A 57,671-nucleotide genomic window follows, 5' to 3' on the forward strand; every position below is an offset into this window, starting at 1 on the left:
GCGGGCGGCGGGCAGCTCCGCCGACGTGCTCGCGGTGACCTCGGCCCGCGACCTGGCGATGGTCCGCGCGGCGGTCGCCCTCGGGGTGACGCACTACCTGCTCAAGCCGTTCACCTTCGCCGCCTTCCGCGACAAGCTGGAGCGCTACGCGGCGTACCGGGCGCAGGCCTCGGCGGCCGGTGCGGTGGCGGCACAGCACGAGGTGGACCGGATGTTCGCCACCCTGCGCGGCACCCGGGCGGACACCCTGCCCAAGGGGCTCGGCGCGGAGACCCTGGACGCGGTGCTGGCGGCGCTGCGCAGCCGTCCCGGACAGTCCGCGTCGGAGGTCGCCGAGCGGACCGGGACGTCCCGGGTCACCGCCCGGCGCTACCTGGAGCACCTGGCCGACACCGGACGGGTCACCCGCAGCCCCCGCTACGGCACCCCCGGCCGGCCGGAGGTCGAGTACCGCCCCACCTGAGCGGTCCGCCGCGTTGGCCGGTGCCGCCGGCCGTGGGCGCAACTCAGCCTGGAGGCGCGGCGACGCTGGCCCGCGTGACCAGGGTCGGGGCGATGGTGTGCCGCTCCACCGCCCCCGGCCCGGCCTCGATCTGCCGCAGCAGCATCGCCAGGCCGGCGCGGGCCACCGCGTCGAAGTCCGGCCGGACGGTGGTCAACGGCGGGATGAAGTACGCCGCCTCCGGCACGTCGTCGAAGCCGACCACGCTGATCTCCTCCGGCACCCGGCGACCCCGTTCGCTCAGCGCCCGCAGCACCCCCAACGCGAGATGGTCGTTCGCGGCGAAGACCGCCGTCACCTCCGGCATCCGGGCCAGCATCTGCCCACAGCGGTAACCGGACGCCGCGCTCCAGTCGGCCGCCAACACCGGCGGCACCTCCGCCCCGGCCGACCGCAACGCCGCCCGCCAGCCCTCCAACCGGCCGGCGCTGTCGAACCAGTCCGCCGGGCCGGACACGTGCCAGACGGTACGGTGCCCGGCGTCCAACAGGTGGCGGGTGGCCAGCCCGGCCCCCGCCGCCTGGTCGACGGTCACCAACGCCGCCTCCCGGGCCGGATCGCCGTCGACGGTGACCAGCGGCACACCGTGCGGGAGGTGGTCGAGCGCCTCGTCGGCCGAGGCCACCGGGGCGATCACCACGATGCCGGCGACCCGATGGTCGAGGTGCCGCTCCACGGCGGCGGAGATCGACCGCCGGTCGAGCGTGCTGACGCTGCCCACGCTGACCGCGAAACCGGCCGCCGCGGCGGCCTGTTCCAGGGCCGCCAGCAGCGACGCCGGCCCGTACAGGGTGCTGTTCTGGGCGACCACGCCGATCAGATGGGACCGGCCGGTGACCAACGCCCGCGCCGCCCGGTTCGGTCGGTAGCCCAGCTCGGCGATTGCCGCACGGACCCGTACCCGGGTCTGTTCCCGCACATTCGGGTGGTCGTTGAGCACCCGGGAAACCGTCTGGTGGGAGACTCCCGCCAGGCGGGCGACGTCCGTCATCGCAGGACCACGCATGGAGCCATTATCCACCGGGGCGCACGTGCCGGTCGCGGCCCGGTCACCCGTGTCCGCGCCGGTCGGCGGCCGGAAGTTCCGGTGCGGCCGGTCGGGTTGCCAACCCGACCCGGGGTTAACGATACTCATGGATGTTCCTGAGCCGGACATGATCGAGCGCCGGGCAGCCTCGATCGGAGCAGCCGCATTTCCGCGATCCTCCGGAGGAACCTGTCCCATGAGATCCAGGATCAAACTGTTCGGCACCGCCCTGGTCGCCGCCGCGCTCACCGCGCTGGCGGCGATCGCCGCCCCCACACCGGCCTCGGCGGCGTCGCTGACCCAGGTGACGAACTTCGGCAACAACCCGAGCAACCTCCAGATGTACCTGTACGTGCCGAACAACGTCGCGGCCCGGCCCGGCCTGCTGGTGGCGGTCCACTACTGCACCGGCAGCGGCCCGGCGTTCTACTCCGGCACCCAGTACGCGGCCCTGGCCGACCGGTACGGCTACATCGTCATCTACCCCTCGGTGACCCGCAGCAGCAAGTGCTTCGACGTCTCCTCACCGCAGGCGCTGCGCCGCGACGGCGGCAGCGACCCGGTGGGCATCAAGTCGATGGTCGACTACGTCCGGGCCCGGTACCCCGTGGACGGCAACCGGATCTTCGCCACCGGCACCTCGTCCGGGGCGATGATGACCAACGTGCTGCTCGGCGACTACCCCGACGTGTTCGCGGCGGGCTCGGCCTTCGCCGGGGTGCCGTTCGGTTGTTTCGCCACCACCGACGGGTCGGAGTGGAACAGCCAGTGCGCCAACGGGCAGGTCACCAAGACCGCCCAGCAGTGGGGCGACCTGGTACGCAACGCGTACCCCGGGTACACCGGCAAGCGCCCCCGGATGCAGTTGTGGCACGGCACCAACGACGAGACCCTGCGCTACCCGAACTTCGGTGAAGAAATCAAGCAGTGGACCAACGTCAACGGGCTGAGCCAGACGCCGACCTTCACCGACACCCCGCAGTCCGGCTACACCCGTACCCGGTACGGCAGCAGCGGCGGCATGGCGCAGGTCGAGGCGATCAGCATGCAGGGCGTCACGCACAACCTGCCGGTCGACGCCGCCCAGGCGATCCGCTTCTTCGGCCTCGACGCCCCGGCGACCACCACCCCGCCGACCACCCCACCCCCGACCACCGCCCCGCCGACCACCGCCCCGCCCACCACGCCACCGCCGACCACGCCACCGCCGACCACGCCACCGCCGCCGACCACGCCGGGTCCGGGGGCCCTCTGCCGGGTCGAGTACACCGTCAACGCGTGGAACACCGGCCTGACCACCGCCATCACGATCACCAGCCTCAACGATACGGGGGTCAACGGCTGGAGCCTGGCGTTCACCCTGCCGGCCGGGCAGACCATCACCAGCGGCTGGAACGCGACCTACTCGCCGACCAGCGGAGCGGTCACCGCCCGCAACGTCTCGTACAACGCGAACATCGCGCCGGGGGCCTCGGTCAGCATCGGCTTCCAGGCCAACCACACCGGCGACACCGGGAAGCCGCCCTCCTTCACCCTCAACGGCTCCCCCTGCTCCGTCGCCTGATCCATCGTGCGGGCACCGGCCTCCCGCCGGTGCCCGTACCCCGGTCGGCGGTGGTAGGCAACGTCCGAGGCGTCGCCACCACCGCCGGCACGGAAACAGCGATGCCCGCCGATGGCAACAAGGTTGTACGGGAGAACCGGACATCTCCGGCGTCCCGGCGATCAGCAGCGGATCACCCCCGCGATGCGCGGGGAACATTCCGACGTTGGCAATGCGCGTCACGATCCCCTCGGGATCACCCCCGCGTGCGCGGGGAACAGGCCGTGGCCGCCGACCTACGGCAGCCGCGCCTGGGATCACCCCCGCGTGCGCGGGGAACAGTAGCCGCCCACAGCGCGGACGCGACTACACCGGAGGATCACCCCCGCGTGCGCGGGGAACAGACGGACAGAACACTCACCCCGTCCACGCTGGCGGGATCACCCCCGCGTGCGCGGGGAACAGCCTTCCTGAGCTGGGACGCTATAGATCAACTTCTCGGATTTCCTTCACTTTGCTTCACACGGGCCACCTCTTGGCAGCGCATCCGTTGGACGGCGTGAGGCCCGGCCACAACGTACGTGAGCTTACTGACGTGCCCTCGCGAACTCGACAAAGACCCGCCAAGCCGCCGGACCGAAGGTGAGCGTCCCACCAGCACGATCCTTTGTGTCACGGACGAGAACCACGTCGGGAAGGTTGTCCGCGACCTCGACGCACGACCCGCCGTTGTTGCCGCTCTTCGCACTCTTGCGCCACCGGGCGTCAGTCAGGTCCATGTTTCCGCCGCCTCCTTGATCAGGTCCAGCGATCGAGGACGGGAGAGGGTCTCGCTCCTGATGTACTCCCATCTGCGGTTCAGCGTAGCAACGTCCGCAGGTTCATTGACGATCTCCGCTCGCGTCCGACTGTCGAAGTTATGCAGTCTCGGTCGAGGCGGTGGGAGCGCCCAGTGCGCGCAGTTCGTCCAGGTAGGCTGCGACCTCCCGCTCTGCCGGGTACCGGTCCGCGAGGAGTTGACGCAACTCGCCGGACACCATCAGCAGCGAGGGCAGTGACTTCCGCGCGCCGGAGATCGCTCGACGCCCCCAGTCGACGGCCCGGTCGACATCCCCTTCCCTGGCCGCAAGGACGCCGCGTGTCAACTGCGCCTCGGCAATGCGCATCGGCAGACGCGGCGTTCCGTCGAGATGGGTGCTGGAGCGCACCACCTCATCCGCGTACACCGCCGCCCGCTCGTTGTCGCCGACCAGCCGATAGCAGTCCATGGCGTAGAAATCGAACTTGGCGGGATCGACCACGAAATGATGGTCCACATCCTCGGGATAGGGGAGCTTTTCGAGGATGGTCCGGCCGTGTTCGAGTGCCAACTCCATCTCTCGCCGGTCACCTATTCGAGCCCACGCCTTCGCCCGCTGCGCCGCGAGCTGAACGGTGACGCTGCGGTCGCTGGCGACGGACTCCCCCGCACTGGACGCGGCGATCACCCCCCGATAGTCGCCCTGTGTGATGGCGAACCATGCCGCCAGTTCGTGAGCCCAGCCCATCACGTCGGCGTCTCCGGCCTCCTCACCGAGCGAGAGCGCCACCCGCCGGGTAGCTCTCGCGTCGCGCCGTCGACCCATGTCGTACTCCACGCAGCCGACGAGCAGAGACACCGTTCCGGCGAGCGACAACACCTCCCGGTGCTGAGTGAGGGTCAGCCGCCGATCGAGGAGGTCGCAGATGCGGCGGAGCCAGGCATGGCCTTCGACCGAGAGTTGCTCCGGACTCGCGTACGGATACTCCGCGCAGAGCCGGTCGGCGGTGATGCGCAACGCTTCGAGCGTCCCGGCGGAAACGTCGGAAAGCCGGAGGCGGGACACCAGTTCGAGGGTGTTCATGCCTACGCCTTCCAGCAGCTCAACCTTGGTGCTGCGCCGGCCTGGACGAGGGAAGAAGGCGGAACTCACCGTACCGAAGGTCTTTGCGATGAGCGGCTTGTAGAAGTCGTCGGGCTCGACCTCCCCCGACTCCCACCGTTTCCAGTTTCTCGACAAGCTCGAGAGGGCCGGAATCGCCTGGTCGGAGTTGCTTTCGAGCACGCGAACCGCGTCCACCTGTGACCAACCGCGCGCCTGCCGCTCGGCCCTCATCCGTCGCGCCCACCGGGGCCGGTCGTCGTGGGCACTGTCGCTTCCCATACCGCCAGTATCCCGCCTCAACCTCGGCAGATCGCCGGCCGCAACCGGGGACCAGCACGATGAGACACCGCCCGATCAGGCCGGGCGACCTGCTACACCTCACCCGCGCCACCTCACCCCAGTTCACCAAACCGATCACCGTGAGAGCCATCCGCGAACTGGTCGACCAACACACCTACGACGGATGGCTATGGATCACCGCGTACCAGCTGAACGCCGCCGGAGACGCGGTCCGACACCGCGAACTGTTCCTCCGACGCGACGGCCTGCGCTGGCTGACCACGATGCCGACGACCCGCCGCGACGCCCCCCGCCCCGGACCCGACACCGCCCGGCACCGGCGGTGACCTCATGACCGGCCCCCTGCCGGGCCGACACACTCCATAGCGGCCGACCGGTTCCTGAGCTGGCACCACCCACCCGACTGACCGGACCAGCGCGACAGGTGGGACGGGCCGGTTTCACCGATCGGTTACCGCCGCTTCGGTGGGTGCGTCCGCTGAGGCAGGTCGATACCCTGGCCCGAGACGGGGGTTCACCGGGGCCGCGCGCCCGGCGTCGCCGGCTGCCCGGGACAGGTCGGGCGGTACGGCTGTCGGATCGATCGCGAGTTGCCCCGACCGCCACCGCTGCCATCATCGATCGTCCCGAGGAGCCGCCATGCCGCTGACCCCACCGACGAGATCACCGAAACGCCACCTGCTCGCCCTCACCCTCGCCCTGGGCGCGGTCGCGTTCGTCGGGGCCCCGGCGAACGCCGCCCCGGCGAACGCCGCCCCGGGGAACGCCGCCCGGCCGTCGGCCGCGCGGGCCGCCGACTGGACGCCCCTACCGGGCACGGCGCAGGCCCGGTCCGCGCCGGCCACCGTCACCTACGGCGGTGCCCTGCACGTCTTCGTCCAGGGCACCGGCGGTCAGGTACGGGTGAACCGCTACACGTCGAACACCGACGCCTGGTCCGGCTGGGCCACCGTGCCCGGTGACGCGGCGGCGACGTCGGCACCGACGGCGACCGTCTACGGCGGCTACCTGCAGCTGTTCGTCCAGGCCGGCCAGAAGGTGCGCGCCAACCAGTACTCCCTGGAGACCGGCACCTGGTCCGGCTGGACCACGGTCCCCGGCACCACGGGTGCCTCGTCGGCCCCGGCCACCACCGTCTACGGCGGTGACCTGCACCTGTTCGTCCGGGGCGCGAACGGCAAGGTGCGCACCAACCGGTACTCGCTGGACACCGCCACCTGGTCCGGCTGGGAGACCCTCGCCGGCCCGACCGGTGCCAACTCGGCCCCGGCCACCACTATCTACGGCGGTGACCTGCACGTGTTCGTCCGGGGCACCAACGGCAACCTGCGCACCGACCGGTACTCGTTGTCCACCGGCGCGTGGTCGGGCTGGAGCGACGTGCCCGGCAGCGCGGGCGCGACGTCGGCGCCGGGGGTCATGGTCTACGGCGGCGGGCTGCACGTCTTCGTCCGCAACACCGGCAACGACCTGCGGACCAACTGGTACCTCCAGGACACCGACGCCTGGGCGGGCTGGAGCACGATCGACGGCCCCGGCGAGGCGATCTCCGCTCCGGCGGGGAGCGTCTACGGCGGTCTGGTGCGGCTCTTCGTCCGGGGTGCCGGCGACGAGATCTACCAGGGACAGCCCTAGCAGCAGCCGGCCCGGCGGCCCCGCCGACGCTGCCCCGTCCACCGTCGAACCGGTGGGCGGGGCAGCGTCGCGTCCCCCGGCCGCGCGCCGGTGCCCTGCCGGCGACCCACCGCCAGATTCTCGACCGGTGCCCTGTGTCACCGACTTCGACACACCGCCCGAGGCCGGCGGCCGGCGAGGTCCTAGAGTGTCGGCATGGCTGTGCAGGCGCAGGGGCGGCGGGCGATCGTGGTGGGCAACAGCGACGGCGTCGGGCTGGCGCTCACCCGGCAACTGGTGGCGGCCGGCTGGACCGTCGCCGGGCTGTCCCGCAGCGCCAGCGACCTGACCGCCCCCGGGTACGACCACCACGTCGCCGACGTCACCGGCGACGACTACCGGGCGGTGCTGTCCGAGGTGGTCGGCCGGCTCGGCGGGGTCGACGTGTGTGTCTACGCGGCGGGTGTCGGCGAGATCTTCGACGTCGGTGACCTGGCGGCGCAGACCAGGGCGCTGGAGGTCAACCTGATCGGTGCGGCGCGCACCGTGGAGGTCGTCGTACCGGCGATGGTGGCCGGGGGCGGCGGTCACCTGGTGGGCCTGTCCAGCCTCGCCGACGCCGGACCGTCGGCCCAGGCCCCCGGCTACGCCGCGTCCAAGGCCGGGCTGACGTCGTACCTGGTCGGGCTGCGGGGCGCGCTGCGTCCCCACGGGGTACGGGTGACCGTCGTCCGGTTCGGGTTCGTCGACACCAAGATGGCCAAGTCGCCGGTGAAGCCCATGCTGCTCAGTGTGGAGCAGGCCGCCGACGTGGTGCGCGACTGCCTGCGCACCGGGCCGGCGGTCGTCTCCCGGCCCCGCCGGATGGCCGTGCTGGCGCGGGCGGCCGGGGTCGCGGCGACGGTGGCCGCCCGGCGTTGAGCCGTACCGGCCGCGGCGACCGGGGCCGACCGGCGGCACGGCACGGCGGCACGACGCCACCCGTGCCCACCGCCTTGAACTCGACGGGACCGCCGTGGGATTCTGATGCGTCGATGACTTGCCGCGCGCGGGGCTGACAGTCGTCCAAGGGCAACCGGGAGCCGGTGGGTTTTCCGGGGGACGGCGACAAGTGCGACGGAACGATGCCAACAGTCCGTCCATCAGTCCCGCCCGCCGTATCGGCACCTTCGTGGTGTGACGCGACCCCGATCAGCCGGGCGGTGCACTGTGGTGACCCACGAAGGAACCCGAATGAACAGAGATCTCGCCCCACCGTCGCGCCCGACGCAGCGCGGCCGGGGGCGCTGGACGGCGCTCACCGTGAGCCTGCTGCTCGCCACCGGCGGGCTCGCCGCGACCGGTCCGTCCAGCGCCGGCGCGGCGTCGGACACGGTCGCCGTGACCGTCAACGCCAACGCCGGGCTGGCCACCGTGCCGGACACCGCGCTGGGTGTCAACCACGCCATCTGGGACTCCCAGCTCGGCACCGCCGAAACGTCGGACCTGCTCAAGGCCGCCGGGGTCCGGATGATGCGCTACCCGGGCGGCTCGTACGCCGACATCTACCACTGGCGCGACCACACCGCGCCCGGCGGGTACGTCGCCCCGAACACCGACTTCGACACCTTCATGGCCGCCGCCCGGCGGGTCGGCGCCCAGCCGATGATCATCGCGAACTACGGCACCGGCACCCCGGCCGAGGCGGCCGACTGGGTGCGCTACGCCAACGTCACCAAGGGGTACGGCGCGAAGTACTGGACCATCGGCAACGAGAACTACGGCAACGGCCTGTACGGCTCGGCCTGGGAGGCCGACGACCACCCCGACAAGAGCGCCACCCAGTACGCCCGGCTGGTCGTCGAGTACGCCGACGCGATGAAGGCGGTCGACCCCACCGTCAAGGTCGGCGCGGTGCTGACCATGCCGGGGAACTGGCCGGACGGGATCACCGCCGGCAGCGACCCGGGGCCGTGGAACCGGACCGTGCTCTCCATCGCCGGCCCGAAGATCGACTTCGTGGACGTGCACTGGTACCCGGGTGGCAGCGCCGCCGAGTCGCTGGCCCGGACCGCCCACATCGACGAGGCGGCCCACCTGCTGCGCGACCACCTCGCCCGGTACGCCGGCCCGAACGCCGCCCGGATCGGCATCAGCTTCACCGAGCTGAACGTCGGGACCGGCCAGAACACCCAGCCCGGCGCGCTGTTCCTCGCCGACGCCTACAGCGACCTGCTGGAGAACGGCGTCTTCACGGTCCAGTGGTGGAACGTGCACAACGGCATCGGCACCGTGTCGGAGGTGGCCGGGCAGACCGACTACGGCGACTTCGGGCTGCTCTCCAGCGGCGGCTGCACCGCCGACAACTCGGTCTGCGAGCCGCCGCTGAACACCCCGTTCGCCCCCTACCACGGGCTGTCCATGATGAACCTGTTCGCCCGGCCGGGGGACCAGTTCGTCCGCGCCGCCACCGACCAGTCACTGGTCACCGCGCACGCCGTCCGGCGGGCCGACGGGGACCTCGCGGTGCTGCTGGTCAACAAGGACCCGGACACCGCGCACCCGGTCACCATCGACTACGCCGGCTTCACCCCGTCGGGTGCCGCGCCGACGACGCACACCCTCACCAACGGGGCGTCCGCCGTCGTCACCGGCCAGTCCGGCAGCGCGACCAGCCGTACGCTGCCGCCGTACTCGCTGACCACGCTGGTGCTGCGGCCCTCCGCGCCGGTCACCGCCCACCCCGCGCCGCCGGGGCAGCCCACCGCGAGCGGGGTCACCGACCGGGCGGCGGCCATCTCCTGGCCGCCGGCCCCGCCGAAGGGCGCCCCGATCGCCAAGTACGAGGTGTACCGGCAGAACGGGACGGTCAGCGAGCAGCTCGGCGAGACGGCCGACACCTCGTTCACCGTCGGCAACCTCGTCCCGGGCACCCGGTACACCGTCAACGTGCTGACCCGGGACACCACCGGGAAGGTCTCCTGGTCGTCGCCGCCGGTCACCTTCACCACCGGCGGCCCGACCGACAGCACCTGCACCGTGCGGCCCACCGTCGCCAGCGACTGGGGCAACGGCTGGGTCGGCAACGTCGAGATCGTCAACAACGGGGCGAACCCCGTCGACGGCTGGACGTTGACGTGGAGCTGGCCCACCGGCTGGCAGCAGGTGAGCAGCGGCTGGAGCGCCACCTGGACCCAGACCGGCCGTACCGTGACGGTCACCAGCACCGACGACAACCGGCGGATCGCCGCCGGTGGCAGCACCACCGCCGGTTTCGTCGGCTCCTACGGCGGCCCGAACGTCCCGCCCACCAGCTTCGTCCTCAACGGCACCCCCTGCACCATCGGGTAACCGAAGCCGGGTGGCCGTCGGCGCAGAGGTGCTGCGTCGGCGGCCACCCGAGGACCGGTCAGAGACCGGCGGCGTGCGCGGCGGTGGTGCCGCCGACCACCGGAAGAACGATCTTGCTGCTCTTCAGGGCGACCTTGATGTTCGCGGCGGTGGTGTCCGCCTGGCTGGAGTACTGCGGGTAGCTGGCCACGATGATCACACCGATCCGGTGGCCCGCCTTGAAGACGTAGTCCTCCGGCAGCAGCGGGAAGGTGAAGTTGTACGACTCCCCCACCACCAGCGGCACGGCCGTCCGGATCGACTGCCGGTTCTGGGCGTCCATGATGCCCTTGGTGACCAGTTCGTTGTCGGCCGTGGCGACCCGCTTCGCGGTCTGCTTGTAGCAGCCGTCGTCGGTCGGGCTGCTCTCCCCCCAGCAGTCCTCGGTGGTCAGGGTGATGATGCCCTCACCGGAGGCCTTGTGCGCCACCCGCTCGTCGGTGCCGTAGTCGACCAGGATCGCCCCGAAGTTGGTGTCGGTCTGGTCGGCCGAGGCCCGTAGCTGCACGGTCGGCGTACCGGAGATGTGCAGCGGAGCGGACAGCGGCGCGGACAGGAACGCCAGCCGGTTGGGCTGCACCGCGTCCGGGTTGAGGATCATCGTGTTCTGGGTCTGCGTACGGCTGTCCTGGAACGCTCCGGTCGCCGGCTTGGCGGTCGGCACCAGGCCGAGGCCGCCCGCGCCGGTGGTGCCGGGCTGGAGGAACACCTCGGTGTCGGCCTTGCCGGGGATCGGCCAGTCGGCGTGGGTCTCCCACACGTCGGCGGCCCGCTCCAGGTCGACCCGGGGCTCGTCCATGATCCCGTTGGCGACGCCGTGCAGCCAGAAGTCGAACCACCGGTGCAGGGTGGACACCCACACCGCGCGCCGCGAGTCGAACGGGTCGACGTGCCCCTCCTGGGACAGCCACAGCTTGCGCGGGACGTTGTTCTCCGCCAGGGCGTACCAGAACTTGCTGAAGTGGTCCGCGCGGACGTTGTCGTCGTTGAGACCGTGGTAGAGCAGCACGCTGGCGGTCATGTTGGGGACCTTCTTGACGTAGCTGCGCTCGTTCCAGAAGGCGGTGTAGTCGCCGGTCTCGTCGCCGTCGGCGGCACCCATCGCGTCCCGTACCGGCTTGCAGTACTCCCGCCGCTCCGGGTTGGTGACCGTGTTGGCCAGCGACGACACGTAGCTGTTGCCCCGGGTGACCACGCCGTTGCTGCGCACGTAGTCGTAGTACTCGGTGGGTCCACTGATCGGCACCACAGTGGTCAGGCCCTTGACGCCGGTCACCGCCGTCGCCATGGCCAGCGAGCCGTCGTACGACTTGCCGATCATGCCGGACTTGCCGTTGTGCCAGTCCGCCGTGACCACCTGGCCGGCGGCGTTGCGGGCGGTGGCCCGGCCGTTGAGCCAGTTGATCGCCTGCTTGGCGCTGAGGTTGTCCTGGTTGGCGTTGGTGGTGGGGCAGCCGGTGGAGTTGTTGGTGCCCACCATGTCCAGCAGGATCACCGCGTAACCGCGCGGCACGAAGTAGTTGTCGTAGAACAGCGGCCACTTGTCGAGCAGGCCGTCCCCGTCCAGGTCGGCCTTACACTCGGACTCGTTGCCCCGGCAGACCGTCGAGTAGTACGGACTGGCGTCCATGATGACCGGGACCTTCAGCCCGTTCGCGGTGGCCGCCGGCCGCATCAGGTCGAACGCGATGATGTCGCGCAGCCCGTCGTTGTCGCTGTCGAAGGTGGAGTCGATGAACAGGCGTTCCCGGATGGCGTCGGCATAGCCGAACACCGGCTGGGTGACCCCGTCCTGGACCACGATCGTCGGTACGTCCGACGCCGCCACCGCCTGCGGTGCCGCGCCCAGGGCGGCGAGCACCACCGCGGACAGTACGGCCACCCCGGCGCGAAGCGGCGTTACCATTCCAGCCATGCAGTCTCCTTGAGGTTTCCCGAGACTGCGAACGCTATGGACTGGCCGGCCCCCGCCACCACCTGCACCTGTAGGAACTTTGCCCGCGCCGCTCCGACTGCACCGGCACGACCGCACCGGTCAGTCCCGGTAACCCCACTGCCGCAGCGGCTTGTCCAGCACCCGTTCGACGGCGGCGAGCTGCTCGACGCCCAACTCGTCGTGGTACGCCGCCCGTCGCCCGGCGTGGAACCGGTACCGCCCGAACCCCTTCTCGAACTCGGGTGACCAGTCCAGCTCGAGGAAGTCGAGCATCCGGGCCACCTCGGCGCGCGGGTCGGTGAGCAGGTCCTCGTAGCGCACGTCGAGCCACTGCCCCTCGGGGTGCGCGGCCCGTGCCTCGGCGAACCGGTCCATCAGCATCTTCCAGCCCAGGGCGGCGAGCACCGGGAACGACCGGTCGTGTTCCTCCCACTCCTGGCGAAGGTCGGTCGGCAACGGCCCGAGGAACCAGTTCTCCGGCCCGCGCCAGCCGTCCCACCAGCCCATCTGGAGCCAGGAGTTGGTGACCGCCCGGCCGTCCCGGACCACGTTGACCACCCGCAGCCCCGGATAGCCGGCCCGCAGGAATCCGGTACGCGGCCAGCCGGTCACGTGGTGCAGCAGCAGCCGGCACCCCTGGCGTTCGATCCGGGCGTCGAAGAAGGCACGCAGCCGCCGCCGCAGGTACGGGGTGAGATCCTCGGCGGTCAGATCCCGGCACGGGCGGGAGAAGCCGGCCACCACGTGCCGGTCCAGCAGGTGGTACGCCTCCGACGGGGCGACCCGCAGCCGGCCCTTCTCCAGCAGCCGGCGGCTGTGCCGCAGCGACGTCATGCCCGCCGGGCGGGGCGCCGACCGCCGGTACAGCGGCCCGTTGAGCCGGCCGCCCAGGTTGAGCCGGGACAGCTTGTCGTCGACGCCGGAGACGAACCCCACACCGGGGTGCCGGGACAACAGCTCCTGCACCAGGGTCGAACCGCACCGCCCGGTGCCCACCACCACCGCCAACATCCCTCAGCCCTCCTCTTGCCCGGTCAGCCCCGAACGCCCCGCCACCGCCGACTGCCCGGCCTCTGCCGACTGCCCGGTCTCTGCCGGTTGCCCGGTCTCTGCCGACTGCTCCGTCACCGCTGGCCCGCCGCGACGCCACGGGTAGCCGAACCGGCGCAGTCCCGGCGCGGTCAGCCCGGTGACCAGCGCGTACGACCAGCGGGACAGGTCGTGCCGCCACTGCACGTCGGCGGTTACCGGCACCACGCCGGTCCGGTGCCGGGACGGGTTGCCGGCCACCGAGTGCGTCGGCGTCAACCGCACCGTCGCCGGCCCGGTGAACGGGGTGTTCCCGGCATCGTCGACACCGGCGAACGCGACGATCCGGCGCAGCGTCGCCTCCGGGTCGGCGGTCAGGTCCTCGTAACGCACCCGCAGGTAGCCCGCCGGCGTGCCACCCCACAGCCGGACGGTCACGGTGTTCCAGACCAGCCAGAGCAGGGCGGCCTTCCACACCGGCGGTCGGCTCATCAGCTCCGGGTCGGTGTCGCCGTCGAGGCCCCGGCGGCGACGCCAGGAGAAGGCGGTGGCCCGGGGGTCGCGTACCAGGTGCAGCACCCGCAGCTCGATCCCGGGCAGCGCGCCGACCAGCGCGCCGTACGGGGGCAGCTTCGACGAGTCGACCACCACCCGTGCCCCGGTGTGCCGGGCCACGGCGGCGTACAGGTCGGCCAGCGCCGCGTCGTCCGGATGCGCGGGCACCGGCCGTTGACCGCGCCGGTGCCGGCGCAGCAACCCGGGGAGCCCGCGCATCCGCAGCCGGCCGCGCAGCCCGGCGGCGATCACGGCGGCCCGGTCCACCGGCAGGTCCCGGCGCACCTCCCGCCACAGCGGGCAGTCCCGCAACGGCCGGCCGCAGCCACAGGGCCGGTTCTCCACCTCGCCGCGCTGCCACAGGTAGCGCAGCTCCCCGGCGGCGAAGACCCCGTCGTACTGGCCGAGCACCGTGGTGACCAGGGTGCTGCCGCTGCGTCCGCTGCCGGCCAGGTAGAGCACCCGCACCGGCGGGTTCACACCGGCTCCCGCAGGGTCCGCGCGGCGGTCGCGTAGACCTCCCGCAGCCGGGCCAGGTGCGCCTGCGGGGAGAAGTCCCGCTCCACCCGCGCCCGCCCGGCCCGCCCCATCCGGTACGCCCGTGCCGGGTCGGCCAGGACCCGGCCCAGCCCGGCAGCCAGCGCGGCGGGGTCGTCGGCGGGCACCACCTCGCCGTCCACCCCGGGGGTGACCAGCTCGGGCAGCCCGCCCAGGTCGGAGGCGACCACCGGCACCCCGCAGCCGTACGCCTCCAGCACCGCCATCGGCTGGTTCTCGTTCCACCGCGACGGCACCGCCACCACCGCCGCGGACCGGACCAGCTCGTGCAGCCGGGTCTTGTCCAGCCGCCCGTGGAACCGGACCCGGCCGGGAGCCCGCCGGTCGGCCAGCTCGGTCAGCCCGGCGCGGGCCGGACCGTCACCGGCCACCTCCAGCACGACGTCGGCCGGCAGCCGGGTGAGCGCCTCGATCAGCACGTCGACGCCCTTCTCCGGGGCCAGTCGGCCGGCGAAGACCACCGCACCGCCGGGGGCCGGCTTCACCGCCGTCGCGGCGACGTCGACGAAGTGGGACACCACGTGCATCCGATCGGGGAAGACGCCGGCCCGGCGCATCACGTCGGCCAGGAAGCGGCTGGGGCTGACGAACGCCTGCACCGGCCCGTACGCCCGGGTGGAACGGTGCAGCCAGGACTCCACGGCGAGCAGCGAGCTGGCCCCGAGCGAACCGTCCTTGCAGCGGCGTCGGACCGCGCGCAGCGGACCGCCGGTCACGCAGGCGTCGCAGACCGCACCCCGGTCGAGCATCTGGTAGCTGGGACAGGCCAGCTTGTAGTCGTGCAGGGTCATCACCGCCGGCACCCGGGCCGCCCGCACCGCGGCCAGCACCGACGGGGAGAGCTGGTGGTAGATGTTGTGCAGGTGGACCACGTCGGGCCGGAAGTCGTCGAGCACCCGGGCCAGACCCCGCCGGCTGGCCGGCGACCAGATCATCCGGGCCGCCGCCGCCGCACGCGGGCCCGCGCCGCGCGGCGGCGGGTCCAGCTCCACCCGGGACGGGAAGTGCCGGGCGTACGGGGTCGGGGCGTCGTTGTCGGGGTGGGTCATGCCGAAGAAGGCCACCTCGTCGCCGTCGCCCCGTTGCAGCTCGGCGACGTCGAGCAGGTAGCCCTCCGCGCCGCCGCGCCGGTAGAGGAACTTGTTGACATGGAGGACACGCATCGGCCTGCTCCGGGGGGTGGCTGCTGCGGCCCGCTGGGGTTGGGGGGTGGGGTGTGACCCCGGACAGCAGCGGTGACCAGGGGCCCCACCGTATGCAACGCGGGCGTCGCGAGTCCAGTCATGATCCCCAAGTAGCCACACGGCCCATCCTCCGCTGACCACACGGCCACGTGGTCAGCCGCCATGATCTGCCGGTACGGTGTGCCCGACCCCACTTGACGTGCCCGAGGAGGACCCGGTGCCCGATCCCGACGAACCCTCGGCGCTGGCGTACACCGCCCGACGGGTCCGTCGACACCTGCGGTGGATCCGCACCGAGGGCATCCGTCGGCTGATCGAGGAGGACCGGCTCGACCCGGTCGAGCGGGCCGGCACCGCACTGGCCAAGTGGCGCTGGCGGCGGGCCCATCCGGGGCCGCCCGGCCGGGCCGTCCCGGTCTACCTGGTGGGCCTGCAACGCTCCGGCACCAACATGCTGACCCGGGGGCTGGACGCGGACCCGTCGGTCGAGGTGCGCAACGAGAACGACCGGGCGGTGTTCCACCGCTTCCGGTTGCGCCCCGACCCGGTGCTCAGCGCCGTCATCCGACGCAGCCGGCACCGGTACGTGCTGGTCAAGCCGCTGTGCGACACGCACCGGGTGGACGAGCTGCTCGACCTGGCCGGGGTCGCGCCGGGGCAGGCGTTGTGGGCGTACCGGGACGTCGACGACCGGGCCCGCTCCGAGGTGGCGAAGTTCGGCGACGCCAACCTGCGGGCGCTGCGGGCGATCGCCGACGGCACCATCGGCGACCGGTGGCAGGGCCAGCGCCTGTCCGAGTCGGCCCGGGAGCTGATCGCCGGTTTCGACCACGACCGGATGACCCCGCACACCGCCGCCGCCCTGTTCTGGTACGTGCGCAACTCGCTGTACTTCTCCCTCGGCCTGGCCGACCGCCCGGACACCCTGCTCTGCTCGTACGACGCGCTTGTCGCCGATCCGCCCGGGTACACCCGGCGGCTGTGCGCGTTCCTCGACCTGCCGTACGACCCGGTCCTGCACGCCCACGTCGGCGCACGCACCCCGCCGCGGCCCCGGCTGGAGATCGACGCCCAGGTGCGGGCACTGTGCACCGAACTGACCGGCCGGCTGGACGCGGTGGCCGGCCGACACGAGGCGGTGGACCATGGCTGACCCGCACGCCCCGACCCCGGACGCCCCGGTGGGCCTGGACACGGCGGCCGGTCCGGACGACCGGCCGGACGCGCCCCGGGGGCCGATCTTCCTGGTCGGGTGCCAGCGGTCGGGCACGACGATGCTGCGCCTGGTGCTCGACTCGCACTCCCGGGTCAGCTGCGGCCCGGAGACCCGGTTCCTGACCGACATGCAGCGCATCGTCGGGCGGGACTGGGAGCGGCTGGCCCGCTTCGGGTTCCCCCGCGAGTACTGGCTGGGCCGCATCGCCGACTTCTTCGGTGGCATCCAGGCCGACTACGCCCGGTCGCGGGGCAAGACCCGCTGGGCCGACAAGACGCCGCTGTACGCGCTGTCCATCGACTTCCTCGCCGAGGTCTTCCCGGACGCACAGTTCGTGCACGTGGTACGGGACGGCCGGGACGTGGTGGTCTCGCACCGCAAGCGGTTCGGCTACTGGTCGGCGGTCAAGTGCGTGGTGAAGTGGCCGCGCTACATCCGGATCGCCCGCGCCTCCGGTGCCCGACTGCCCGCCGACCGCTACTACGAACTGCGCTACGAGGAGACGGTCACCGACCCGGAGAAGGCCATGCGTGGCCTGTTCGAGTTCCTCGGCGAACCCTGGGAGGCAGGCGTGCTCGACTACGACGGCAAGCAGCACGACGTGGCGGGCAAGTACACCGCCGAGGCGGACCGGCGGCGGGCCGCCGCCGGCACCGACGCCCCGATCTACGGCTCCCGGGTCGGCACGTACCGCCGGGAGTTGGACCCCTTCCTGCGGGTGCTGGTCCGGGTCTTCTCCGGTGCCACGCTGCGCGAACTGGGTTACCGGTGACCCGCCGGGTCGGGCGACGGCGGGCGCTGCTGGCCGGCACGCTGCTGGTCGCCCTGTTCGCCGGGGCGGCCTGTTCGGACGATCCCGCCCCCGGGCCGACCCCGTCGGCGACCGCCCCGACACCGTCGGCCGGGGCCAGCAGCGCCGCGCCGCCGGCCGACGGCACGGTCCGCAACCCGTTCGGCGCACACTGGGACTGGTCCCGGCACGACCAGTTCGTGCCGTACCTGGAGAAGCTCTCCGGCTCGACGACGTACCACGAGCTGAGCTGGTGTGACATCGAGAAGACCCAGGGCAGCCCGGACTTCTCGGCGGTGGACCAGATCGCCGAGCGCAGTCGGAAGCTCGGCATCACCCTGCACCTGAAGATCCGTACCGGGGTGTGCTGGGCGACCGGCGGCACCGCCCAGTTCACCCGGGGGCAGGCCAACAAGACCGAGTCGGCGATGCCGACGGACCTCGCCACGTACCAGAACTTCGTCCGCGACCTGGTGAAGCGGTACGCGCCCTACGGGGTCCACGAGTACGCCATCGAGAACGAGGTCAACGCGCAGCAGTACTGGGCCGGCAGCCCGGAGGACTACCGACGGCTGGTCACCGCCGCCGCCGAGGCGATCCGGTCGGCCGACCCGAAGGCCAAGGTGGTCGACTCGGGAATGAGCAGCGTGGCGTACGGGATGGGGGTCGCCGACCGGCTGCTGCGGGCCGGTCAGGAAGACCAGGCCGTCGCCGCCTACCAGGCGTACTTCCAGCGGCGGATCGGCACCCGGGGTCGGCTGATCCCGGCAGTCGGTGACCCGGCGGCGCTGCGCGCCGCGCTGGGCAACACGCAGAACGCCCGCAACCTGGCCTACCTCACGGTCACCGAGAAACTGCTCGACGACGGGGTGGTCGACGTCCGGCAACTGCACTTCTACGAGCACTTCTCCGGGGTGCCGGCGCTGCTGGACTACCTGCGGGCGGAAACCCCGGCCGGCGTTCCCACCCAGGCGTGGGAGGTCGGCCAGTTCTGGAAGGACGGCGCCGACGACGCCGCCGCCCGGGGCGACGAGATGGTCAAGGTGGTCAGTCAACTGGTGGCCGGCGGCATCCACGAGGTGCTCTGGCTGCCGTTGGCGTACAACCCGAACAACCGGGCCGGCGCGGAGGTCCGCTACGGCCTGCTCGACCCGGACGGCACGCAGCGTCAGGCCGGCGCGATGATGGCCGCCCTGGCGGCGGCGGCCCGGGACGCGACCGTCGAGCCGGTGAACGGCAAGGGGCTGACCGGGGTGGCGTTCCGGCGCGGCGCGGAGAGCACGCTGGTGGTCTGGTCGGCCTCCGCTGGCACCGTGTCGCTACCGGTCACGGCCGGCCTGACCGGCGGCCCGGTCGGCGGCGACCCGACCGCCCGCACCGGCGCGTTGTCGATCGGGCCCAGCCCGGTGCTGCTGCGGGCGAAGGGCGACCCGGCCGCCGTCCTCGCCCCGATCCGCTGACCGGCCCGCCCGACGGGCCGGTCCGGCGGCGGGACGGCGGGGGCCGGTGCCGTCGGGCCGCGGGTGGTGACGGTGGGGGCAGCATGATCAGATTGCAATTCTGCGCACTATCCTCGGCGTGTCGTCTCCAAAATTGCAATCCGATCATGGTTCCGGGCAGTGGCGGGGCGGCCGGTCACCAGGTGCGGGGCCAGCCGAGCGGGTCACCCGGTTCGGGCAGCGTAGACGGCGGTGGCGTCGTCGCTGCACTTGTTGCGCGCCCAACGCAGGCACGACGGATCCGCCGCCTCGATGGCGCGCACACTTCGGATCAGTGCCGCCGGGCCCTCCTTGTCGAGGATGTCGAGGACGTCGGCCCAGGTCGACAGGCCGAACAACGCCACTGACCGGGCAGCACCGTCGGTCAGCACGGCCACCCGCCGTACGCCGTCGAGCGGCACTTCGCCGGTGATCGCCTGGCTGGCGGCGGCCGGGTCGGCGGCGGCCACCCAGTAGCCCCCCGGTCGATTCCGGGCAGCCAGTTCGGCATGCTTCATCCGCAACAACGCGGCCTGCTTCGCCGCCGAGCCGAACGGGTGACGGTCAGCATGCTCCCGTTCGGCACGCGCCGTCCTGTCCACCCGGTCGTCCGTGACGACCCGGATGCCGTCGGCGGTGTCGATGACGACTGTCACGTCACCGAGCACCAGGAACTCCAGCGAGCCGTCGCGGGGCCGCAGCACCGCGGTCGCGGCGGACGGGGTGCCCGGGTGGTCGAGGTCGCACGGGTGCCGGTGCTGGTCGGCGACGCTGCGGATGCCCTGGGCCAGGGCATCGGCCAGGTGGGTGTCCCGATCCACCGCGAGGCCAGCGAGCGCCGAGCCGAGCTTCGCGGCGTACCAGGCGACGCCGTGGTCGCAGCCGGTGCCGGTGCGGGCTGTCGCCCCGTCGAGCACGACGGTCAGATTCTCTCCGGCGAGAGCCCAGTCCTCGTTGGGCACCGTCGGGTCACCTGCCTCCGAGGCCGTGGAGACGCGCATCACGGCACCCCTTCAACACGGTGGATCGGCGTCAGGGCGTCGACCTTCTCGATCGTCCGCTTTCGCGGGTCGTAGGTGCAGGCCACCAGGAGGGAGAAGCGCCGAGTCTTCACCTCACGGTACAACTCGTCGAGGTGGTCGTGTAGGTAGTGGGCGACACCGAGAGTGCCCATCGCGTGGATGCCGGCGAGATACAGGAACGTGCCGCGCCCGTCAGGCCGGGGAAGTCGACCGAGGTAGCCGTAATCGATTGGTTCACCGGAGTCAGACGACGAGCGGAACGCCTCACCGGTCCGGTGATTCACCAGGTAATGACCGTCGTCGTCCGTGCAGAATCCGAACATGGTGTCGGCGGCGACCACCTGACCGACGAACGGCAGTATTCGAGGGCTGCCGATCACGATGAGATTGGCGCGGTTGAGGTCGACCATGCCAGGTGGACGGACCACCTCGTACTCGGATGCCAGACCAAGACCCCGGGCAAGAGCGGACAGCTTCTCGTATGTGGCGAGCATCTCGGCTGACACCACAGCGTACGGATCCTTCTTGCCAGCCTCGAGCTGGTCGCCCACGGCGATGGTCAGCTCCCCGGTACCGAGCATCGTCCGCTCCGGGCGCGGTCCCGAGGACAGGAGTTGGCCTACCCGAGCACGGGTCATACCGACGACTCCAGCGATCTGGGTATGGGCCATGCCCTGCGACACCATCTCGTCCAGTGCCGCGCGGCGCAACCTGGACAACTCGTTGACCGCCGCTTGGTGCTCGTCGATAAGCTCGCTGGCTTTGCGTGCCCTCGCCACAGGGTCACGGATCTGCGCTACTCCGGAGTGGCTGATCCTCACAGGCATCTCCCGTTCGCCGCTTCGTTCGGGCGACACGACACGAAGACTGTTGACGGGGATGGCCCGCTCGCTCACCAGGTGTGCGGCCAGTCGAGCAGGTCGGCCAGCCGGGCGTTGTGCGGGGCGAACTCGGCGGCCAGTTTGGTCCGCAGTGCGGGGGTGAGCTCGGACGGGCCGGTGTCCGTCCGGCGGGTGTGCCGGGCGAACTCCACCGGGGTGAACGGGGCCAGGTTGAGGAAGCGCAGCACGCCCGCATAGGTGGTGGCCGGGTCGGCGTACAGGTCCTCGCTGCGGATCACGTGCAGCCGTTCGGGGGGCAGGTGGGCGTACCAGCGGTCGAGCTGTTCGGCGTAGCGGCCCCGGGCGGCGTAGGAGAAGTTGCGCAGCGCGTGGTGGGCCGCCGGGGTGTCCGGCCCGTCGGCCAGCGCCCCGGCCAGCCGCCCCGGTTCGGCGGCGAGCGCCTCGGCGAAGCCCAGCGGCTCCACACCGTACGAGCGGGTGTGCAGGTAGTGCGAGTAGGCCCGCTCGACCGGGTCGCGCAGCAGCGCCACGAACCGGGCCTCGGGCAGCGTCGACGCCACCCGGGCCGGGACGCCGGGGTGGAACAGGTAGTAGGGGCTGGCCTCGAAGCTGTGCCGGCCGGCGGCGGCCGGCGGGAAGTGCGCCCGGTACCAGCGCTGGCCCCGCCCGAAGTGCAGGCTGAAGAACTGGAGCTCCTTGCCGGTGGCGGCCCGCACGTCGGGGTGCGCGGCGAGGTAGTGGTGCAGCGAGGTGGTGCCGCACCGCTGCCCGCCGATGATCAGGAAGTCGGGTAGCGCGCCGACCCGGCCGGGCCACGCCGCCCGCCCCCAGGCGCGGGTGCCGCGTACCGCCCGACGCAGCCGGTCCACGGTGGCCCGGCGCGGCCCGGCGCTCACCGCGACACCGCCCGGCCGGAAGCAGCCCTGCCGCCCCCGGCCCCGTCGGACCCGGTCGGGCCCCCGTCGCCGGACGAACCGTCGCCGGACCGGCCGGTGTCGCCGGATCCGGGTGGGTCGCCGTCGGCCCGGTCGCGCGGGTCGACACCCGGGGGGACGACCCGCGCGGTGCCGGGCGGGACGCCGCGGCGGCGACGGGCCAGGGTGCGCAGCACCATCAGATCCTCCCGGCTGAGTCCCAGCGCCAACACGGTCGCCAGGTAGACCGCCACGATCGTGGTCAGGCCGGCAGCCGGCCCCCACGGCCAGCCCGGCACCAGCCAGCGCACCAGCAGCCCGGCGACCAGCGCGGCCACCCCGGCGGCGAGCCCCTTGGCCATCCCGAGGGTGAACGGCAACGCGCCGACCAGGTGGCGGACCTGCACCACCCGCGCGATGTTGACCACGATCAGCGAGGCGCTCCACGCCGCCGCCGCGCCGACGATCCCGTACGCGGGGATGAGCCACAGGTTGAGCAGCACGTTGAGCACCAGGGCGACGAGATTGTCTGCCATGTTGACGGCCACCCGGCCGGACATGTTCAGCACCGTGCCGCACGGGCCGGTCGCCGCGTTGACGAGCTGGCCCAGGGCGAGGATCACGGTCACCGCCGCGCCGGTGGCGACCTCGCCGCCGAAGACCCGCAGCAGGTCGCCCGGGAGGACCAGCAGCGCCACGAACGCCGGCAGCGACAGCCGGACCACCCAGCCGGTGGCCACCGCGTACACCCGACGGACGTCGTCGAGGTCCCCCCGGTGGTAGAGGTGCGCCAGGTACGGGCCGAACGCGGCGTTGACCGGCGCGAGGACGAAGATGGCGACGGTGACCAGCCGGGTGGCGACGTTGTAGACACCGATCTCCGGGTTGGCGAAGAAACCCAGCAGCAGGGTGTCGACCCAGATCAGCCCGGTCGACGACAGCGACGACACCCAGCTGACCGTGGAGAAGCGGAACAGTTCCCGGGGCCGGTGCACCGGGCGGGCCGGCGGCACCCGGCGGACCAGCCGGCCCAGGGCCACCAGGGCGAGCAGGGCAGCCGACCAGCCGGCCGCCACCAGCGCCCAGAACGCCTCGGTCAGCCCCGCGCCGGTGGCCAGGGCGAGCACGGTGAGCAGCAGCCGGGTGCCGGGCTCGTAGAGCTGGCCGATGAAGGTGAACGGCCGCTGGGTACGCCAGCCCCGGGTCGCCGCGAGGGCCGCCTCGCAGATCGTCGAGGCGGGCAGGGTCAGCGCGACCAGCCGCAGGCCGGTGACGAGCCCGGGGTCGTGCAGCCGGTCGGCGAGCCACGGTGCGCCCCAGGCCAGCGCCCCGGCGAGGACGACCGACGAGCCGGCCGAGACGGCCAGCCCCAACCGGATGGTGCCCCTCAGCGCCGGGGCGTCGGAGTCGGCCAGGTACACCGCCACGAACCGGGTCAACCCGGCCCGGAACCCGGACAGCGAGAGCAGGCCGGCCAGCGACAGCACGGCGTAGCACTGGGCGTACCGGCCGACCTCCCGAATGCCGAGCACCCGGGCCAGCAGCAGCATGATCAGGAAGACCGCCGCCTGGCTGAGCAGGGCGCCGAGCAGGTTGAGCCCGCCGCCCCGGGCCATTCCCCGGACGTGCTGGTCGCCCCGCACGGACGCTTCGGGCACGCCCGCCTACCGGTGCCGGGAGTTCTGCTCGGGCACGGTCGCCGCCACGACCGGCAGCACCACCGTGTCGTCGCTGCCCCGCCGCCCGCCGGCCGGGGTGGCCGTCGCCCGTCCGACGGCGGCCCGCCTGCCGGTGCCCGCCCGGTTGCGGGACAACCACTCCATCACCACCACCAGCAGTACGGCCAGCAGCAGGCCGACGCCGAACACCGGGAGCGCCAGGCTGACCAGCGCCTGGACCCGGGACACCGGCTGCACCTCGCCGACGCTGGTCACCTTCTCGGGGTCGGCCGCCTGGGACTGGGCGCGGGCCTGTTGCAGGCCCTCGCGGGCGGTGGCCAGCGCGCTGGTGGCGCTGTCCCGTTGCGCGATCAGCGCCTGGTAGTCGGGCAGCTTCGGGCCGAGTCCGTCGAGCCGCTTCTGGCCGGCGCTGATCGACTCGGCGGCGGCGGTGGCGCCCCGGCTGTTGCCGACCGCCTGCATCTGCAGCTGCTGCTGCCGCAGGCTGGCGATCTCCTGGAGGGTCGACTGGTAGAGCTTGTCGGGCTGGCTTACCTTGTTCGTCTTCTCCCAGTCGTTGATCGCGCGGGTGGCGGTGGCCAGCTCGTCGTTGGCCGCCGTCACCTCGTCGGTGGCGATGTTGACCTGGCTGGTGAACAGGAACGACAGGGCCCGCTTGCCGGTCGCGGCGAGCACCGGGGCCACGGAGGACCGGTCGTCCGTGGTGTACGTCACGGTCAGCTGGCTGCTCGCGCCGACCTGCTTGACGGCCAGCCCGTCGCGCAGCTCGTCGGCGGGAACCCCGGTGTCGGCCGCCACCTGGTCGACCACCTGCGGGGAGGTCACCGCCGCGGCGAAGGCCGCCGCGAACTGGTTGGCCGCCTGGGTGCCGGTGAACTGCTGGGCGGCGCTGCCGCCGACCAGCGCGGGCGCCGCGACGTACGAGGTGGCCGAGTACTGCTGCGGGCCGAGCAGGACGACCAGCGCGGCTGCCGCCCCGGCCACCAGCGGAATGCCCACCAGCAGCCAGAGTCGCCGCCGCGCGACCCGCAGATAGTCGACGATCTCCACCCCGGTGCTCCCCACTGCTTGATCGTTCATCGGTTGTTCCACCCGGTCGTCACCGGTCGGGGCGTCGCCACCCGGGGTGTGCCGGCCGGTAGCCCTCGGGCGACCGCGCCGGCCGCCGCGGCGAACGCCGCGAAGTACCACAGGGTGACCACGTTCGAGATCACGTTGGACGCCGCGCTGACCGCGACGAAGGCGACCGCGCAGCCGAGGAAGCCGACCGCGATGCCCCGGCCGAGGGTGCCCGGCGGGGCCCGCCGCAGCGCGGTCAGCCCGGTGTGCAGGCACAGCGCCATCATCGCCAGGTACGCCAGCAGCCCGGCCAGGCCGGTCTCGACGTACGCGCGCAGGAAGTCGTTGTGCGGCTTCTTCGCCTCGTCGGCCTCGAACTTGGTCATGTTGGGGCCGATCCCGGTGACCGGGTTGCGGTTGGCCAGCGACACGATCTCCGACCAGTAGCCGACCCGCCAGGCGAGGGTGTTGCCGGTCGGGCCACCCCCCACGGCGGTGCTGTCGGTGAGCTGCCCGAAGCGTTGCGCCACGCTCGGCAGCAGCGCCACCCCGGCCACCGTGACCAGGCAGAGCGCCACCAGCATCCGTCGGCTGCGGTGCAGCACCGCGACCACCAGCAGGCCCAGCCCCGCCCCGAGGATGGCGCTGCGGGTGTTGGTGAGCAGCAGGAACAGCAGCGACGCGGCGAGCAGCACGCCGAGGCCGAGCCGCAGCCGACGACTCAGGTAGCGGTGGATGCCGAACCCGAAGATCACCATGAACATCAGGTAACGGCCGAACGTGGTGGACTGGCTGAACGGTCCACTGATCCGGGTGAAGTCCCCCTTGACCTCGGCCGGTGGGTGGCCGAGCAGGGTGAGCACGGCGGTGTAGCCGACCGCCAGCACCAGCGAGGCGTACGCGGCGATCAGCACCCGGCGGACCGCCGGCAGGTCCGGCATCAGCTGCTCCAGGACCACGAACATCACCACCACGGTGCCGATCCGCAGCGCCTCCAGGGCGCTGGGCACCGGCTGGGCGGCACCCGCCGCGCTGACCAGCGAGGTGGCCCCGACCAGCAGCATCGCCACGCCGAGCGGGGAACCGCGCAGCCGGCCCCGTTGTCGCAGCTGGGCGGCGAGCCAGAGGCCGGCGGCGAGCAGGAACAGCACGGCCAGGATCGTCGACGGGTCCATCGTCCGGGTGGCCGCCGCGCCGTCGGCCCGACCGGCCGTCGGGCCGCTGAGCTTGAACAGGTCGACGCAGGAGCGGACCGCCAGCATCAGCAGCACGTACGCCGAGAAACGGGTCAGCGCGAGCAACCCGACGGCCAACCCGGCCAGGAGCACCAGGGGCAGCACCGCGCCGACCCGGCCGCCGCCGGCCGCGGCCAGCCCGGCGCCGACGGCCACCACGGCGCAGAGCAGCGCCGCACCGCCGGTCAGCAGGCGTCGGGTCGGATCACCGGTGGACCGCCGCCGTCGCCCGTCATCGGGCAGGACGAGGTCACCCTCCGTACCGTTTCGCTGACCGTCCACCGCTCGCCGACCGCTCGTTTCCAGGAAGTAGTTGCCGGTCGCCGCCGACGGCCGGAAGAACGGCCTAATCTAACGGTCGCCGCGCGCCCGGGACATGGGCCGTTACGCCGACCGTGGGCGACCCAACGTCCGGTTCCCGCCGCCGGGGGACGCGCAGGGCCAGCGAGAAGTAGAGTCTTTCCAGCTCACGGGCGGCCGCGTCCCAGCTGTACTCGGCGAGCACCCGGTCGCGCAGCAGCGCGGCACCGGCCCGTTCGGCCGGTACGTCGGCGGTCACCGTGGTCAACGCCCGGAGCAGGTCGTCGACGTCGCCGTCGCGGAACAGCCGCTGTCCCGGCCCGTCGCGGTCCAGCACCTCGACGTGCGGTTCGATGTCGCTGGCCACCACCGGCAGCCCGTACGAGGCGGCCTCCAGCAGGGTCAGCGGCAGCCCTTCCAGGCGGGACGGCTGCACGAAGGCCGCCGCGTGCGAGTACAGCTCGGCGAGCAGGTCGCCGTAGACGAAGTCGGTGAACACGATGCGCGGGTCGTCGCCGGCGGCCTGGCGGAGCCGGGCGACGTACCCGTCGGTGAAGGCCGAGCCGCCGACGATGGCCAGCCGCAGGTCGGTCGGTAGCCGCCGGAACGCCCGGACGAGCAGGTCGGCGGCCTTCTCCGGGACGAGCCGGCCGACCAGCAGCAGGTAGCCGCCGGGGCGCAGACCGAACCGGGACAGTTCCCGGGGCGGCCGGTGGGTGGGGGCGGCCACCCCGTTGGGGATGTACCGGGCCGGCCGCCCGAACCGGCTGGTGTAGTGCGCCGCCAGGCCCTGCGACACGGTCACCCGGGCGTCCGGCAGGTGCCCGCTGAGCCGGTACGCGGTGCCGAGCACGACCCGCGCCGCCCGTCCCCACTTGTCGCGCTGGTTGTCCAGCCCGTGCACGGTGAGCACCACCTTGGCCCGGGAGGCGTAGCGGGCCAGCGGCGCGGTCAGCACCGGGCCGAGACCGTGGTAGTGCACGATGTCGGGGCGCTCGGTCAGCGCCGCCAGGGTGGAGGTGGCCGAGTGCACGATGGCGTCGAGGTGCTTGCTGGGCACGGTACGCGTCCGCCGCAGCCGGATGCCCCGGTGCTGCTGGGCCTCCACCGCGCCGTAGCTGTCCCGGCAGTAGACGGTCACCTCGTGGCCGAGCCCGGCCAGCCGGCTGGCCATCTCCTCCACGTGCCGCTCGATCCCCCCGTAGGTGGCCGGCACGCCCTTCTGGCCGATCATCGCCACCCGCAGCGGACGCCAACCCGGCGTGGAGGTCACGGCCGGCACCAACCGGTCGGGGCGGAGCTGGTCTCTCCGGTCGGCGGCATCGTCACGGAACGGCACTGTCCCCCCTAGTTTTCGCTACTCACCGGGGCAACGGAGCGGCTCCCGGCGCACGGGACGCTAGATCATCGGCGATCGGCCGGCTACTGGCCGGTCAGTCAGACCTGGCCGGCCACCTGCGGGCCGGCCAGGCCGGACACCTGCGGTGCCGGGCCGGCCGGACGCCGGTGGCCGCCCCCGTGCCGGTACGGCGCCGGGAGGACGGAGTCTCCGTCCTCCCGGCAACCGTGTGGTGACGTCAGGCGGTCGGACCGCCGAACTCCACCCAGTTGAGGTTGAACAGGCTGGTCGTGGCTCCGCCGGAGACGGGCTTGAAGACCAGGTAGAGCGCGTGGGTGCCGGCTGCCTGGCTGACCGGGAAGGTCTGGCTGGCCCAGGCGCTGGTGCCGGCGGTCGCGTTGAGCGTCGCGCTGGTCACCAGTTCCCCGGTCGGCGAGTCGAGCCGCAGCTCGACGATGCCGCGCGGGGTTCCGGCGGTGGCCGTGGAGCCACCGGCGTACCGGAAGGTGATCTTGTCGATCCCGCCCAGGTTGATCGGGTCGAGCGCGATGTGGTCACCGTTGTCGATGCCGGTCACGTGCTGGCCGCCACCGGTGTCGGCGGTGGTCGCCAGGGTGACGCCCTGCTGGACCTGGGCGAACTCGGCCTGCTGGCGGTAGGTCTGCAGGACCACCTGGTCGAGGGCGGAGAGCGCCGGCTGGCCGTTGGCGCCCTTGTCGGTGTAGGTGGCGCTGATCGCGCCGTACAGGTAGCCACCGGCGTGGTCGGCGCCGTCGGCCGGGGTCTCGAACGAGCCGGAGCAACCGTTGGCATCGCTCATGCCGTGCCCGTGCGAGTCGTGGCCCAGGACGAAGGAGACCGTCACCCGGCTGCAGTCGATCGTGCCGTCCTCGGGGTCGGTCACGGTGACCGTCCACGGCACGGTGTCACCCCAGTTGAAGAAGGTGCCGGACAGCGGCGAGGTGACCTTCACGACGGGCGCGGTGTTGCCCACCGTGATCTCGCGGGTGAGCACCGCCGTCTTGCCGCTGGAGTCGGTGACCGTCAGCTTGGCGGTGAAGACGCCGTTGGTGGTGTAGGTGTGCGACGCGTCCCGATCGGTCGAGTCGGTGGTGCCGTTGCCGTCGAAGTCCCAGGCGTAGGTGATGGTCTCACCCGGGTCGGCGTCGGAGGAGCCCTCGGCGGAGAACTGCACGGTCAGCGGTGCCTGACCGGAGGTCGGGCTCGCCTTCAGCTCGGCCACCGGCGCCCGGGTGCCCTTGGCGTAGCGGATCACCGACAGCGCGGCGTCCGGGTTGGCCCGGAAGAAACCGTCGCCGTACTCCAGCAGGTAGAGGCTGCCGTCCGGGCCGAACTCCATGTCCATCGGGTTGTCGAAGACGAAGCCCGGCAGGAACTGTTCCACCCCGACCAGCTTGCCGCTGCCGTTGGTACGCATCATGAAGATCTTGTCCCGGGAGAACTCCCCGAAGACCACCGCGTCGTTGTAGTACTCCGGGAACTTGGTCTCGGACTCCAGCGCGGCGTCGTAGTTGTAGACCGGGCCGCCCATCGGGCCGACGCCGCCGGTGCCGAGCACCGGCCACTTGAACTCACAGGTGCTGGTCGGCGTGCTGAGGTAGCCCTCGGGGCAGGTGGTGGTGGCCCGGAAGGTGTAGTGGAACTGCGGGTCCTGCACCGGCGGGAGGACCGTCCGGCCGGTGTTGCGCGGCGAGTCGTTCACCGGCGCGGCGCAGTTGAAGGCGCCCTTCGACTCCTTGGTCACGAAGTCGTAGTCGATGTACGGCAGGGTGGGCGAGTAGCAGTACGGCCAGCCGTAGTTGCCGGCCTTGTTGGTGGCGATCCAGCGACCGGTGCCCTCCGGGCCCCGGGACGGGCTCGGCGTCTGCGAGTCCGGCGAGTAGTCGCCGATGTAGACGAAGCCCCGGGAGTCCACGTCGAAGCGGAACGGGTTGCGCAGACCCATCAGGAAGATCTCCGGGCGGGTCTTGTTGTCCCGGTCCTCGGCCTCGGGGAAGAGGTTGCCGGCCGGAATGCTGTACGACCCGTCCGCCTTCACCTTGATCCGCAGCACCTTGCCCCGCAGGTCGTTGGTGTTGCCCGCGGAGCGCTGGGCGTCGTAGCCCGGACCCTGGGTCGGCGACTCGTTGATCGGGTTGAAGCCGTCCGAGCCACCGGCGTTGGTGTCGTCGCCGGTGACCAGGTAGAGCAGCCCCTTGCCGTCGAACTTGACCTCACCGGCGACGTGGCAGCAGATACCCCGGTCGGTGTCGACCTTCATGATCTTCTGCTCGCTGGCCAGGTCCAGGTGCGGGGTCGGCTCCTCCACGAACTTGAACCGGGAGAGCTGGTTGTGGCCCTTGTAGACGTCCCACGCGGTCGGATCGGTGCTGGTCGCCGGCGCGTCCGTGGTGGGGGTGTTCAGCTTCGGCGAGTAGTAGACGTAGACCCACTTGTCGGTGGCGAAGTCCGGGCCGATGGTGACCGACTGGAGGCCGTCCTCGTCGTGCTGGTACACCGGGATGGTGGTGATGACCGGGCTGGCCCCGGTCTCCGGGTCGTAGAGCCGGATCTCGCCGGCCCGGGTGTTGTGCAGCACCCGACCGTCGGGCAGCACCGACAGCGTCATCGGCTCGCCCGGCTCGTCGTTGAGGATGACCTTCTCGTAGTTGGCGTTGACCGTCGCCCCGCAGTCCCCCTCGACCATGCCGGCCGACCACTGGATCGCGCCGAGCAGGTGCTTGCGGAACGCGCCGTTGGCGTACGTGTCGGCGGAGTCGCCGAGTCCGGTGTAGAACGACCGGCCGCCCTGGAAGTCCTTGCACCAGGAGATCGGGTGGTCGTAACCCATGGTCCCACCGGTGAAGGACTTCTCGTCCACCGTGGCCAGCACGTGCGCCGTGCCCCGGACGTTGGTGGTGTAGTTGTACCACTGGTCGTTCAGGGTGAGCTGCCGGGCGAGCGGCTTGCTCGCCGGGTGGGCCCGGTCGGCCACGTCGATGGTCGCCGACCCGCTCGACGCCGTGCCGCTCACGGTGGTGCCGACGATGTCGCGGTAGAACGTCCACGTCGGCTCGGCCTCGGCCGCGGCGTGCACGCCGAGGTAGCCACCACCGTTGCGGATGTAGCGCTCGAAGGACGCCTCCTGGCCCCCGTTGAGCACGTCACCGGTGGTGTTGAGGAAGATGACCGCGCCGTAGCTGGCCAGGTTGTCGTCGGAGAAGGCGGTGGAGTTCTGGGTGACGTCGACGGTGAAGCCGTTGCTGCTGCCCAGGGTGCGGATCGCGTTGATGCCCTTGTCGATGGACGCGTGGCGCTCACCGTCGGTCTTGGTGAACACCAGGACGCTGGTCTTGTCCTGGGCCGGCTGGGCCAACGCCGGGGCGGTCGCGGCGAGCGGGATGACGATCCCGACCCCTGCGATCGCGGCGAGCCATCGGTGTACCGATCTTGCCATCTGGTTCCTCCGGTGGGGGGACGATGTGCTCTGTTCCGGGCGGGTGCCGGGGCCACCCGGGGTGGTGCGGTGATGCGCTTCGCTCTCCGGTGGGGTCGGGACCACGCCGTCCCGGCCCCGGTGCGGTTCGCCGACCGGGGAGCGGCCGTACGGCCCCGTGGGGCCGCGCGGCCCGTGCTGCGGGCGCGCGGCAACGCGGCCCGGGTTACGGGTCGGAAGAGGTGACGCGGTACGCGGGCCCGAGGCCCGCCGGGGCGCTTGGCCCGTGGACTGTTCACCCGGTCGCGTCCGGATCTGCCGGGACGGGGCCGGGGACGACGGTCGGGGCGACGACGGCGCCCGGGGAGGTGGCGGTCGCGTCAGGGACGCGACCGCCACCCGCCACCCGGGTGCCGCCGGCGGTGGTGCGACCGCCGGTCGGTGCCCAGCTGCGGCCGGAGATGCCCGGCCGGAGGGGCGGTCAGTCCTTGTTGTAGATGGTCAGGTCGGCCATGTTGGCGTAGCTGAGCCGGGCGTAGTCCAGCGACTGGGCCGGCGCGGTGGTGCCGCCGGGGGCGGTGTCCATCTCCCAGTTGGCGTGGTGGAAGTCGGACTCGCCGATGGTCTGGAAGAACTGCTGGAAGTTGATGTCACCCTCGCCCAGGGGGATCATCTCGTAGCCGTTGGCCAGCGCGGTGTTGCGGTTGCCGTCCTTGGCGTGGAAGAGCGGGAAACGCTTGGTGCGCCGCGCCACGTTCAGGATCGGGTCGAACAGCGAGGTCTTCTCCTTGCCGGCCGAGTTGATGTACTTGGTGTGCTTGTGGCGCGCCACGTACGCCCAGTAGATGTCGCACTCGAAGTAGACGTACTTCGGGTCGGTCTTGGCGAAGAAGTACTCCAGCCGGCGGACGCCGGAGGAGCGGGTCGGCTTGCCGTTGGCGTCCAGCGGGCCGCTGTCGAGCAGGAACGAGTAGGCCACGTCGTGGTTGTGGGTGTAGAGCCGCATGCCGCGCTCCTTGGCCTGCCGACCCAGCTCGTTCCAGGTGTCCGCCGCGGCGTCCCAGTCGGCCTGGTAGGCGCTGTTGGTCGGGTCGCTGCCGGTGCCGATGTTCTTCATGCCGAGCTCTTCGGCGATGTCCAGCTGCTGCTGGAAGGTCGCCGCGTTGATCGTCGTGTGGGTGCCGTTGGCGACCAGGCCGTTGTCGTCCAGGATCTTGCGGATCTCGGTCGGGGTGATCTGCCGGCCCAGGATCGAGGTGTGCTGGTTGTAGCCGGCGAACTCGATCTCCTTGTAGCCCATCTCGGCCAGGCTGGCGAGCACCCGCTCGAAGCCGTAGGGCACGCCGCTGTCGTCGGGGGCCGCGGAGATCCGGTCCCGGACGCTGTAGAGGATGATGCCCCGGTTGCGCTCCGGGATGAGCGGGTCGACCCGCCACTTGCCGTCCGCGCGGGCCGGCCCGTTGGTCTGGAGCACCGGCAGTCCGGCCGCACCGAGAACGGCGGCGGCGCCGGCCGACGCGGCCAGCAGCCGACGACGGGTGACCTGAGCGCGGTACTGGGGGTCGGAGGCCAAACGGCGCTGATCCTCGTTCACAATTTCCACCTTTCGAGGCGGCCCCGAGGGGCCACGAGACGTACGAGTCCTGCTGGAAGGGGTCTGAAGGACCTGCGCCGCCGAATACGCGTGGCCCGGTGGATGACTGGTTGATCAAGGGGGGATGTCAGCCGTGTTACGTCCGTGAACCGGACACTAACGGTGGCTGACGGCTAAAGATAGACCTCGAACGGAGAAACTTTTGTTCGTACGAACAAAAGTTCGCGATACTCGGAGCGAATGCCCGGACGGTCGCCCGTACCCGGCTCCCCGGTAGACCGACCGGCCCTCACCAGCGCGAACGTCGACGGTGACCCGGTCCGGCAGACGCGGGCACGCCCCGGGGCGTGACATCGACCGACGATCGAATCGATGCCACGCCCACAACGCCGGGAAGCCGCGCCCCGGGCTCAGCCCGGGGCGCGGCCCGTCACCGCGGCGGGGGCGGCTACCCGGGGCCGGCCAGCACCAGTTCCCCGAGCCGCTGGTCGAGCGTCGGCGCGTCCAGGCCACCCGGCCAGCCCCGCAGCAACGCGCCCCCCTTGGCGACCAGCACGACGGCCGGTGGCTCCCGCACCGCGTACGACCGCCAGACGGTCTGCTGCTCGTCCACCACGACGGGGTACTCCACCCGGTGCGCACGCAGGTAGTCCTGCAACTCGTCGGCCTGGTCCACACCGGCCACCCCGACGAAGACCACCCGGTCCCGGTATCGGCGGGCCAGGTCGCTCAACGCGTCCTGCCGAGCGGCGCAGGTGGTGCACCAGGAGCTGAAGAAGGTGAACACCACCGGCCGGTCCGCCCAGAGCTGGGCGGCGGTGAGCGGGGTGCCGTCGGTGAGCCCGCCGGTGAACGCCGGGGCGGCCGGTGCCGTACCGGGTGCCGGACGCAACGCCAGGTCGGCGGGGACCGGCCCCGGCAGCGTCGAGGCGCCCCCGGCGAGCGCCGTGGCCGGCTCCTCGGCCGAACGGGCGGTACAGCCGACCAGCATCAGCACCGCCACCAGCGGCGCGAGCAGCCGTCTCATGCGGGCACCACCGCCACCAGCGCCGGACCCTCGCTGCTGTCCGGGGTCAGGTCGAGCGCCGGCCGGCCGGCCACCTCCAGCCGGTACCCGTCCCGCTGCGGCACCTCCACCGGCACCGCGAACTCGCAGTAGGTCGGCACCCGGTCGACCGCCAGGTCCTCGGCGAAGGCGGCCACCGCCGTGCCCGCCGGCAGCTTCCCGGTGACCAGGGCCGCGCCGTCCGGGTCGAGCAGCCGGAACGCCGCCCGATGGTGGAAGTACTGGTACGGCCCGGTGCCGGCGCAGTCCACGCCCTCGGCCCGGATGTTGATGTCACGGACCAGGATCCGGACGGTGGTCGGGCTGACCGCCTCCGACCCGGCATCGGTGGCGCCGCATCCGGTCGCCCCGGTCAGCAGCAGGGCCAGCAGCGCGCCGGCGCCGTGCCGGGCGCTCGTGGACAGCCGCACGTCGTCTCCTCTCGCCCGCCTGCCGGGCCCCCGGCGACCGAGGTCGCCACGAGCCCGGCAGGAACGGTCGTCCCGGTCGACCGGTCAGGACTTCTCCACCCGGCACTGCTTGGTCACGGTCTTCGTCGGGTCGCTCTCCGAGGTCGCGGTGAGCTTGACGAAGCCGGTGTCCGCGGCGGCGGCGGTGGCCCCCACCGACACCCGGACCGTGGTCGACTTGCCGAACTGGGCGGTGGCAAGCTGGTTGGGCAGCCAGGTCCGCCAGCCCTTGCCGGCCACCTCCGCGGAGAGGCGGTAGACGTCGGACTTGAGGTACGCGGTGGCGTTCTCCGGGTGCTGCTGCCCACCGGCCGAGTACGTGCCGGTGTTGGTCAGCTCGAACGAGCAGGTGACGCCGCGGTTCGTGGGCTTGCCGGTGCTGGTCACCTCACCCTTGGCCAGCGACACACCGTGGCTGCTCGGCCCACCGGTGCCGTCCAGCGACCTGACCGCCACCGTGTACGACAGCGAGCCGGCGGCGTCCCGCTTGAGGTCGATGATGTAGAAGTGCAGCCGGTTGGCCTCGTCGACGTACTCGTACTGGCTGCCGGTGTCCGCCCCGGCGTGGAACAGCGCGTCGGAGAGCTGCCGGTAGTCACCCATGGTGATCTTCTGCGGGGTGCCGTCCGGCCGGTAGAAGTCGATCATGTCGATGTCCTGCGGGTTGGCGTCCACCACCCACTGGAACGGCGCACTGTCGGCGTTCTTGGTCTTGCTCAGCAGCACGCCCCGGTCCGGGGTGAACGAGTCCGCGCCCATCCGGTCGACGACCTCGACGGTGTAGTTGTTGTAGCTCCCGCCGTCGCACAGCGGATTCGTGGCGACCGTGCAGGCCGGCGAGAGGTCCTTGTTCAGGGCGATGTTCACGCCGGTCAGCCCCTTCGGGCCGGCGTCGACCGCGCGGGCGGTCACCTGGGCGACGACCAGGCCGGAGGAGGCGAGCGACTCCCGGGACAGCCGCAGTACGTGCTCCTCACCGAGCAGGCCGATCTTGAGTTTGTCCCGCACCGTGTGCAGCGAACCCATCGAGCCACCGTTGGTCGGCGGGATCTGCCAGCGGGTGTGCGGTCCCCCGGGGCCGTTGAACGAACCGCGCGACATCATGCTCCAGATGCCGGTGTACGCCCGTCGTAACGGCTCGCCGTACGGGTTGTTGTAGTTGTCGCCGATGCCGAGCAGGTGGGTCAGCTCGTGGGCGTACACCCCCATGCCGGAGCTCTCCCCCTGGGTGGACGAGCCGCTACCGGCGTTCGGCCACAACGTCGCCGCCGCCTTCCAGGACGTCCACTCCACGTAGCGGGTCTTCGCCCAGTTCGGCAGGTTGGGGTCCGGCGGGCCCCAGGAGTCCGGCACGTCCTCCTTGTTCTGGAAGATCATCTGCCCGAACTCCTGCCAGGTGGATGACTCGTCCTGCCCGGCGCTGAGGATGAAGACCAGCTCGTACTGGTTGGCGACCTCGTCACCGACCGCCGCCCGCCAGGCGCCCAACCCGTCGGTGCGGATGTTCTTGTTGCAGGTGTCCCCGCTGGGGCAGGCCCCGGGGTTGAAGCTGTTGTCCAGCCCGTACTGGTACGACTTCGCCGGCAGTTGGTACGGCCCGAACCCGGCCAGGTCCACGCCGTACCGCCCGTTGGAGTCCTGCATCCAGTACTCGTGCAGGGTGTGCCCCTTGTTCAGGGTGTTCGGCGTGTTCAGGAAGTCCTGGTAGAACTTCGGCACGTCGGCGCGGGGGATGTTGGCCGCGACCGACTGGGGGTTGCCGAAGACCGTCGAGCGGGCCCGCTGGGACACCGCGAACGTCTGATCCGGATAGTCGAGCGCGACCAGCGCGATCTTGAAGTTGCGGACCGCGCCCCGCACGCTCGGGTCGGCCCAGTTCCTACCGGGCACCGCCTGGTAGTCGTCCCAGGTCATGGTGTCCGGGTTCTGCCAGGCCTGCGGGTCGAGGACCTGGAACGGCGCGGTGCCGCCGGCCGGATTGGCCGGGGCCGCGGCGGCCTGCGCCGCGCCGGTCACCACGAGCGTGCCGGCCACGACCGCGGCCAGCACGGAACGCCTCAGTCGGGGTCTGTTGCGGGTAGCACGGTGCACAGGTTCACCTCTCGTCGGGAGGGACGCGGCGTCCGGGGCCGGTGTCCGGGGTGGATGTCGGGACATCGATCACCGGGCCGCGCAGCGAATCTAGGAGGACGGGCCGGGGCCGGTCACCGTGCAGATGTCGGCAGGTGAACCGGCGGCTTCCGACACCTGAAGGACCGGCACCGGATCGCGGCAGGACGGGCACCCTGACCCGGCCGGTCCCCGGCCCGGCCCGCCGAGCGGCCCGGCGACCGGACGGACCGGACGGACCGGCCCGCGCGATTCAGCGGGGCCGATCGTCGATGGCCGGGTCGACGGTGGCCGCCAGGGCCCGGACCAGGTCCCGACGCAGCCGGGCGGCGGCCGGCTGCGTCAGCGGACCACGCGGCGGGCGACACCGGCCGCCGAACCGCCCGGCGCAGTCCATCGCCAGCTTGATGGCCTGTACGGACTCCGGTCGGGAGTCCCAGCCGAAGGCCGGGTGCAGCTCGGCGTAGAGCGGCAGCGCCCGGACCAGGTCCCGGGCGACACAGAGGTCGTACAGCCGCAGGGCCTGGTGGGGCAACGCGTTGGACAGGCCGGCCACCCAGCCCCTGGCACCGCACAGCACCAGCTCGAGCAGCACGTCGTCCGCCCCGACCAGCACGTCCACGTGCGGGCAGAGGTCCCGGATCCGGTGCAGCCGACGGACGTCACCGGAGAACTCCTCGACCGCGACGATCCCGTCGGTCTCGGCGACCCGGGCGAGCAGCTCCGGCGTGAGGTCCACCCGGGTGTCGTACGGGTCGTTGTGGGCGACCACCGGCAGGCCGACGGCCGCCACCTCCCGGTAGTGGGCGACCACGTCGGCGTCCCGGGCGGGGTAACCGTCGGGGGGCGGGGCGAGCACTCCGACGGCACCGGCGGCGGCGGCCTGCTCCGCCCAGCGGCGGGACTGCCGGCTGCCGTAGCCGCCGACCCCGGGCAGCACCGCGCAGCCCGGCGGCGCGGCCTGCACCGTCGCCCGCACCACATCGGCCCGCTCGTCGTCGGACAGGGCCCGGTACTCGCCCACCGAGGCGCACGGGGTCACCCCGTGGCAACCCGCCTCGGCCAGCCAGCGGACATGTTCCTGGAGCCGGTCGAAGTCGACGCCGAGGTCATCGCGGAACGGCGTGGTGATGGCGACCAGCACCCCCCGCCAGGGGCTATCAGCTGTCACTCGGGCGTCCCTTCCTCCGCGCCGCCGGCCCCGGCGCCCGCGCCGACGCCGTCCGCACCGAACCCTACGATCGTCGATCGGCCTGCTCTTCGGACAACTGCCGGAACAGTTGCCATGGGGGCCGTCCTTTTGTCGGTAGATCTCCGGTGGACCTTGCGCGGAGACCCACCGGCCCCACAGGGTAGGCACTGGCTGTCGCGCACCCCTGTCGAGCAGCCAACCAGGGGAGATCCATGCATGGTGAGCTTCAGCGAATAGTCGATGCCGTCGCCGCCCGGGTGGGGCGTCCCGCCCTCATCGAGGACCGGCGGCAACGGGTGGTCGTCTACAGCGAACACGACGGCCCGATGGACGAGGTGCGCCGGATGTCCATCCTGCGCCGGCAGACCACCCCGGAGGTGATCGCCTGGTTCCGCCGGATGGGCGTGCTCACCGCCCGCGAACCGGTCCGCACCCCCGCCGACGTCGACCTCGACCTGCTCCCCCGGGTCTGCGTGCCGATCTGGCACGACGACCTGCTGCTCGGGTTCGTCTGGTTCATCGACGACGACGGGTCGATGACCGACGCCGACATCGCCACCGCCACCAGCGCCTTCACCGACCTGTCGCTGGCGCTCTACCGGGAGAACCTGCTCGGTGAGCTGGCCTCGCAGCGGGAGGCCGAAGCCACCCGTACCCTGCTGGTGGAGAGCCCGCAGGCCCGCGCGCACGCCGCGCGGGCCCTGCTGGAGGAGGGCACGGTCGCCGGAGACGGCACGACCACCGCGGTGGTGGCCCAGCTCGCCCCCACCGTCGGGCGGCACCCCGACGAGGTGGCCCGGATCGCGCTGGAGCAGGCGCTGGTGGCGACCCGTCGGTGGCTCGGCGTGCGGGAGTCGCTGCACATGGTCTGGCACGACCACGGGGTGCTGCTGATCTGTGGCGGCCGGATCGCCGGGCGGCCCACCCCGGAGACCGCCGCCGGCCATCTCGACGAGGCGTTGCGCAACGCGACCCGGGGCCTGTCCTCGGTGGACCGCACGGTGACCGGGATCGGTCAGCCACGCCCGGGGTTGGCCGACGCGGTGCAGTCGTACCAGGAGGCGGTGCAGGCGGCCCGGGTGGGTGTCCAACTGCCGGCGCTCGGCCGGGTGGTCTCCTGGGCCGGCCTCGGCATCTACCGGGTGTTGTCCCAGCTCGACGGCCGGCACCTCGACGTCGCCGGGGTGCACCCCGGGTTGGAGCGGCTGTTGCGCGACGACGCCCACCAGGTGCTGCTGGAGACCCTCGAGGCCTACCTCGACCTGGCCGGGAACGCCCACGCGACTGCCGAGAAGCTGCGGCTGCACCGGACCACCCTCTACTACCGGTTGCAACGGGTCGAGCAACTTGCCGACACCGACCTCAAGGACGGCAACGAGCGGCTCTGCCTGCACCTGGCGATGAAGCTGGGCCGGCTCACCGGCCACTACCGGACCGCGTCGTGACGTCCCGACCGACCATCCTCAGGGGACATTCGCGACATGCGCTGTGACAGAACGTGTCCGGCCGGACAGATCATTGACAGATCCGAGCGGGTACGGCCAGGATGGGCGCACCGATCGGCAATGCCCCCACGACCGACCGTAACCAGGTAAGCCCCTCGCCCGTCACGCAGACCGGATCGGCGCCGGTCCGCCACCTCCATGCGAAGGGGAGACGCCCCGGTGTCCCCCGTCGTACGGCAGGTCGACGTCGTGATCGGACGCCCACCGTCGCCCCGACTGTCGACGTCCGTACCCTCCCGTTCCGCACGCCGCCCGACGGCGGGCGCTGCCGCGCGCCGTCGGCCCGTCTCGCACCCCCAGGAAAGGTGGCCCGAGATGTCCCGTTCCGCGTTCCCACACCGCTGGCGGCGGTTACCCGCCGCGACAGCCGCAGGCGTGGCGCTGCTCCTGCTCGCCGGCCCGGCGACCGCCGGCACCGCTGCCCCGCCCAACGGGGAGCAGGAGACCCCGATCGTGCTCGAACGGTCCGCCGACGAGCAGGCCGACGTCGTGGAGGTGCTGGTCGACGGCACCGCCCAGTTGGACGAACTGGTCGCCACCGGGGTCGACCTCGACCACGACGTCACCCACACCGACCAGGGCATCGTGGTGCACGCCGTGGTCACCCCCACCGAGGTCGCCGCGCTCAAGCGGATGGGCTACCGGGTCGGCGCCGTTCTGCACGACGCGGCCGACTCCGCGCAGCGGATCACCGAGCGGGACGCGACCATCGCCGCCCACCAGGCCGAGAACCAGGCGTACACCGCGACGTTGGCGCGCAACGCCACCGCCTCCGACGTGAAGATCATCCGAGCCGACTACTACACCTCCGGCAGCAACCAGGTGCTGTCGGTCGAGGCGAAGTGGGCCCAGGGGCAGACCTCCACCAGCACGTTGACCGTGGCCCGGGACAGCGGCCCCGGCACCGAGATCGGCTCCGGCGGCACCCAGGCCATCTCCCGGTTCGTCGACGCCGGGGTCTACCTGTACCACCGGGGCGCCGCCACCGTCACCGCCCGGCCGCAGCGCATCCAGATCACCAGCCCGACCGGTGACGTCGCGGTCGCCGAGGTCAAGGAGTGGCTGCCGATCCCGGCCGACAGCCCGGAGGGCCCCGGCTACCAGAAGGACTTCGTCACCAGCTACCTCACCCCGACCGAGCTGTACGACCGGATCAAGCGGCTGGCCGCCGAGTACCCGCAGCTCGCCGAGGTCGTCGAGCTGCCGTACAAGACCAACGGCTACCGCCGCAAGGCGCAGGTGGTGCTGGGCACGGCCAACACCAACCGGGTCGCCGTCGACTCGCTCGCCTGGGGCCACGAGGGTGGCAACGACATCTCCGTCGAGTTGGCCGACCCGGGCGCGGCCGACCGGCCGCTGGCGGTCACCGTGACCGGCAAGGCCATCCGGGTCAGCCTGGCCACCAACGCCGACGGCGCGGTGACCAGCACCGCCGCCCAGGTCGCCGCGGCGCTGACCGCCGAGGCGGGTGCCCTGGTCAAGGCGTACACCTATCGGGGTGACGCCGGCGCCGGCGTGGTCGCGCCGGCCGCGTCGACGCCGCTGTCGGACAACCTGAAGGCCCCGGCCGGGGTATCCCGCGACCCGCAGCCGGTGTACGCCATCCGGATCGGCAAGTACCGGGACGGTTCCCGCACCGGGGTGCTGGCCTACGCGCAGGAACACGCCCGGGAGTGGGTTCCGCCGTTGGTGTCCATCGAGACCGCCGAGCGGCTGCTGCGCAACCACGCCACCGACGAGAACACCAAGCAACTGCTGCGCACCCTGGACATCTGGATCGTCCCGTCGATCAACCCGGACGGCGGGCACTACTCCTTCTACGACTACGCCTCGCAGCGCCGCAACATGACCAACCACTGCCCGGCCGGGGGCGCCACCGACGCGCTGGCCCGTAACTCGTGGGGAGTGGACAACAACCGCAACTACACCGAGTACAGCCTCTTCGACGGCTACTCGGGGGCGTCGGCGAGCTGCACCAGTGACACCTACGCCGGGCCGAGCGAGCTGTCCGAGCCGGAGAACCGCAACGTCGACTGGCTGGCCCAGCGGCCGAACATGAAGTTCTCGATGAACCTGCACTCCTCCGGCAACTACTTCATGTGGTCGCCGGGCGCGTACGCCACCCCCGGGCGGATCTCCGCGCCCCGGCCGACGCTGGCCGACGAGTCGTTCTTCTGGGGCGCGTCGTCGCGGATCCTCACCGCCATCAAGCGACACCGCAACATGGCCGTCACCCCGGCCCGGACCGGTCCGATCTCCGACGTGCTGTACTCGGCGGCCGGCAACTCCGGGGACATGCTCTGGTACAAGTACGGCATCTACGCCTGGAACTTCGAGGTCGGCACCAGCTTCCAGCCCACCTGGGACGAGGCACACCAGGAGACCATGGAGTTCAGCAACGGCCTGGTCGAGCTGCTGCGGGTGGCCCGGGACTTCGACAAGGACAAGAAGCGCCCGACCAGCACCCTGTCGGTCGAGCCGAGCCCGACCGAGGGCATGGTGAGCGTCCGGTTCGACGTCAGTGAGCCGGCGGCGGTGTTCTACACCCTCGACGGCGGTCGACCGACGTTCGGCTCCACCCTGTACGCCTCGGCGGGCATCCGGGAGGGGGGCGAGACGCTGACCGTCCCGGCCGGCACCAAGGTCCACTGGTTCTCGGTGGACGCGGCCGGCAACATCGAGCGCAACTACCGGCCGGACGACGACAGCAAGACCTTCAACCGGGGCTGGGCGACGCTGCCCACCGGCTGAGCCCCGACCACTCCAGGCAGGGGCCCGGCGGTGCGCACCGCCGGGCCCCTGTCGGCCGACCGGGCTCAGTCCTCGGCCCGCCACCGGTAGAACTCCTGCGCCACCGCGTCCACCGGGCTGCCCCAGGTGTCCGGGTCGTAGGCGCTGATGTACGGGCTGAGATCGTCCATGATCTTGGCGAAGGCCGGCTGGTCGTGCCCCTGCCGGACGGCCCCCTCGAACGCCTCGCCGGTGCGCTCCAACACGTGCAGGTAGACGTCGTCGATCGAGTACAACCACCGCCCGGTGACCCCCATCCGGGCGGGCAGCGGGCCGGCGTCGGACTCGGCGAAGATCTGCGCGACGGTGGGTTCCGCGCCGGGCTTGATCCGGGCGACGATGACCGTCCGGCTCGGCTCGCCCGCGTCGGCCGACGGCTCGGCCGGCGCCCACCGGTAGAACTCCTTCGCCACCGAGTCCGACGGGTTCTTCCAGTCCCTCGGGTACGGCGTCACGTACGGGCCGATCTTCTCGGCGATCTGTTGGAAGGCGGGCAGGCCCCGGGTCTGCCCGGTCACCTTCGGGTCCGCGTTGCGCTCGATCAGGTGGATGTAGAGGCCGTGGAAGGACAACAGGGTCCGCCCGACCACGCCCAGGTCCTGCGGCCGGGTGGTCCGGTCGTAGTACCCGAACACGTCGGCGACGGTGCGCTCGCTGCCCGGCACCATGCGACAGACGATCACGTTGCGGAAGGTCATCGAAGCTCCTCAGGGATCAGACGGTAGGGGTCGGCTCGGTGGGACGGGGACGGCGGGCCGGCGGGTACGACACCGGCGGCGCGGCGGCGGTGAACCGGACCGGCAGCTCCAGCAGGCCCCGGAACGGTGATGCCGCCGGCAACCGGCGCAGCTCGGCGGCCGGCACCGCGAGGCGCAACCCGGGCAGCCGGCGCAGCAGCGCCGCCAGACCGATCTGGGCCTCCATCCGGGCCAGCGAGACCCCGAGGCAGTAGTGCACGCCGTGGCCGAAGCCCAGGTGCGGCCCGCGTACCCGGCGCAGGTCCAGCCGATCCGGGTCGACGAAGTGCGCCGGGTCGTGGTTCGCCGCGTTGAGCACCACGCCGACGATCGACCCCGCCGGGATGCGTACCCCCCGGTATTCGACGTCCTCGGTGGCGACCCGAGGGCTGGCCACCGGCAGCGGACCGTCGAACCTGAGCAGCTCCTCGATCGCCGAGGGCAGCAGCTCCGGGGTGTCGCGCAGCAGGTCGAGCTGGTCGGGGTGGGTCAGCAGGGCCACCGTCGCGTTGCCCAGGAAGTCCGCGGTGGTCTGGTGGCCGGCGAACAGCAGCAGGAACGTGGTGGTGACCAGCTCCGGTTCGGAGAGCTTCCCGGCCTGGTCACAGGCGTCGATCAACGAGCTGATCATGTCGTCGGCCGGAGCGGCGCGCTTGGCGGCCACCAGCTCCGCCAGGTAGTGGTGCAGCCGCACCTGCGCCTCGCCCACGGCCGCCCGCTCCAGCGCCGGGCTGCGCCCGGACGACCCGGAGGTCCGGATCACCTGGGTCCAGTCGAGCACCCGTTGCTGGTCGGCCCGGGGCACCCCGAGCAGTTCGCAGATCACCACCATCGGCAGCGGGATCGCGAAGTCGTGCATCAGCTCGGCCCGCCCCTGCGTGACGATCCCGTCGATCAGGTCGTCGACGATCTGCCGTACCCGGGGTCGCAGCGCCTCGATCCGGCGCGGCGCGAACGCCTGCGACACCATCCGGCGCAACCGGGTGTGCTCCGGCGGGTCCGAGTTGAGCATGTTCCGGTTCAGGGCCTCGGAGTTCGGGCCGAAGATCTGGAGGTAGTGCTGACCGGGGCCGTAGAGGTCCTTGGACAGCCGGGGGTCGGTCAGCGCCGCCCGCGCGTCGTCGAACCGGGTGAGCAGGTACGAGTCGAACCGGGGCGAGCTGACCGGGCAGACCGGCGCGTCCGCCCGGAGCCGGGCGAAGGACGGATACGGGTCGGCGGCGAACTGGTCGGTGTAGAGCTGCGACGCGGGCACGGGCTCGGTCATCTCGTCTCCTCCGCCGCGCTGGGCATGGTGTGCAGCACCTGGTAGGTGTGCCGCTCGGCGGATTCCCGCAGCTCGCGCACCACCCGCAGCAGCCGGTCCCGGTGTTCGCTGCGGCCGAAGGCGTCCAACCGTTCCCGGTCCGCCCAGTCGCTGATGATCAGGTAGCTGCGCGGGTCGTCGGCGTCGCGGACCAGATCCTGCCGCAGGCACCCGTCGAGCAGCCGGATCTGCGCCGCCGCCGAGAGCCACTCCGCCTCGAACCGCTCCGCGCAGCCCTCCCGGGTACGCATGGCGAGCACGGTGCGCACCGCCGTCATCGGGCACCACCGAAGACCAGGTGCAGGTTCTTGCGCAGCGCGTCGGGGTCGATCGGCTGGCTGCGGAAGCCGACGTGACCGTCCGGGCGGATCAGGTACAGGGCGACGCCGGTCACCCCGTACCGCGACCGGAACTCGCCCCCGGCGTCGCGCACCACCGGCGGCGCGAGCAGCCTCGGATCCTCGGCGTCCGGGCTGAGCAGCAGGTACGCGTCGACCTCGCCCCGGGTCTGGGCGCGGATGTCGGCGCAGAGCCCCGGCACGGCGGCCACCTCCGCCGGCGCGGCCGACGCGTCGGCGTAGACCAGCAGGGTGTGCCGGGTGCCCCCGGTCAGGTCGCGCAGTCGCAGCGGATGCCCGACCCCCTGCCGACACAGCCCACCCAGGTCGGGGGCGCGGTCGCCGGGGCGCGGGCCGACGCGCAGCGCGTCGGGATCGGTCACGCACTCGCCGACCAGCGGGCTGTCGGCGTAGCTGAGCAGCAGGGACATCTCCTGGAGGAACTGCCGTTCGAGGTCGGCACGGTCCAGTTCGTCGGTGAACGCCATCCGCACCGCGCGGCCGACGATCTCCTCCCCCTCCGGGCGTCGTTCGGCCTCGTAGCTGTCGAGCAGCCCGGGGGCGGCGACACCCCGGACCGCCAGCGCCACCTTCCAGGCCAGGTTCCAGGCGTCCTGGATGCCGGTGTTCATCCCCTGCCCACCCGCCGGCGGGTGCAGGTGCGCCGCGTCACCGGCCACGAAGACCCGGCCGTGGCCGTACCGGTCGACGATGCCGTGGCTGATCCGGAACACCGACGACCAGCGCAGGTTCGACGCCCGGGTGCCCGGCGGGGCCAGCCGGTCCAGCGCGGCCTGCACGTCGTCGAGGGTCGGCTCGGCCAACTCCTCGCTGAACCCGGGTGGGGCGTCCTTTCCGCCGGTCTGGGCGAAGAACCGGGGCGGCGCGAGGGTCGCGAGCCGGTACCGGCCCTCCCCACGCAACGGGACGCAGACCAGCATGCCGTCCATCCGGCCCTCGGTCTCGTGGAGGAACCGCAGCAGGTGCCCGTCCGGCATGTCCCAGTTCACGTCGACGTCGGCGAGCATGAACAGCTGCGGGAACCGGCCCAGCCCACCCGAGAACGTCAACCCGAGCAGTTCCCGCACCCGGCTGTGCGCGCCGTCCGCGCCGACGAGGTACTTCGCCCGTACCGTCTCCGTGCCGCCACCGGCCAACGCGAGGGTGGCCAGCACACCGTCCACGCCCTGGGTGAAGCCGGTCAGCTCCGCCCCGCGCTGGGGCCGTACGCCGAGGGTGGCCAGCCGGTCGGTGAGGATGCGCTCGGTCTCGTACTGGGGCAGGCCGAGGTGCGCGTACGGCAACCCCGGCAGTTCCCAGCTCATCCGGTGGGTCTGCGTGCCGTTGACGAACACCACGTTGCCGGTGAGCCAGTTCCCGGCGTCCATCGCCTCCCGCACGATGCCCTGCTCGGCCCAGATCTCCATGGTGCGGCAGTGCACGCCGATCGCCTTGTCGGCCTGCGCGGGCGGCGCGACCAGCTTCTCGACCACCCGGCAGTCGATGCCCCGCCGGGCCAGCTCGACGGCGACGGTCAGCCCGGTCGGCCCCGCTCCGACGATGAGTACGTCCGTTGTCGTGTGCACGTCGGTCTCCCTACCGGTACTGGCTGCCCGGTCGACGCCGGGATGAGCCGCGAGGTGGAACAGTCGGCGTCGGAAGTCGAGCAGGAACGGCGCGATCGGCCCGGCCTCCTCCCGCGCGTGGGCCGGGTTGGCGACCCAGCGGTGGAACTCCGCCTCGGTGCGCCACTCGGCGAAGATGTGGTGGACGTCCGTGTCGGGTTCGCGCAGCAGGTCCTCGCGCAGGTAGCCGGGCACCCCGGCCATCCGCGCGGTGACCTCGGCATGACCCCGGCGGAACTCGGCGAGCCGGGCGGCCGGCACGGTGACCTCGACGTCCACCAGGATCGTCTGGTGGTCACCCGGCTCGTCGCGCATCACCCGGTGGTCCTCGACGGTGGACGCCTCACACCCGGCGCGCAGGGCGTCGGCGAAGCGGGCGGCCACCGGGCCGTTCTCGTAGTCGAGCAGCGCGGCGTCGTCGGTCCACTCGGTGACGACGACGAACGTGTGCGGGTCGTCCGCGTCCAGGAGCAGGTCCCGCCGCAGGTTGCCGGGGAGCACGCCGATCTGCGCCGCGGCCGTCCGCCAGGCGGACCGGACGGCCTGTTCGGCACCGGGGCGTGCGCGGACCCGGAGCATTGTCCTGATCATGGGTTCTCCCTCGACGGCCTGCCCGTGACGCGGGCCCCGACCGCCGGCACCTCGACCGGCGCGTCGTCCGTTCGACCCTGTCGCAGCGCGCGTCACGCGGCCGTCACCGAGGGGCTGTCCCGGGTCGCCACCCGTTGACGCCGCCGGGACGGACCGGCCGGGACGGCCTCACCCTGGAGCGGGCAGCAGCACCGGGACTCCGGCCCCCGTCAGCGGCAGCGCGCGGCCCGGACCCGGCGGTCACGCACCTGCTCAGAGGCGGCGGTTGCCGCTGCTCGCGCGGACGACCAGGACCGGCTCGACCTGGGGCCGGGGGGTGCCCGCGCCGGTGCCGTCGAAGAGTTCCAGCAGCGCCGCCACGCACCGGCGGCCGACCTCGTCGAAGTCCTGTCGCACGGTGGTCAGCGGCGGTGAGAGGTACTCGGCTTCGGGAATGTCGTCGAAGCCGACCACGCTGACGTCCTCGGGAATCCGGGCGCCCCGCTGGTGCAGGGCGCGCAGCAGACCGAGCGCCTGGTGGTCGTTGGCGCAGAACACCGCCGTCACGTCGGGGCGTTCGACAAGCGACCGGCCCAGCTCGTAGCCGGCCCGGGGGCTCCAGTCGCCGACGATGACCGGCGGGACCGGGCGGCCCGCCTGTTCCAGGGTCTGCCGCCACCCGTCGACCCGGTCCCGGGCCTCCAGCCAGTCGCGGGGCCCGGCGATGTGCCACACCGTCTCGTGCCCGAGGTCGAGCAGGTGCCGCACCGCCAGCCGGGCGCCGGCCACCTGGTCGACGGAGATGCTGGGCAGTTCACCGCGCTCCCCGCTGGCCTCGGCCACCACCGCGGGCACCCCGGTGGGCAGGCCGTGCACGGCGACCGACGCCGTCATCATCGGGGTGATGACGACGACGCCGGCCACCGACTGTTCGGTCAGCGCGTCGATGGCGGACCGCATCCCGCTACGGTCCAGCCGCTCCACGGTGACGATGCTGATGCCGTATCCGGCAGCGCGGGCGGCCCGCTCGATGCCCAGCAGCGTGGCCGCCGGCCCGAACAGGATGGTGTCGAAGCTGACCACGCCGATCACCCGGGACCGCCGGCCGGCCAGCCCCCGGGCCAGGGCGTTGGGCCGGTAGTTGAGCTGGTGCACGGCACGCAGCACCCGCTCCCGGGTCTCCGGCCGAACGCTCGGATGGTTGTTGAGCACCCGGGACACGGTCTGGTGCGACACCCCGGCGAGTTGCGCGACGTCGCTCATCACCGCGGCGCGTTCGGGCCGCTGCTGGCCCATGGCAGCTCAGAAACCCCGGGCCAGGCGGTAGTAGGCCTGGTTCCAGCGGAGCTCGTCGGCCAGCCGCCGGGGGGTCGTGTCGGCGTCGATGACGACCAGTTCGGTGCTGACCATCTCGGCGAGGTCGTGCAGTTCCTCGACCCCGACGGCCTGGGACAGCACCGTGTGGTGCGGGGCACCGGCGGTGAGCCAGGCCTCCGCCGAGGCGGCGAGGTCCGGCCGGGGCCGCCACACCGCCCGAGCCACCGGCAGCTTCGGCAGCGGGTACGGCGGGGCGACCACGTCGATCTCGTTGGCCACCAGCCGGAACCGCTCCCCCATGTCGGCCAGGCCGAGCACCACCGCCGGGCCGGACTGGGCGTCGAAGACCATCCGCACCGGATCCTCCCGCCCGCCGATGCCCAGCGGGTGGATCTCGACGTTCGGGGTGGCCGCCGCGATGCTCGGGCAGACCTCCAGCATGTGCGCCCCGAGCACCAGTTCCCGGCCCGGGGTGAGGTCGTAGGTGTAGTCCTCCATGAACGAGGTGCCACCGGTGGTGCCGACGGACATCGACTTGAGCGTGCGCACCAGCACCGAGGTCTTCCAGTCCCCCTCGCCGCCGAAGCCGTACCCGTCGGCCATCAGCCGCTGCACCGCGAGACCGGGCAACTGCCGCAGCCCGCCCAGGTCCTCGAAGTTGGTGGTGAAGGCGCGGAACCCGCCGGCGTCGAGGAAGTCCCGCAGCCCCGCCTCGATCCGGGCGGCGTAGCGCAGCGAGTCGTGCCGGTCACCGCCGGAGCGCAGCTCGGCGACCAGTCGGTAGCTGTCGTCGTACTCCTTGACCAGGTCGTCGATGCGGGCGTCGGCGACGGCGTCGACGGCCTCGACCAGGTCGTTGACCCCGTAGGTGTTCACCGAGACGCCGAAGCGCAGCTCGGCCTCGACCTTGTCCCCCTCGGTCACCGCGACGTCGCGCATGTTGTCGCCGAAGCGGGCCAGCCGCAGCGACCGCATCTCGGCGTGCCCGATCGCGGCCCGGGTCCAGGCGCCGATCCGGGCGGCGACCCGGGGGTCGCTCACGTGCCCGGCGACGGTCTTGCGGGCGACCCCGAGCCGGGTCTGGACGTACCCGAACTCCCGGTCACCGTGGGCGGCCTGGTTGAGGTTCATGAAGTCCATGTCGATCTCGGACCAGGGCAGTTCCACGTTGGCCTGGGTGTGCAGGTGCAGCAGCGGGGTACGCAGCGCGTCCAGTCCGGAGATCCACATCTTGGCCGGCGAGAAGGTGTGCATCCAGGCGATCACCCCGACCGCGCCCTGCACGGCGGCGTCACGGCAGACGGCCAGGATCTCGGCGCTGGAGGTGAGCACCGGCTTCCAGACCACCCGGGCCGGGACGGCCGGGTCGGCGTCGAGCCGTTCGGCGATCCGCCGGGACTGCTCGGCCACCTGGCGCAGGGTCTCCGGGCCGTACAGGCCCTGGCTGCCGGTGAGGAACCAGACCTCGGCGGCCGGGGATGGGTTGGTCATGGGCGTTGCCTTCCGGTGGGACTGGCGAGGGTCACTTGGTACGGATGCCGATGAGGCGCTGGAGCAGGATGAACACGAACAGCAGGCCACCAATGACGATCTTGGTCCACCAGGAGTTGAGGGTGCCGTCGAAGGTGATCAGCGTCTGGATGACACCGAGCACCAGCACCCCGAGCAGGGTGCCGAAGACGTAACCGGACCCGCCGGTGAGCAGGGTGCCACCGATGACGACCGCCGCGATCACGTCCAGCTCCATGCCCACCGCGATCAGCGGGGCCCCCGACAGGGTGTAGAAGGAGAGCAGGATCCCGCCGATCGCCGAGCAGAGCCCGCTGATGGTGTAGACCGCGATCTTCGTACGCGCCACCGGCAGGCCCATCAGCAGCGCGGACTGCTGGTTGCCGCCGATGGCGTACACGTTGCGGCCCAGCCGGGTGTACGCCAGCACGGCCGCCCCGATCGCCAGCACCGCGAGGGCGATCAGCACGCTGATCGAGACGAAGTTCTCACCGAGATGGATCCGGTGCTGGGCGGCGGTGGTCCAGAAGCCGTCGGTGATCGGGATCGAGGTGGTGCTGATCCAGGTGCACATGCCCCGGGCGAAGAACATCCCGGCCAGGGTGACGATGAACGGTTGGATGTCGAAGAAGTGGATCACGCAGCCCATGGCGAAGCCGAGGGTCGGGCCGATCAGCAACGCGATCAGCAGCACCAGGGCGGGGTGCAGGCCGTCGCCCAGCAGCGAGGCCGACACCATCGCGGTCATCGCCACCACCGACCCGACCGACAGGTCGATGCCGCCGGTGAGGATCACGAAGGTCATCCCGACCGCGACGACCAACAGGAAGCCGTTGTCGATGAAGACGTTGAAGACGACCTGGATGTTGGAGAACGCGCGGTATTGGGAGACGCCGATGGCGTACATCACCAGCAGCAGGGCGAGGGTGGCCAGCACCGGCACGTGCCGGGGTGGCACCCGCCACCAGGCACGTCCCGCAGGGGCGGCCAACGGGGTCGTGGTCATGCCGGAACCTGCTCCTTCTCTGTACCGACCGGCTCCACCGGAGTCACCGGCACGCTGCGCCGACGGCGGAACCGCGCCCGGAAGGCCGGGGCCTGGATGAGGCAGACCACGATCACCACGACCGCCTTGAACAGCAGCGCCGTCTGCGGGTCGATGTTCATGGCGTACACCGAGGTGGTCAGGGTCTGGATGAGCAGCGCGCCGATCACGCTGCCACCGAGGTAGAACCGACCGCCGGCCAGCGCGGTGCCACCGATGACCACGGCCAGGATGGCGTCCAGCTCGACCCAGAGCCCGACCGCGTTGCCGTCGGCGCTGGAGACGTTCGCCGTCATCATGAACCCGGCGATCGCCGCGCAGGCGGCGCTCACCACGTACACCAGGAAGGTGATCCGGCGGGAGCGGATGCCGGCCAGCCGGCTGGCCTCGGCGTTGCCGCCGACCGCCTCGATGATCATGCCGAGCGCGGTGCGTCGGGTCAGCACCGCCACCAGCAGGGTCACCGCCAGGGCGATGATGATCGCGAACGGCAGGGTCAGCAGGTGCCCCACCCCGATCACCTTGTAGGGCTCGCTGTTGATGGTGATGATCTGCCCTTTGGCGATCAACTGAGCCAGTCCCCGGCCGGCCACCATGAGGATCAGCGTGGCGATGATCGGTTGGATGCCGATCCCGGCGACCAGGATGCCGTTCCACACGCCGAGCAGCAGGGCGACCCCGAACGCGATCGCCACCGCGGTGAGCACCACGGCCAGGCTGTTCTGGTCGGGCTGCTCGCTGATGTAGAGGCAGGCCACCGCGCCGCTGACCGCGGCCACCGCACCCACCGAGAGGTCGATGCCGCCGGTGGCGATCACCAGGGACATCCCCAGGGCGACCAGGATCAGCGGGGCGCTGAGCCGGACGATGTCGACGAGGCTGCCGTAGAGGTGACCGTTCTTCAACTCGACCGACAGGAAGCTCGGCCGGTAGATGACGTTCGCCACCAGCAGCAGCACCAGCACGACCAGCGGCCAGAAGAGCCGGTGACCGGTGACGCCCGCGAGGCGGACCCGTGCGGTGCTCATGCCGGCACCGTCCCTTCCTGCGAGCTGCCGCTGGCGATGGCCTGCATGATGCGGGCCGCGTCGAGGGTGTCGTCGTTGGTGAGCTCGCTGACCAGCCGCCGGTCGCGCATCACCGCGACCTTGTGGCTGAGCCGGAGCACCTCCTCCAGCTCGGCAGAAATGAACAGCACCGCCATCCCGCCGTCGGAGAGCTGCGCCACCAGGCGCTGGATCTCGGTCTTGGCACCGATGTCGATGCCCCGGGTCGGCTCGTCCAGGATCAACAGCCGGGGCTCGGTGATCAGCCAGCGGGCCAGCAGCACCTTCTGCTGGTTGCCGCCGGAGAGGTTGCGCACCGGCATCTCCGGGTCGGCCGGCCGGATGCTCAGCGCCTTGATCCAGTGCTGGACCAGCTCGTCCTGCCGGCGTCGGGCCACCGGCCGCAGCCAGCCCCGGGCCGCCTGCATGGCCAGGATGATGTTCTCCCGCACCGACAGCTCGCCGACCAGGCCCTCGGTGCGGCGGTTCTCGGAGCAGAACGCGATGTCCCGGTCGATGGCGGCCACCGGGTTACGGATCGTCACCGGGGTGCCGTCCACGGCGAGCCGGCCCTGGTCGGCGCGGTCCGCGCCGAAGAACAACCGGGCCACCTCGGTACGTCCCGAGCCGAGCAGCCCGGCCAGGCCGACCACCTCCCCCTGGTGGATGGTGAGGCTGAACGGCGCCACGGAGCCGGACCGGCCGAGCCCGTCGGCCGCCACCACGGGGGTGCCCGCCTCGAGGGCCGCCCGGTCGCCGCTGGTGGCCTCGTCGAGGCGTTCCAGGGCGTCCAGCTCCTTGCCGATCATCTTCTCCACCAGCGCGATCTGCGGCAGCTCGCTGGTCGCGTACTCGCCGACGAGGCGGCCGTTGCGCAGCACGGTGATCCGGTCGGCGATGGCGTACACCTGGTCGAGGAAGTGGGTGACGAAGATGATCGCGATACCGTCGTCGCGGAGTTGCCGCATGATCCGCATCAGCTGGGCCACCTCGTCGGCGTCCAGGCTGGAGGTGGGCTCGTCGAGGATCAGCACCCGGGCCTTGATGTCCACCGCGCGGGCGATCGCCACCATCTGCTGTACGGCCAGCGAGTAGCTGCCCAGCAGCTCGGTGACGTCGATGTGCAGGTCGATGCGGGCCAGCAGCTCCTGCGCCCGGCGGCGCATCTCGCGCCAGTTGACCGCACCGAGGCGGCGCGGCTCCCGGCCAATGTAGATGTTCTCCGCCACCGACAGGTTGGGCAGGAGGTTGACCTCCTGGTAGACGGTGCTCACCCCGGCGGCGGTGGCCTGCATGGGGCCGGCGAAGGAGACCGGGGCACCGTCGAGGGTGATGGTGCCGGAGTCGGTGCCGTAGACGCCGGTCAACACCTTGATGAGGGTGGACTTGCCGGCGCCATTCTCGCCCATCAGGGCGTGCACCTCACCGGGGAAGAGCCGGAAGTCGACGCCGTCGAGGGCGCGGACCCCGGGGAAGATCTTGCTGATCGCGGTCATCGTCAGGACCGGATGCCTCTGCGACATCCCACCGAACCTTTCCTCGGAAGCGGAGGCCGCCGCACCGAACGCGGCGGCCTCCGGTCGGATCAGTACTTCCGGTTCGGCAGCGCGGCCTTCGCCTGCTCCTGGGTGAAGGTGGTCTCCTCGGTCTCGACCCGGGTCGGCACCGTCTCACCGGCCTTGACCTTCTTGGCCAGGTCCATCAGCTGCGGGCCGAGCAGCGGGCTGCACTCGGCGATGAAGTTGAACTTCCCGTCCGCCAGCGCCTGCATGCCGTCCTTGACCGCGTCGACGGTGATGATGGTGATGTCCTTGCCGGGCACCTTGCCCGCCGCGGTGATCGCCTCCAGCGCGCCCAGGCCCATGTCGTCGTTGTGCGCGAAGAGCACGTCGATCTTCGGGTTGGCCCTGAGGAACTGCTCCATGACCTGCTTGCCGCCGGCCCGGGTGAAGTCACCGCTCTGCGAGGCGACGATCTTCAGGTTGGGGTTGGCGGCGATCGCCTCGGCGAAGCCCTTCTTGCGGTCGTTGGCCGGCGCCGCGCCGGTGGTGCCCTGGAGCTCGACGATGTTCACCGGGCCGGTCGCGGACTGCTTCTCCTTGACCAGCCACTCACCGGCGAGCTTGCCCTCCTTGACGAAGTCCGAGCCGATGAAGGTCTTGTAGAGGGTCTTGTCGGCCGAGTCGACGGCCCGGTCGGTCAGGATCACCGGGATCTTGGCGTCCTTGGCCTCCTTGAGCACGGTGTCCCAACCCGACTCCACCACCGGCGAGAAGGCGATCACGTCCACCTTCTGCTGGATGAAGTTGCGGATCGCCTTGATCTGGTTCTCCTGCTTGCCCTGCGCGTCGTCGAACTTCAGATCGTAGCCGGCCGCGGTGGCGGCTTCCTTGATCGAGTTGGTGTTCGCCGTGCGCCAGCCGCTCTCCGCGCCGACCTGCGAGAAGCCCAGGACGAGCTTCTTGCTGTCGCCGCCGGTGTCGCTGTCGCCGCCGGTGTCGCTGTTGCCGCAGCCGGCGAGTCCGCCGGCCAGCAGGCCGACGGCGAGCATCGCGCCGAGGCCACGCCGGGTGAGGGTAGGACCGGTCTTCGCCATGTGAAGACTCCTTGTACGGGGATGAGGTGGGGGATGGTGCTGCTTGCGGAACGGCCGGCACGGCACGCCGAGCGGATCGGCCGTTCCAGGGGTGGTGCATCGGGTTGCGGTGGATCGACCGAACCGCCGGGGCGGGCCGGTGGCGAGGACGGGCGAGGACGGGGTTACGGCCCCGGCTGCCCGTAGACGTTCTGGTAGCGGTCGTAGAGCGAGTCGATATCCGCCTGGGCCATCGGCACGGGGGTACCGAGGGCCCGGGTCAGATGTGCGGTACGGGCCACGTCCTCGCACATCACGGCGGCCTTCACCGCCGCGCGGGCGTCCCGGCCGATGGTGAAGACGCCGTGGTTGCGCATCAGCACCGCGGGCGAGCGGTGCCCGGACAGGGTCGCCACGATGCCCTTGCCGATGTCGTCGCCGCCGATGAGCGCGAACGGACCGACCGGGATCTCGCCGCCGAACTCGTCGGCCTGGGCGGTGAGGTGGCACGGGATCGCCTCGCCCCGGGCGGCCCAGGCGGTGGCGTAGCCGCTGTGGGTGTGCACCACCCCGCCGACCTCGGGCATCGCCCGGTAGACGTAGGCGTGTGCGGCGGTGTCGCTGGACGGCGACAGGTCGCCCTCGACCACGACGCCGTCCAGGTCGCAGACGATCATGTTGTCGGCCCGCAGGTCGTCGTAGGACACCCCGCTCGGCTTGATGACCATCAGCTCCTGGCCGGGCACCCGGGCCGAGACGTTGCCGGCCGTCCAGGCCACCAGGTTGTAGCGGACCAGCTCGCCGTGCAGGCTCGCCACCTGCTCGCGCAGCCGGGCCACCTCGGCGTCGAGATCGAGGGTCATGCCGGCACCTCCAGGGGGTCGGTGGTCGCGCCGGCCGGCTGCCCGGCGGCCGGGCGACGGGCGGCGTTACGGATGGCGCGCAGCCGCAGCAGCACGTCGTCGCCACCCCGGCCGAAGTGGTCGTGCAGGCGGCGGTACTCGGCGTAGAGCGCGTCGTAGGCGCGGGCCCGGTCCGGGTCGGGCCGGTACACCTCGCGGTCCACCCGGCCCATCGCCGCCGAGGCGGTCGGCACGTCGGGGTACGCGCCGGCCGCGACCGCCGCGTGGATCGCCGAGCCCAGCGCCGGGCCCTGCGCCGAGCCGATGATGCCCAGCGGACGCTTGGTCACGTCGGCGTAGATCTGCATCAGCAGGCTGTTGCCGGTGAGCCCGCCGGCCACGATCAGCTCGTCGACCGGAACTCCCGCCTCGGCGAACGCCTCGATGATCATCCGGGTGCCGAACGCGGTGGATTCCAGCAGCGCGCGGTAGACGTCCGGCGGCCGGGTGGCCAGGGTGAGCCCGACGAGCACCCCGCTGAGATCATGGTTGACCAGCAGCGACCGGTTTCCGTTCCACCAGTCCAGCGCCACCAGGCCGTGCGCGCCGACGGGCTGCGCGGCGGCGGCGGTGGTCAGCTCCTCGTGGGAGGCGTACCCGGCGGGGGCGGCGTGGTTCACGTACCAACCGAAGATGTCACCGACGCCGCTCTGGCCGGCCTCGTAACCCCAGGAGCCGGCGCTGATCCCACCGTCGACCACTCCGCACATGCCGGCCACCTCGGCCCGCTCGGTGCCGTTGACCACGTGGCAGGTGGAGGTGCCCATGATGGCGACCAGCCGGCCGGGGGTCAGGGCCTGCGCGGCGGCGGCGGTGACGTGGGCGTCGACGTTGCCGACGGCCACCGCGATCCCCTCCGGCAGCCCGGTCCAGGCGGCGGCCTGCGCGGTCAGCCCACCGGCCCGCGCGCCGAGCTGCGCCAACGGTCCGTCGATCTTGGCGACGAAGTCGGCGAAGCCGGGGTTCAGCGCGGACAGGTACGCCGGGGACGGGTAGTGACCGTCCTGGAGGAGTCCCTTGTAGCCGGCGGTGCAGACGTTGCGGGTCTCGACGCCGCAGAGCTGCCAGACGATCCAGTCGGCGGCCTCGATCCAACGCTCGGCGCGGGCGTAGACCTCCGGGTCCTCCTCCAGCAGTTGCAGCGCCTTGGCGTACTGCCACTCGGCGGAGACCTTCCCGCCGTAGCGGCCGATCCAGGACTCGCCCCGGGCGTGGGCCAGCGCGTTGATCCGGTCGGCCTGCGGCTGGGCGGCGTGGTGCTTCCACAGCTTCACCCAGGCGTGCGGGCGGGTACGCAGGTCGGGCAGCTCGCACAGCGGGGTGCCGTCGGCCAGCGTGGGCAGCACGGTGCAGGCGGTGAAGTCGATGCCGACGGCGACCACCTGCGCCGGGTCGACGCCGCTTTCGGTCAGCGCCGCGGGCACCGCGTGCCGCAGCACGTCGCGGTAGTCGTCCGGGTCCTGCAACGCCCAGTCGGCCGGCAGGGTCTGGCCGTCGACGGCGAGCGTCCCGTCCATCACGCCGTGGCGGTACTCGTGCACCGCCGTGCCCAGCTCGGCGCCGTCGCCGACCCGCACCACCAGCGCCCGACCCGACAGCGTGCCGTAGTCGACGCCGACGACGTACCGGTCCTGCGGCTTCGCGCCTGCATCCATGCCGTTCTCCGTTCGATCGTTGGGGGCAAGTGTTAGCGCTCACATGGAATCCGTCAAGGCGCATTCAGGTAACACTGCCGTAACCATCCTGAGCGGCTCTGGCACGGCGTTGACGACCACCACCCCGACCAGCCATCGAGTGTCCGCCATGCGCCGCACAGGTGAGCGGTCACATCTGTGCGGCCGGGCGGGCTCTTGACACACCTCGGCGGACGGTTTCAGACTTCGGGGCGACCGTCGCGCGGGCCGGAAGGCGGACCGGGCGGGCGACGACCGGCCCCTGCGCCGTCGTCGAGGGGCCGCAGGCCGGGCATGCGGGGCGGACCACGCGGTCTTCGTCGCCACACGAAGGGGACCGAGTGAGGATCGTCGACGCCCGGGTCATCGTGACCTGTCCGGGCCGCAACTTCGTCACCCTGAAGATCGTCACCGACGAGGGGGTCACCGGAGTCGGGGACGCCACCCTCAACGGCCGGGAACTGGCCGTCGCGTCGTACCTGCGCGACCACGTGGTGCCGCTGCTGATCGGGCGGGATCCGGCCCGGATCGAGGACACCTGGCAGTACCTGTACCAGGGGGCGTACTGGCGGCGTGGGCCGGTGACGATGAGCGCGATCGCCGCCGTGGACACCGCGTTGTGGGACATCAAGGGCAAGGTCGCCGGCCTACCGGTCTACCAGTTGCTCGGGGGCCGGTCCCGCGACGGGGTCACCGTCTACGGGCACGCCAACGGCGAGACCGTGGAGGCGGTGCTGGCCGAGGTCGCCCGCTACGTCGACCTCGGCTACCGGGCGGTCCGGGTGCAGTGCGGCGTGCCGGGCCTGCCGAAGACCTACGGGGTCAGCGCCGACAAGCTGTTCTACGAACCGGCCGACGCGGCCCTGCCCAGCGAGGCGACCTGGTCCACCCCGCGCTACCTGGCGCACGTGCCGACGGTCTTCGCCCGGGTACGCGACGAGTTCGGCCCCACCCTGCGGCTGCTGCACGACGTGCACCACCGGCTCAGCCCGATCGAGGCGGCCCGGCTCGGCAAGAGCCTGGAACCCTACGCGCTGACCTGGATGGAGGACCCGGTCCCCGCCGAGCTGCCGGAGGGCTTCCGGCTGATCCGGCAGCACACCACCACCCCGGTCGCCGTCGGCGAGGTCTTCAACACCATCTGGGACGCCGCCCAGCTCATCCGGGAACAGCTCATCGACTACATCCGCACCACGGTGGTGCACGCCGGTGGGATCACCCACCTGCGCCGCATCTTCGACCTGGCGGCGCTGCACCACGTCCGCAGCGGCTCGCACGGGGCGACCGACCTCTCCCCCGTCTGCATGGCCGCCGCCCTCCACCTCGACCTCGCCATCCCCAACTTCGGCCTCCAGGAGTACATGCGGCACACCGACGCCACCGACGAGGTCTTTCCGCACGGCTACCACTACGCCGACGGCTACCTGCACCCGGCGGAGACCCCCGGCCTCGGGGTGGACATCGACGAGGAGGCGGCGGCCCGTTACCCGTA

Annotated in this window: 44 protein-coding genes, 1 pseudogene and 1 CRISPR repeat array (2 of these 46 running past the window's edge); of the genes and pseudogenes, 12 read left to right on the plus strand and 33 right to left on the minus strand. The window is 71.9% G+C overall.

Going from position 1 to position 57,671, the window contains the following annotated elements; genetic code table 11:
- Positions 1-463: the 3' portion of a response regulator gene (locus tag ACIG87_RS07500; protein WP_396849063.1), read on the plus strand. 218 nt of this gene lie to the left of the window's left edge; 463 of the gene's 681 nt are visible here — the last part of the coding sequence; its start codon lies beyond the left edge, outside the window; it ends in the stop codon at positions 461-463.
- A 43-nt stretch (positions 464-506) separates the two neighbouring features.
- Here the strand turns inward: ACIG87_RS07500 and ACIG87_RS07505 are convergent, their stop codons facing one another.
- On the minus strand, positions 507-1,508 hold the full coding sequence (locus tag ACIG87_RS07505; protein ID WP_396849064.1) for a LacI family DNA-binding transcriptional regulator: 1,002 nt from the start codon (positions 1,506-1,508) through the stop codon (positions 507-509).
- A gap of 217 nt (positions 1,509-1,725) precedes the next feature.
- Here ACIG87_RS07505 and ACIG87_RS07510 point away from each other — a divergent pair, with 217 nt between their 5' ends.
- Entirely contained in the window at positions 1,726-3,093 is a 1,368-nt protein-coding gene (locus tag ACIG87_RS07510; protein ID WP_396849066.1) for a PHB depolymerase family esterase, read from the plus strand.
- 169 nt (positions 3,094-3,262) lie between these two features.
- Positions 3,263-3,537: direct repeats of the CRISPR family, unit length 28 nt; unit sequence GGATCACCCCCGCGTGCGCGGGGAACAG.
- 122 nt (positions 3,538-3,659) lie between these two features.
- On the opposite strand, the gene ACIG87_RS07515 is transcribed toward ACIG87_RS07510, so the two are convergent.
- From ACIG87_RS07515 to ACIG87_RS07525, 3 genes and pseudogenes are all read right to left on the minus strand, one after another.
- Positions 3,660-3,851: a DUF397 domain-containing protein gene (locus ACIG87_RS07515; protein ID WP_396849068.1), complete on the minus strand. Its 192-nt coding sequence runs from the start codon at positions 3,849-3,851 to the stop codon at positions 3,660-3,662.
- A pseudogene (locus tag ACIG87_RS07520) lies at positions 3,842-3,955 on the minus strand (XRE family transcriptional regulator); the annotation flags it as partial. The gene ACIG87_RS07515 and the pseudogene ACIG87_RS07520, both read right to left, overlap by 10 nt.
- A gap of 34 nt (positions 3,956-3,989) precedes the next feature.
- Entirely contained in the window at positions 3,990-5,171 is a 1,182-nt protein-coding gene (locus tag ACIG87_RS07525; protein WP_396849069.1) for an XRE family transcriptional regulator, read from the minus strand.
- A 143-nt stretch (positions 5,172-5,314) separates the two neighbouring features.
- Here ACIG87_RS07525 and ACIG87_RS07530 point away from each other — a divergent pair, with 143 nt between their 5' ends.
- The 4 genes from ACIG87_RS07530 (at position 5,315) to ACIG87_RS07545 (ending at position 10,220) form a co-directional block, all read left to right on the plus strand.
- Positions 5,315-5,602: a hypothetical protein gene (locus ACIG87_RS07530; RefSeq protein WP_396849071.1), complete on the plus strand. Its 288-nt coding sequence runs from the start codon at positions 5,315-5,317 to the stop codon at positions 5,600-5,602.
- 313 nt (positions 5,603-5,915) lie between these two features.
- The gene (locus ACIG87_RS07535) at positions 5,916-6,911 is read left to right on the plus strand and encodes a hypothetical protein (RefSeq protein ID WP_396849073.1); all 996 of its coding nucleotides are present in this window, start codon (positions 5,916-5,918) and stop codon (positions 6,909-6,911) included.
- Between the two features lie 195 nt (positions 6,912-7,106).
- A complete protein-coding gene (locus ACIG87_RS07540) occupies positions 7,107-7,811 on the plus strand; it encodes an SDR family NAD(P)-dependent oxidoreductase (protein WP_396849075.1) in 705 nt (234 codons plus the stop codon).
- A 312-nt stretch (positions 7,812-8,123) separates the two neighbouring features.
- Positions 8,124-10,220 carry a cellulose binding domain-containing protein gene (locus tag ACIG87_RS07545; RefSeq protein ID WP_396849076.1) on the plus strand — a complete coding sequence of 699 codons (2,097 nt, stop codon included), beginning with the start codon at positions 8,124-8,126 and terminating at the stop codon, positions 10,218-10,220.
- Between the two features lie 58 nt (positions 10,221-10,278).
- Here ACIG87_RS07545 and ACIG87_RS07550 read toward each other — a convergent pair whose 3' ends face one another.
- From ACIG87_RS07550 to ACIG87_RS07565, 4 genes are all read right to left on the minus strand, one after another.
- Positions 10,279-12,174 carry a CocE/NonD family hydrolase gene (locus tag ACIG87_RS07550; protein WP_396849078.1) on the minus strand — a complete coding sequence of 632 codons (1,896 nt, stop codon included), beginning with the start codon at positions 12,172-12,174 and terminating at the stop codon, positions 10,279-10,281.
- Positions 12,175-12,294: 120 nt separating this feature from the next.
- Complete coding sequence (locus tag ACIG87_RS07555) at positions 12,295-13,206, minus strand: sulfotransferase family protein (protein WP_396849080.1); 912 nt, start codon at positions 13,204-13,206, stop codon at positions 12,295-12,297.
- A gap of 3 nt (positions 13,207-13,209) precedes the next feature.
- Complete coding sequence (locus ACIG87_RS07560) at positions 13,210-14,259, minus strand: sulfotransferase family protein (protein WP_396849082.1); 1,050 nt, start codon at positions 14,257-14,259, stop codon at positions 13,210-13,212.
- Entirely contained in the window at positions 14,256-15,500 is a 1,245-nt protein-coding gene (locus ACIG87_RS07565; RefSeq protein WP_396849083.1) for a glycosyltransferase, read from the minus strand. Before ACIG87_RS07565 ends, ACIG87_RS07560 begins: the two co-directional genes overlap by 4 nt.
- Before the next feature lie 238 nt (positions 15,501-15,738).
- Between ACIG87_RS07565 and ACIG87_RS07570 the strand changes: the two genes are divergently transcribed.
- From ACIG87_RS07570 to ACIG87_RS07580, 3 genes are read left to right on the plus strand one after another with little or no spacing between them, the layout of a single operon-like run.
- Positions 15,739-16,674, plus strand: a complete 936-nt coding sequence (locus tag ACIG87_RS07570; protein WP_396849085.1) for a hypothetical protein — start codon at positions 15,739-15,741, stop codon at positions 16,672-16,674.
- The gene (locus ACIG87_RS07575; RefSeq protein ID WP_396849086.1) at positions 16,667-17,509 is read left to right on the plus strand and encodes a sulfotransferase family protein; all 843 of its coding nucleotides are present in this window, start codon (positions 16,667-16,669) and stop codon (positions 17,507-17,509) included. The genes ACIG87_RS07570 and ACIG87_RS07575 overlap by 8 nt, the downstream gene beginning before the upstream one ends.
- Positions 17,506-18,987 (plus strand): hypothetical protein, encoded by a 1,482-nt coding sequence (locus tag ACIG87_RS07580; protein WP_396849088.1) that lies wholly within the window; start codon positions 17,506-17,508, stop codon positions 18,985-18,987. The genes ACIG87_RS07575 and ACIG87_RS07580 overlap by 4 nt, the downstream gene beginning before the upstream one ends.
- A 203-nt stretch (positions 18,988-19,190) precedes the next feature.
- Here the strand turns inward: ACIG87_RS07580 and ACIG87_RS07585 are convergent, their stop codons facing one another.
- The 13 genes from ACIG87_RS07585 to ACIG87_RS07645 all read right to left on the minus strand — a co-directional run bounded on the left by ACIG87_RS07585 (position 19,191) and on the right by ACIG87_RS07645 (position 37,220).
- Complete coding sequence (locus tag ACIG87_RS07585) at positions 19,191-20,006, minus strand: protein phosphatase 2C domain-containing protein (protein ID WP_396849090.1); 816 nt, start codon at positions 20,004-20,006, stop codon at positions 19,191-19,193.
- Complete coding sequence (locus tag ACIG87_RS07590) at positions 20,006-20,884, minus strand: sigma-70 family RNA polymerase sigma factor (protein WP_396849092.1); 879 nt, start codon at positions 20,882-20,884, stop codon at positions 20,006-20,008. Before ACIG87_RS07590 ends, ACIG87_RS07585 begins: the two co-directional genes overlap by 1 nt.
- Positions 20,885-20,919: 35 nt before the next feature.
- Positions 20,920-21,765, minus strand: coding sequence for a sulfotransferase family protein (locus tag ACIG87_RS07595; RefSeq protein ID WP_396849094.1), 846 nt, complete (start codon positions 21,763-21,765; stop codon positions 20,920-20,922).
- Positions 21,762-23,441 carry a flippase gene (locus ACIG87_RS07600; protein ID WP_396849095.1) on the minus strand — a complete coding sequence of 560 codons (1,680 nt, stop codon included), beginning with the start codon at positions 23,439-23,441 and terminating at the stop codon, positions 21,762-21,764. Before ACIG87_RS07600 ends, ACIG87_RS07595 begins: the two co-directional genes overlap by 4 nt.
- A 6-nt stretch (positions 23,442-23,447) precedes the next feature.
- The gene (locus ACIG87_RS07605) at positions 23,448-24,542 is read right to left on the minus strand and encodes a Wzz/FepE/Etk N-terminal domain-containing protein (RefSeq protein WP_396849097.1); all 1,095 of its coding nucleotides are present in this window, start codon (positions 24,540-24,542) and stop codon (positions 23,448-23,450) included.
- Positions 24,539-26,038 (minus strand): O-antigen ligase family protein, encoded by a 1,500-nt coding sequence (locus ACIG87_RS07610; protein ID WP_396849099.1) that lies wholly within the window; start codon positions 26,036-26,038, stop codon positions 24,539-24,541. The genes ACIG87_RS07605 and ACIG87_RS07610 overlap by 4 nt, the downstream gene beginning before the upstream one ends.
- A gap of 64 nt (positions 26,039-26,102) precedes the next feature.
- Positions 26,103-27,395, minus strand: coding sequence for a glycosyltransferase family 4 protein (locus ACIG87_RS07615; protein WP_396849101.1), 1,293 nt, complete (start codon positions 27,393-27,395; stop codon positions 26,103-26,105).
- Between the two features lie 238 nt (positions 27,396-27,633).
- Positions 27,634-30,852 carry a ThuA domain-containing protein gene (locus tag ACIG87_RS07620; RefSeq protein WP_396849103.1) on the minus strand — a complete coding sequence of 1,073 codons (3,219 nt, stop codon included), beginning with the start codon at positions 30,850-30,852 and terminating at the stop codon, positions 27,634-27,636.
- A 460-nt stretch (positions 30,853-31,312) separates the two neighbouring features.
- Positions 31,313-32,425 carry a sugar phosphate isomerase/epimerase family protein gene (locus ACIG87_RS07625; protein WP_396849105.1) on the minus strand — a complete coding sequence of 371 codons (1,113 nt, stop codon included), beginning with the start codon at positions 32,423-32,425 and terminating at the stop codon, positions 31,313-31,315.
- Between the two features lie 448 nt (positions 32,426-32,873).
- Positions 32,874-33,452 carry a TlpA family protein disulfide reductase gene (locus ACIG87_RS07630; protein ID WP_396849107.1) on the minus strand — a complete coding sequence of 193 codons (579 nt, stop codon included), beginning with the start codon at positions 33,450-33,452 and terminating at the stop codon, positions 32,874-32,876.
- Entirely contained in the window at positions 33,449-33,901 is a 453-nt protein-coding gene (locus ACIG87_RS07635) for a hypothetical protein (protein WP_396849108.1), read from the minus strand. Before ACIG87_RS07635 ends, ACIG87_RS07630 begins: the two co-directional genes overlap by 4 nt.
- Positions 33,902-33,985: 84 nt before the next feature.
- On the minus strand, positions 33,986-35,989 hold the full coding sequence (locus tag ACIG87_RS07640) for a M6 family metalloprotease domain-containing protein (RefSeq protein WP_396849110.1): 2,004 nt from the start codon (positions 35,987-35,989) through the stop codon (positions 33,986-33,988).
- A 313-nt stretch (positions 35,990-36,302) separates the two neighbouring features.
- A complete protein-coding gene (locus ACIG87_RS07645; RefSeq protein ID WP_396849111.1) occupies positions 36,303-37,220 on the minus strand; it encodes a dihydrodipicolinate synthase family protein in 918 nt (305 codons plus the stop codon).
- A 233-nt stretch (positions 37,221-37,453) separates the two neighbouring features.
- On the opposite strand from ACIG87_RS07645, the gene ACIG87_RS07650 reads away from it, so the two are divergent.
- Both ACIG87_RS07650 and ACIG87_RS07655 read left to right on the plus strand, forming a co-directional pair.
- On the plus strand, positions 37,454-38,686 hold the full coding sequence (locus ACIG87_RS07650; RefSeq protein ID WP_396849113.1) for a PucR family transcriptional regulator: 1,233 nt from the start codon (positions 37,454-37,456) through the stop codon (positions 38,684-38,686).
- 375 nt (positions 38,687-39,061) lie between these two features.
- Positions 39,062-41,497 carry a M14 family metallopeptidase gene (locus ACIG87_RS07655; protein WP_396849115.1) on the plus strand — a complete coding sequence of 812 codons (2,436 nt, stop codon included), beginning with the start codon at positions 39,062-39,064 and terminating at the stop codon, positions 41,495-41,497.
- 65 nt (positions 41,498-41,562) lie between these two features.
- Here the strand turns inward: ACIG87_RS07655 and ACIG87_RS07660 are convergent, their stop codons facing one another.
- From ACIG87_RS07660 to araB, 12 genes are all read right to left on the minus strand, one after another.
- Positions 41,563-42,234, minus strand: a complete 672-nt coding sequence (locus tag ACIG87_RS07660; protein ID WP_396849116.1) for a TcmI family type II polyketide cyclase — start codon at positions 42,232-42,234, stop codon at positions 41,563-41,565.
- A 16-nt stretch (positions 42,235-42,250) separates the two neighbouring features.
- The gene (locus tag ACIG87_RS07665; RefSeq protein WP_396849117.1) at positions 42,251-43,540 is read right to left on the minus strand and encodes a cytochrome P450; all 1,290 of its coding nucleotides are present in this window, start codon (positions 43,538-43,540) and stop codon (positions 42,251-42,253) included.
- Complete coding sequence (locus ACIG87_RS07670) at positions 43,537-43,857, minus strand: putative quinol monooxygenase (RefSeq protein WP_396849118.1); 321 nt, start codon at positions 43,855-43,857, stop codon at positions 43,537-43,539. Before ACIG87_RS07670 ends, ACIG87_RS07665 begins: the two co-directional genes overlap by 4 nt.
- Complete coding sequence (locus ACIG87_RS07675) at positions 43,854-46,133, minus strand: FAD-dependent monooxygenase (protein WP_396849120.1); 2,280 nt, start codon at positions 46,131-46,133, stop codon at positions 43,854-43,856. The genes ACIG87_RS07670 and ACIG87_RS07675 overlap by 4 nt, the downstream gene beginning before the upstream one ends.
- A 252-nt stretch (positions 46,134-46,385) precedes the next feature.
- Positions 46,386-47,408: a LacI family DNA-binding transcriptional regulator gene (locus ACIG87_RS07680; protein WP_396849122.1), complete on the minus strand. Its 1,023-nt coding sequence runs from the start codon at positions 47,406-47,408 to the stop codon at positions 46,386-46,388.
- Between the two features lie 6 nt (positions 47,409-47,414).
- A complete protein-coding gene (gene araA, locus ACIG87_RS07685) occupies positions 47,415-48,920 on the minus strand; it encodes an L-arabinose isomerase (protein WP_396849123.1) in 1,506 nt (501 codons plus the stop codon).
- 31 nt (positions 48,921-48,951) lie between these two features.
- The gene (yjfF, locus tag ACIG87_RS07690) at positions 48,952-49,944 is read right to left on the minus strand and encodes a galactofuranose ABC transporter, permease protein YjfF (RefSeq protein ID WP_396849125.1); all 993 of its coding nucleotides are present in this window, start codon (positions 49,942-49,944) and stop codon (positions 48,952-48,954) included.
- A complete protein-coding gene (locus tag ACIG87_RS07695) occupies positions 49,941-51,011 on the minus strand; it encodes an ABC transporter permease (protein ID WP_396849127.1) in 1,071 nt (356 codons plus the stop codon). The genes yjfF and ACIG87_RS07695 overlap by 4 nt, the downstream gene beginning before the upstream one ends.
- Positions 51,008-52,552 (minus strand): sugar ABC transporter ATP-binding protein, encoded by a 1,545-nt coding sequence (locus tag ACIG87_RS07700; protein WP_396849129.1) that lies wholly within the window; start codon positions 52,550-52,552, stop codon positions 51,008-51,010. The genes ACIG87_RS07695 and ACIG87_RS07700 overlap by 4 nt, the downstream gene beginning before the upstream one ends.
- A gap of 62 nt (positions 52,553-52,614) precedes the next feature.
- Positions 52,615-53,625 (minus strand): ABC transporter substrate-binding protein, encoded by a 1,011-nt coding sequence (locus tag ACIG87_RS07705; RefSeq protein WP_396849131.1) that lies wholly within the window; start codon positions 53,623-53,625, stop codon positions 52,615-52,617.
- Positions 53,626-53,789: 164 nt separating this feature from the next.
- Complete coding sequence (locus ACIG87_RS07710; RefSeq protein ID WP_396849133.1) at positions 53,790-54,467, minus strand: L-ribulose-5-phosphate 4-epimerase; 678 nt, start codon at positions 54,465-54,467, stop codon at positions 53,790-53,792.
- Positions 54,464-56,161, minus strand: a complete 1,698-nt coding sequence (gene araB, locus ACIG87_RS07715; RefSeq protein ID WP_396849135.1) for a ribulokinase — start codon at positions 56,159-56,161, stop codon at positions 54,464-54,466. Before araB ends, ACIG87_RS07710 begins: the two co-directional genes overlap by 4 nt.
- A 359-nt stretch (positions 56,162-56,520) precedes the next feature.
- Here araB and manD point away from each other — a divergent pair, with 359 nt between their 5' ends.
- A protein-coding gene (gene manD, locus ACIG87_RS07720; protein WP_396849137.1) for a D-mannonate dehydratase ManD crosses the window boundary here: on the plus strand, positions 56,521-57,671 show its 5' portion. 58 nt of this gene lie beyond the right edge of the window; only the first 1,151 of its 1,209 coding nucleotides appear in the window; the start codon lies at positions 56,521-56,523; its stop codon lies beyond the right edge, outside the window.

Origin of the sequence: Micromonospora sp. NPDC051925, assembly GCF_044548625.1 — a bacterium.
In the GTDB taxonomy this organism is placed as follows: Bacteria; Actinomycetota; Actinomycetes; order Mycobacteriales; family Micromonosporaceae; genus Micromonospora.

Excerpts from the sequence above, each read along its gene's own strand:
- ACIG87_RS07505 (WP_396849064.1), bottom strand. The coding sequence starts at position 1,508 with ATGCGTGGTCCTGCGATGACGGACGTCGCCCGCCTGGCGGGAGTCTCC.
- ACIG87_RS07510 (WP_396849066.1), top strand. The coding sequence starts at position 1,726 with ATGAGATCCAGGATCAAACTGTTCGGCACCGCCCTGGTCGCCGCCGCG.
- ACIG87_RS07515 (WP_396849068.1), bottom strand. The coding sequence starts at position 3,851 with ATGGACCTGACTGACGCCCGGTGGCGCAAGAGTGCGAAGAGCGGCAAC.
- ACIG87_RS07530 (WP_396849071.1), top strand. The coding sequence starts at position 5,315 with ATGAGACACCGCCCGATCAGGCCGGGCGACCTGCTACACCTCACCCGC.
- ACIG87_RS07535 (WP_396849073.1), top strand. The coding sequence starts at position 5,916 with ATGCCGCTGACCCCACCGACGAGATCACCGAAACGCCACCTGCTCGCC.
- ACIG87_RS07540 (WP_396849075.1), top strand. The coding sequence starts at position 7,107 with ATGGCTGTGCAGGCGCAGGGGCGGCGGGCGATCGTGGTGGGCAACAGC.
- ACIG87_RS07545 (WP_396849076.1), top strand. The coding sequence starts at position 8,124 with ATGAACAGAGATCTCGCCCCACCGTCGCGCCCGACGCAGCGCGGCCGG.
- ACIG87_RS07550 (WP_396849078.1), bottom strand. The coding sequence starts at position 12,174 with ATGGCTGGAATGGTAACGCCGCTTCGCGCCGGGGTGGCCGTACTGTCC.
- ACIG87_RS07555 (WP_396849080.1), bottom strand. The coding sequence starts at position 13,206 with ATGTTGGCGGTGGTGGTGGGCACCGGGCGGTGCGGTTCGACCCTGGTG.
- ACIG87_RS07565 (WP_396849083.1), bottom strand. The coding sequence starts at position 15,500 with ATGCGTGTCCTCCATGTCAACAAGTTCCTCTACCGGCGCGGCGGCGCG.
- ACIG87_RS07575 (WP_396849086.1), top strand. The coding sequence starts at position 16,667 with ATGGCTGACCCGCACGCCCCGACCCCGGACGCCCCGGTGGGCCTGGAC.
- ACIG87_RS07585 (WP_396849090.1), bottom strand. The coding sequence starts at position 20,006 with ATGCGCGTCTCCACGGCCTCGGAGGCAGGTGACCCGACGGTGCCCAAC.
- ACIG87_RS07605 (WP_396849097.1), bottom strand. The coding sequence starts at position 24,542 with ATGAACGATCAAGCAGTGGGGAGCACCGGGGTGGAGATCGTCGACTAT.
- ACIG87_RS07620 (WP_396849103.1), bottom strand. The coding sequence starts at position 30,852 with ATGGCAAGATCGGTACACCGATGGCTCGCCGCGATCGCAGGGGTCGGG.
- ACIG87_RS07630 (WP_396849107.1), bottom strand. The coding sequence starts at position 33,452 with ATGAGACGGCTGCTCGCGCCGCTGGTGGCGGTGCTGATGCTGGTCGGC.
- ACIG87_RS07650 (WP_396849113.1), top strand. The coding sequence starts at position 37,454 with ATGCATGGTGAGCTTCAGCGAATAGTCGATGCCGTCGCCGCCCGGGTG.
- ACIG87_RS07655 (WP_396849115.1), top strand. The coding sequence starts at position 39,062 with ATGTCCCGTTCCGCGTTCCCACACCGCTGGCGGCGGTTACCCGCCGCG.
- ACIG87_RS07660 (WP_396849116.1), bottom strand. The coding sequence starts at position 42,234 with ATGACCTTCCGCAACGTGATCGTCTGTCGCATGGTGCCGGGCAGCGAG.
- ACIG87_RS07665 (WP_396849117.1), bottom strand. The coding sequence starts at position 43,540 with ATGACCGAGCCCGTGCCCGCGTCGCAGCTCTACACCGACCAGTTCGCC.
- ACIG87_RS07670 (WP_396849118.1), bottom strand. The coding sequence starts at position 43,857 with ATGACGGCGGTGCGCACCGTGCTCGCCATGCGTACCCGGGAGGGCTGC.
- ACIG87_RS07675 (WP_396849120.1), bottom strand. The coding sequence starts at position 46,133 with ATGATCAGGACAATGCTCCGGGTCCGCGCACGCCCCGGTGCCGAACAG.
- ACIG87_RS07680 (WP_396849122.1), bottom strand. The coding sequence starts at position 47,408 with ATGGGCCAGCAGCGGCCCGAACGCGCCGCGGTGATGAGCGACGTCGCG.
- araA (WP_396849123.1), bottom strand. The coding sequence starts at position 48,920 with ATGACCAACCCATCCCCGGCCGCCGAGGTCTGGTTCCTCACCGGCAGC.
- yjfF (WP_396849125.1), bottom strand. The coding sequence starts at position 49,944 with ATGACCACGACCCCGTTGGCCGCCCCTGCGGGACGTGCCTGGTGGCGG.
- ACIG87_RS07695 (WP_396849127.1), bottom strand. The coding sequence starts at position 51,011 with ATGAGCACCGCACGGGTCCGCCTCGCGGGCGTCACCGGTCACCGGCTC.
- ACIG87_RS07700 (WP_396849129.1), bottom strand. The coding sequence starts at position 52,552 with ATGTCGCAGAGGCATCCGGTCCTGACGATGACCGCGATCAGCAAGATC.
- ACIG87_RS07705 (WP_396849131.1), bottom strand. The coding sequence starts at position 53,625 with ATGGCGAAGACCGGTCCTACCCTCACCCGGCGTGGCCTCGGCGCGATG.
- ACIG87_RS07710 (WP_396849133.1), bottom strand. The coding sequence starts at position 54,467 with ATGACCCTCGATCTCGACGCCGAGGTGGCCCGGCTGCGCGAGCAGGTG.
- araB (WP_396849135.1), bottom strand. The coding sequence starts at position 56,161 with ATGGATGCAGGCGCGAAGCCGCAGGACCGGTACGTCGTCGGCGTCGAC.